We start from the raw sequence: 47003 nt of genomic DNA on the forward strand, positions 1-47003 counted from the left end.
CAGCGAGTTCGATCAAGCGACCGTGGAGCTGACGCTGCTCAGCGGTGTGGCCAACGGCTACGCACAAACCTTGTCGTTGCAGGAGCAGAGCCGCATTGCCGAGTTGAATCTGGCCAATGCGCAAAACGTGTTGAAACTGGTGCAGACCCGTTTCGATTCCGGCTCTGCGACGGCTCTGGAATTGGCCCAGCAGAAAAGCTTGGTGGCGGCGCAACAACGGCAATTTCCGCTGGTGCAGCAACAGGCCAGGGACGCACAGATCAGCCTCGCCACCTTGCTCGGCCGCCCGGTGCAGGAACTGACGCTGGGTCAGGAACACTTCGATCAATTGTCATGGCCGGCCATCGACGCCGGGGTGCCCAGCCAGTTGCTCAGCCGCCGTCCGGACATCGCCCGGGCCGAGGCGCAACTGGCCGCCGCCCAGGCTGACGTCACCGTCGCCCGCGCTGCGATGTTACCGACCGTGACCCTGAGCGCGGAAATCGGCTCCGGCGCCGACAGTGCTGGCGACATTCTGCGCAGCCCGTTCTACAACCTGACCGCCGGACTGCTCGCCCCGGTGTTCAACAATGGTCGCCTAGGCGCCGAGCGCGACAAGGCCACGGCCCGCCAGGAAGAACTGCTGGAAACCTACCGCGGCGCGATCATCAATGGTTTCGCCGACGTGGAAAGGGCACTGAACAGCATTCGTGGACTGGACCAACAGCGGCAATGGCAAAGCGAAGAACTGAGCCAGGCGCAGACTGCCTTCAACATTGCGCAAAGTCGCTATGAGGCCGGGGCCGAAGATTTGCTGACCGTACTGGAAACCCAGCGCACGCTGTATGCGGCGCAGGATTTGAATGTGCAGCTAAGGCTGTCGCGGATGCAGGCGAGTATTGCGTTGTACAAGGCGTTGGGTGGAGGGTGGCAGGTTCTGTAATTGCGGCGTTTGAGAGGCCGCCATCGCTGGCAAGCCAGCTCCCACAGCGGGTTAAGTTTGCCGCACGACCTGTGCACGACGCATAACCTGTGGGAGCTGGCTTGCCAGCGATCGAACGATAACGCGGTCCTCAAACCTGTCTTTGCTTGGCCTTCAAATGCCGCGCATACCACGGCCGTTGCGGCACCTTCCGGAACAGATCCGCGAGCTTCTTTTCATCCTCGCCAAAGGTAATGCGCAACGCCAGCTTCATGGTCTCCGGGTCCATTTCCACCGACTTGCCCGCCTGCAACCCCGGCGTGGTGCTGCAACCGTGGGTTCCCGGACCGAGCCACGGATCATCGATTTCCACCCAGCGCCCCGGCGCAAACCACGGCACGCCATTGACCTCCAGCCGACTCACCTGCCCCGGATGAAAACGCTCATGGGCGCGGAACCAGTCTTCCAGGCGATCATCGATCCAGCCATGAAAATGCCAGAACACCGGGTTCACATGGGACGAAAACGGGTCGCCGAGAAAGTCGTTTTCCGGCGCAAACCAGCGCGCGGAAAAGTCCGACGGATCGCGGGCGAACGGCACGGGGTGGCCGTTGGACGGATCGCGCGGCACCGACGCCCAGCGCATGTGCAGCCAATCGTGCAGCCCCAGCTCCACCTCCGACCCAAACTGCCCCAGAGTCAACTTCGACAGATAACGCGGATCACGATACTGCGACTCCCAAACCTGGAAATTGCTGTGATAGGTCTCGGCCGTCTTGATGTCGGCGACCCATTGCGAGTACTCGGCATCGTCATCCGCCAGCCACGTCGGAGGCAATGCCGTGCCGTCATGGTTGTCGAAGTAATGGGCGAAACCGATGCGATCCCGTGCCAGTTCCGGTTGTGGCAGCGGGAACTGCTGCCAGGACGGTAAATCCATCATCGAACGCGCCGTGCCGAGCATGTGCCGGTGCATGAAGAAAAAATCCACGCCCGAGCCGTTGCGATCCTTGCGCTTGCCCCGGGCGTCGCGCTCCTTGTCTCGCGGGCCGGGTTGCCAGCCGATGCCGCGCAAGGCGCTGCGCTTGTCTTCGGGCAATGTGTGCCATTTGTCCCGGGACGCATGCCAGAGCTGGTGAAACAGACGATGTTCCGGTGACACCAGCCAAGCCAGCAACGTCGGGTTCAGCCCCGTGCGCTCACGAGCCTCCGGGAATACCCGTTTGACGGCGATGAAGCGATTGTCCTGGGCGGTCAACATCAACGGGCGATCCAGATCCACCACGCGACCACTGAGCGAACCCCTGCCGGCATTGCCGAACCCGGCCCAGACTTCGTCCAGCGCCATGCTGAATTCGTAGGCGCAAGTGCCCTGGCTGCCGAGCAAGCGCCAGCTCAACTGCGCCGGTTTGACCCCGGCCAGATCGCCGAGCACCCGGTAGCGCGGTTGTTCGTTCGAGCGCAAACGCTCGGCGGTGTCGAGAAAACCGATCAGGCCGCGCCCCTTGTGGCCGATGTCGAGAAACACTTCCAGCCCGTCCAGAGGCAAACCTTCAAGCCCCGCATCACGACCCTCGAAACGAATCTGCCAGACACCGCGCAGCGTGTCCGCCAAGCGTTGCCCGGCGACATCCGCGACATCGAACGTCGCTTCGCCGGGGGTGATCGTCGGATCCGGTTTCGTCCATTCGCGATGCCCATAAAAAGCCGCAGGCACGGCCGCGCCGGTCAGCGCCAGGCCTGCCATGAACCATCGTCGAGAAATCGTCATTGCCCTACCTGTGTCAGCCATGAAGCAGGCTTTATCCAAGCTAGAACGTTTGTTGCCCGCCGAAATTTAAAAGCATCGCTGGCAAGCCAGCTCCCACAGTTGACAGTGGTGTTCACTGTGGGAGCTGGCTTGCCAGCGATGGGGCCCGCACAAACACTAAATTCCTTCGTCACCCATACGTTCTCACCAGATAGCAAAGCCCCCAGCGCCCATCCCGGGGCGGCAACCCTGACCGAGACGGCAATGACAAAACCACGTTCGAAAAAGGCTCTTTTCATCGGCCTGCCGCTGGCCCTGGCGATCAGCGCCGGTGCCGGTTTCGCGGCCTGGGATTACTGGTTCAAGGACAATCCCGGCTACCCGGCCAAGGTCATGAAACAGGCCGACGAGTTGCAGGAGCGCCTGCTCTCGTTCGACAGCCACATCACCGTGCCGATGGATTTTGGCACCGCCGGCAATGAAGCCGACAAGGACGGCAGCGGCCAGTTCGACCTGATCAAGACCGGACGCGGACGTTTGTCCGGCGCGGCCCTGACGATCTTTGGCTGGCCGGAAATATGGAACGGCGAGAACGCGCCGCATCGGCCCACCGCCGGTTTCGTCGAAGAAGCGCGGTTCGAGCAGGAAACCCGCTACAAAATCATCTCGACGATGGTGCGCGACTTCCCCAACCAGGTCGCCATCGCCTACACCCCTGACGATTTCCGCCGCCTGCATGGCGAAGGCAAGTTCGCGATTTTCCTCAGCATGCTCAACGCCTACCCGCTGGGTAACGACCTCAACGCCCTGGACAACTGGGCGGCCCGGGGCATGCGTATGTTCGGCTTCAGTTATGTAGGCAACAACGCCTGGGCCGATTCGTCGCGGCCGCTGCCGTTTTTCAACGATTCCCGGGACGCCCTCGGCGGCCTCTCGGACATCGGCAAACAAGCGGTGCATCGCCTCAACGACCTCGGTGTGATCATTGATGTGTCACAGATGTCGACCAAGGCCCTGGAGCAAGTGGCCCGGTTGAGCCGCACACCGATGGTTGCATCGCACTCGGCGCCGCGTGCATTGGTGGACATCCCGCGCAACCTCAGCGACCACGAAATGCAACTGATCAAGGACAGCGGCGGCGTGGTGCAGATCGTTGGTTTCCCGACTTACATCCGCCCGCTGAGCCAGGCCACCCAGGACAAACTCAACGCCCTGCGCGCGCGTTTCGACCTGCAACCGTTGCAGGGCCTGGAGATGGCGCTGATGCCGGGCGATCCAATCATCACCGTGTGGTCCGAGCAGCGTTTCGGCGAGTACGCCAGCCAGCTCTACGCGATTGTCGACGAAGAACCCAAAGCCACTCTCAAGGATTACGGCGACGCCATTGATTACGCGGTGAAGAAAATCGGCATCGATCACGTCGGCATCAGTTCCGACTTCAACGATGGCGGCGGCCTCAATGGCTGGAAGGACGTCAGCGAGGCGCGCAACGTGACCGCCGAACTGATCAGTCGCGGCTACAGCGAGGCCGATATCGCCAAGCTCTGGGGCGGCAATTTCCTGCGGGTCTGGGACCAGGTGCAGAAGTCCTCCAAGCCTGTGGCGAAAAACTGATTTCCTCTTTTGTATAAGCGAACCGAGCCATGACCAACCGTCGTTCTTTCCTCAAGCAGGCCGGCATTCTCGCCGCCGGCCTGCCCCTGACTGCCGGTGTGAACCTGCCGGCGCTGGCCGGCACTCCGCCACCGTTACCCAAGGGTAAATGGGCGCAATTGCGGCAGTTGTTCAATCAGGATCCGGATTACCTGCACTTCGCCAATTTCCTGGTGACCTCGCACCCCACGCCAGTGCGCAACGCCATCGACCTGCACCGCGCCAACATCGACCGCAACCCTGGCCGGGCGATGGATTGGGACTTGCAGGAAACCGAGAAGCGCGAGCACAACGTGCGGGTCTGGGCCGGGCGCTACCTCAATGCCAAGCCCGAACAGATCGCCCTCACCGGCAGCACCACCGAAGGCCTGGCGATGATTTATGGCGGCATTCATGTGCGCCCGGATCAGGAAATCCTCGTCAGCGAACACGAACACTATTCCACCCACTACACCCTGGAATTCCGCCAGCAACGCCAGGGCACGAAGGTGCGCAAGCTCAAGCTGTTCGAGAGCAGCCGCGATATTTCGGTGGACGAAGTGTTGGACTCGATCACTAAAGGCATCCGTCCTGAAACCCGTGTACTGGGCATGACCTGGGTGCAATCGGGCAGTGGCGTAAAACTGCCGATTGGTGAAATCGGCAAGCTAGTCGAGGAGCAGAACCGTAAGCGCGACGAAAAAGACCAGATCCTCTACGTGGTCGACGGCGTGCACGGTTTTGGTGTCGAGGACCTCGAGTTTCCCGACATGCACTGCGACTTCTTCATCGCCGGCACCCACAAATGGATGTTCGGCCCCCGTGGCACCGGGATTATTTGCGCCCGCTCGGCCGAGCTCAAGGACGTCACGCCGATCATTCCGACCTTCTCCGAAGCCACCACCTTCTCGACCATCATGACCCCCGGCGGCTATCACAGCTTCGAACACCGCTGGGCCGCAGACGAAGCGTTCAAGTTGCATCTGGATCTGGGCAAGGCTGAGGTTCAGGCGCGTATCCACGAACTCAATACTTACGCCAAGAATCGCCTGCGGGAGCAGCCGCAGGTCGAGCTGGTCACCCCGCAAAGTCCGCAGCTGTCCGCCGGTTTTACCTTCTTCCGGATCAAGGATATGGACTGCGAAAAGGTCGCTGGCGGGCTGATGCAAAACCGCGTGGTCTGCGATGCCGTGGAGCGCGATGCCGGGCCCGTGGTGCGCATCGCCCCGGGCCTGCTCAACAGCGAACACGAAATCGACCGCTTCGTGGCGCTGCTCAACAAAACCGCATGAAGCCGTGGCCCTCCCGCCTGTGGCCATGGCGCTTTTACGTGGCGAGGGAGCTTGCTCCCGCTGGGCTGCGAAGCGGCCCCAAAACCTGCGCGCACAGTTGTGTCTGACACACCGCGTGCAAGGGTATTGCGACTGCTGCGCAGTCGAGCGGGAGCAAGCTCCCTCGCCACAGACACCTGCCTGGCCACAAGCAAGCCGTTTGGCCGCAATTGCGTTTTTCTTGATTGAGAGGACTCATGACTCATAACTTCCCGCACGCGCCACTCAAGGCCCTTGCCCTGTCCGCCCTCATGCTGCTTCCGGCTGCTGCCCAGGCCGCCACTCCACCGCCACCCGGCAAAGTATTCAAAGACTGCCGCGACTGCCCGGAAATGATCGTATTGCCCGCCGGAACCTTCACCATGGGCACCCCGGAAGACGAAGTGGGCCGCGAACCCGATGAAGGGCCGATGCATGACGTGACCTTCGCCAAGCCATTCGCCATGAGCCGTTTCCAGGTGACCGCCGGTGAGTGGGACAACTACATACGCGAGAGCGGCGTGACCATCGCCAACGGCGATACCCGGCCCGGTCGCGAGTGCATCGCCAGCAAGCCGCGTTATCCGCAGAACCCGCGTCAGCCGGCGGTGTGCATGAACTTCGATGACGTTAAAAACTACGTCGCCTGGCTGTCGAAGAAAACCGGGCAGAAGTACAGCATGGTCAGCGAAGCCCAGCGCGAATACGCCGCCCGTGGCGGCAGCAAAGGCCCGTTCCCCTTCCCGTTCGATGAAGGCAAGGAATACAGCATCGCCAAACATGCCAACACCTATGGCCCAACGGACGGCTACAGCTTCAGTTCGCCGGTGGGCAGCTACCCGCCCAACGCTTTCGGCATGTACGACATGCACGGCAACGTTTACGAATGGGTCGAAGACTGCGAACACCCGAACTACATCGGCGCCCCCACCGATGGCAGCGCCTGGCTGGAACCCAATTGCGAAGCCGTGCGCATTCGCGGAAATGACTGGGGCGAAGCGCCGGTGTTCTCCCGCTCCGGCAACCGCAACAGCCAGTATCCGCAGGAGCGTGGCGACTGGATAGGCTTTCGCGTAGTGCGCGACCTCTAAATTCACATCCCCCCTGTAGGAGCTGCCGCAGGCTGCGATCTTTTGGCGATGATTGTTTAAAAACAAGATCAAAAGATCTCAGCCTTCGGCAGCTCCTACAGGGGTCCGTGTTGTCAGTGAGCGCTAAATTACGTGCTCGACCAGACGTTCTACTGGGTATCTGCATTACGACCCAAGGAACAGTCTTCCATGACCCAGCCAACCCGTGGCGCCATCGGCGAGTTGTTCGCCCTGTTGAAACCTTTTCGGCTCATCGTCGCCGCGTCCATCTTCCTGGGCATGGTCGGCGGCCTGAGCGTCACTGTGCTGCTGGCGACCATCAACAATGCCCTGCATTCGCAAACCGGCCTGACCCAAGGCGTGGTCGCACTGTTCGCCGGCCTGTGTCTGTTGGCGCTGGCCAGTTCGATCTGTTCCGACATCGGCACCAACTACGTCGGCCAGCACATCATCGCCAAGCTGCGCAAACAGCTGGGTGAAAAGGTCCTGTCGGCGCCGATCGAACAGATCGAGCGCTACCGCAGCCATCGCCTGATCCCGGTGCTGACCCACGACGTCGACACCATCAGCGACTTCGCCTTCGCCTTCGCGCCGCTGGCGATTTCCGTCACCGTGACCCTCGGTTGCATGGGTTACCTGGCGATCCTGTCGTGGCCGATGTTCCTGATCATGGTCGCGGCGATCCTGATCGGCACGGCGATCCAGGCCTACGCCCAAAGCAAGGGCGTGCAGGGTTTCATGGCCGCCCGCGACGCCGAAGACGAATTGCAAAAGCACTACAACGCGATTGCCGAAGGCGCCAAGGAACTGCGCATCCACCGGCCACGCCGCCAGCGCATGTTCACGTCCGGCATCAAGGCCACCGCCGAGTTCATCTGCAATACCCAAGTGCGTTCGATCAACACCTTCGTCATCGCCAAGACCTTCGGCTCGATGCTGTTCTTCGTGGTTATCGGCCTGGCCCTGGCGCTGCAAACCTTCTGGCCGAGCGCCGATAAAACCGTGATGAGCGGCTTCGTGCTGGTGCTGCTGTACATGAAAGGTCCGCTGGAACACTTGATCAGCACCCTGCCCATCGTCAGCCGCGCACAGATTGCCTTCCGCCGTATCGCCGAGTTGTCGGAGCAGTTTTCCACCCCTGAGCCGCACCTGCTGCTCAGCGATCAAGGCAACGTCAAACCTGCGGTGCACGAGCTGCAACTGGCCGATGTGCGCTACGCGTTCCCGTCGGTGGACGGTGCCGCGCCGTTTCAACTGGGGCCGGTCAACCTGTCGATCAAACAAGGCGACATCACCTTCATCGTCGGCGAGAACGGTTGCGGCAAGACCACGCTGATCAAGTTGCTGCTGGGCCTGTACACGCCGCAGCAGGGCGAAATCCGCGTCAATGGCGAAACCATCGACGCCCGAAACCGCGATGACTATCGCCAGTTGTTCACCACCATCTTCGCCGACTACTACCTGTTCGATGATGTGGTCCAGGGCGACATGCAGATCCCGGAAGACGCCAACAAGTACCTGCAACGCCTGGAGATCGCGCACAAGGTCAGCGTCAAGGACGGCAATTTCACCACCACTGACCTCTCCACCGGCCAGCGCAAACGCCTGGCGCTGGTCAATGCCTGGCTGGAAGAACGCCCGGTGCTGGTGTTCGACGAATGGGCCGCCGACCAGGACCCGACCTTCCGCCGCATCTTCTACACCGAGCTGCTGCCGGACCTGAAACGACTGGGCAAAACCATCATCGTGATCTCCCACGACGACCGTTATTTCGACGTCGCGGACCAGTTGGTGCGCATGGAGAGCGGACGGGTTGTCACCGAGCTGATGCCTGCCTGATTAGCTGAGATCTGTGGTTGAAACCCATTTGTGGCGAGGGAGCTTGCTCCCGCTGGGTCGCGAAGCGGCCCCCAAAAAGCCAAGGCCTGCTGCGCAGTCCAGCGGGAGCAAGCTCCCTCGCCACAGGAAACCTCTTCAAAAGAACCACCTGAAAACTCACTCGTTCATCATTTTGAAATTTCTTTTCCGGTTTCGCATTCGCGCCCCGTCTTAATAATCATTCCTATTAACAAAAACTCTGCACGACACTTTTCAGGAGCACAGGCAAGTAATGCGATCTCTTCCACGCCGCACACCTCTCGCGCTGGCCGTACAGCGCCCGACTCTGCACAGAAACCTGTTGACCAGCGTACTGCTGACCGCCACCTTGCTGGGGAGCTCGATGGCCAACGCTGCACCTGTGAAAGTGAGTATTGCCGTACAACCGCTGTCCAGCGCACTGACCGAACTGGGCATGCAAACCAACCTGCAAATCCTCTACAGCCCGGATCAGGTTGCGGGCATCAAGTCCCGCGCGGTCTCCGGTTCGCTGGAGCCATCCGCTGCCTTGGCCGAGATGCTCAAAGGCACCGGCATTTCGTTCCAGATCAACGGCAACAGCGTGACCCTGGTATCCGGCAGCGGCTCGAGCCTGCAACTGGGCGCGACCACCATTTCCGGCCAGGCCCTGGGCCTGACCACCGAAGACACCGGTTCCTACACCACCGGCGCGACCACCACCGCCACCAAGTTGCCGCTGACCATCCGTGAAACGCCGCAGTCGGTGACCGTGGTCACTCGCCAGCAAATGGACGACCGTGGCGTCACCAGTGTCAGCGACGCCTTGCGCAACACCCCCGGCGTCACCATGCAGAAGTACGACAGCGACCGTACCGAGTTTTCCGCCCGGGGCTTTGCCATCACCAACTTTCAGTACGATGGCGTCAACATTCCCTACGACGGCGTCTACGGTGAAAACCCGAACAACAGCGACGATTCGGCCAGCCTCGACCGCATCGAAATCATCAAGGGCTCGACCGGCCTGATGACCGGCGCCGGTGACCCGGCCGCCACCGTCAACCTGGTCCGTAAAAAACCGACCAAGGACTTCAAGGCTTCAGTCAGCGCCACCGCCGGTTCGTGGGACAACTACCGCACCGAAGGCGACGTCTCCGGCTCTCTCAACGATACCGGCAGCGTGCGCGGCCGCTTCGTCGGCGCCCTGCAAGACAAAGATTCGTACATCGACCACTACAGCCAGAAAAAAGACCTGTACTACGGCGTCCTCGAAGCCGACCTGACCGACGACACCCTGCTGACCCTGGGCGTCGACCAGTCCAGCGCCACCCCGCGCGGCAGTTCCTGGACCGGTAACTCGCCGTTCTACACCGACGGCGGCCGCACCGAGTTCTCCCGCAGTTTCAACCCGGGCTCTGACTGGAGCCGTCGTGACTTCGACAGCACCACCTATTTCGCCTCGCTGGAACAAGCGCTGGCCAATGACTGGAAACTCAAAGTCAGCCTCGATCAGAAAACCACCGATCACGACACCCAACTGGCCTCGGCCAGCGGCGGCTACCCGGATCGCGCCACCGGCGAAGGCATGTTCTTTTACTGGGGGCGCTGGGAAGGCCATCGCGTACAAAACACAGCTGACATCAACGTCTCCGGCCCGTTCTCCCTGGGTGGTCGCGAGCATGAGCTGGTGGCGGGCTTCATGACGTCCCACTCCCGTCAGACCGGTGCAACTTACGACTCCAGCGCCTTCGAGCTGGTGCCGGGCAACATCTTTGACTGGGAAGGTCACATCGGCAAACAGGAGTTCCCGAAAAACGGCAAATACGAGCGTACCCAGAGCCAGAACGGCGCTTACCTGGCCACGCGCCTGCGTCCGACCGACGACCTGTCGTTCATCCTCGGCGGCCGTGTCAGCACCTTCAAGTACAACGAAGATTACAGCTACTACCCGGGTGCGGGCCTTGCCGACACTCACGCCAGCTACAAGGAACACGGCGTCGTCACGCCTTACGCCGGTGTGGTCTACGACCTGGACGATACCTACTCGGTCTACGCCAGCTACACCAGCATTTACCAGCCACAAATCTACAAGGACGCCAGTGGCAAGACCCTGGAACCGGTTGAAGGCAACAGCTACGAAACCGGTCTGAAAGCGGCCTACTTCGAAGGCAAGTTGAACGCCAGCCTGGCGTTCTTCCGCATCGAGCAGGACAACGTCGCCCAGTACGTCACCACCGACACCAGCACCGGGCAGGACGTCTACAAGCCAATCTCCGGCGCAACCACCCAAGGCCTGGAACTGGAGATGGCCGGCGAACTGGCCGAAGGCTGGAACCTGTCGGCCGGCTACACCTACGCCCGTACCCGCGACGAAGACGAGCAACGCATCTTCGGCTTCCCGCTGGCTACCACCAAACCCGAGCATGTGGTGCGTACATTTACCACCTACCGCCTGCCTGGCGCGCTGGACCAGTTCACCGTCGGTGGCGGCGTCAGCTGGCAGAGTTCGTTCTACGGCCAGAGCTTCAACCCTAGCGTCGATGGCAGTGGTGTGGGCTCCACCGTCAATCTCAAACAAGGCGGCTACACCCTTGTCGACCTGATGACGCGTTTTCAATACGACGAACACCTGAGCTTCACCGCCAACGCCAACAACGTCTTCGACAAGAAGTACCTGACTGGCCTGGGCAACTTCGGCACCACGTTCTATGGCGAGCCGCGTAACCTGCAACTGACCGCGAAGTACGACTTCTGAGTTTGAGCTGAAATGAAAAATGCCCGCATCGTGAGATGCGGGCATTTTTTATGGCAGAAGGGTTTTGGTGAAAGTGATGCCGCCATCGCTGGCAAGCCAGCTCCCACAGGATTGATGTGGATCGCATTATTTGAGCACGACGCAATGACTGTGGGAGCTGGCTTGCCAGCGATGGCGATAGTTGCCTCACCACAAACCCTCGGACCAGCCACAAAAAATTCAAATCACAACCGCGAGTGCACCCACTCCGCTACTTGCGCATGAATCCCTTCCACCTCGCTTAACAACCCCGCCATACGCAAAAAGTCATGGGTCATGCCTGGCTGTTCCAGCAACGTCACGTCATTACCCGCAGCCTGCAAACGCTCGGCATAGGCCAGGCCTTCGTCATGCAACGGATCATGCCCGGCCAAGTACACCAGTGCCGGCGCCACGCCTGACAAATCGTCCGCCAGCAACGGCGAACAGCGCCAGTCCGCCAGGTCCTGCGGGGTACGTCCGTAGTGGGCGTAGAACCAGTCCAGCGTCGGGGTTTCCAGCAAATAACCTTCGGCAAAATCCCGGTGCGAAGCGCGGTGGGTGGTAGCGTCGGTGACCGGATACACCAGCACCTGCGCCTTGGGCTTCAACGCCAGTTCCTGAGGTTCACGCACGGCGATGATCGACAACACCGTGGCCAGCGTCGCGCCGACACTGTCTCCGGCCAACGCCACCCGCGCAGCATCCAAACCATGGGCCGCACCCTCACGGACGAGCCAGTTGCCCGCATCGCAGGCATCCTGCACTGGCGTCGGGAAACGCCACTCCGGCGCCAGACGATAATCCACCGTCAACAAGGCGAAACCACCCTGCGCCGCGAGCCGTCGGCACAGCGCATCGTGGGAATCGAGGCTGCCAACCACATAGCCGCCGCCATGGAAATACAGCATCACCGGTTGCAGTCCTTCGACCGCTTGGCCGTCGCGATACAACCGCGCTGGCAGGTTATGACCATCCCGCGAGGCAATGGAGAAGTCCTCACAGGCGATTTGCTCCAGCGGCACATCGAGAAAACCCGAAGCCGCTTCGAAGTCGATCCGCGCCTGTTGCGGCGTCTGTTCGTGCATCGGGCGACTTTTGCCGGTCAGGCGGCCGAACTCGGCGAGTTCGAGAAAAGCTTCCAGTTCTGGCAACACGGCCATGGGGCGAATCCTTTTACACAAAGAGGTCAAATATCATTCTTGAAACGAACGAGAATCCCGTGGCGAGGGAGCTTGCTCCCGCTGGGCTGCGAAGCGGCCCCAAAAGAGGGATTGCTGCGCAATCCAGCGGGAGCAAGCTCCCTCGCCACAATTTTTATGCATTGACCATGCGGCGTTCCAACAAGGCTTCCAACTGATCCAGCAACTCATCACGCCGCAGCAATTCGTAATGCCCGCCCCCCAACAACCGATCAACGCCGTGGCTGCCGACCTGAGCTTCGAACACTCGACGCTCATCATCACGCCCGGCCACCCACCAACGATGCGCCGCGACCTGAGTCTTCGGCAGTTGCCGTTGCGCCAGGGCCAGCTGTTTGAGCGCTGAACCGGTGGCAAAGATCTGCGTCAGCTCACTCGCCCCCAACGCCGCGTGGTCATTGGAACCGTGCATGGCCGCCTCAATCACCGCAGCGGCACCGTCGCGCTCGTTCAGGCCTGTGGCCTTCAAGGCAATCAATGCCTGTGCTTCTTCAGACGGATGACCGAGGACAAACTTCAGGAAGTCCGCCAAATCTTCGCGCCAGTCCCCCGCTTCCGCCGTGCCGGCCACATAGCTGTCGACCAGTCCGGCAAACGCGACGGTCTGGCCCTGGCTTTCCAGTTCATGGGCGACCAGTTGCGTCAACGCGCCACCCAACGACCAGCCGAGCAGGTAATACGGCCCTTCAGGCTGCTGCGCGCGAATCCGCTGCGCGTAGGCCTGAGCCATGGCCAGCAGTGATTGATCCTGCCACTGCGGATCGAGCAGCATCCGGCATTGCAAACCGTAAACCGTGCGCCGTCCTTCCAGACGCCGGGCCAGCGGTTCGTAGTCAAACACCGTGCCGAAACCGGCGTGCAGGCAAAACAGCGCCGGCGCGTTCGCAACCCGGCCATTCAACGCCAGCAGCGGGTCCGGCGCTTTCGCCGCTTCCATCGCCTGATAGCCACTGAGTTCGGCAATGCAGGGTTTCTGCATCAGGTCGCGCAGTTTTAATTCGAAGCCGAGCTGCGGCTGGCTGCGCACCCGCGAGATGACTTTGAGCACCTGCAACGAGTCGCCGCCGAGTTCGAAGAAGTTGTCGTCGATGCCCACTTGCGGCACGCCGAGCACCTCTTGCCAGATCGCAGTCAACGCAGTTTCCAGTGCATTGCGCGGCGCGCGATAACCGCCTAGTGCCCATTCCGGCTCCGGCAGCGCACGACGATCGAGTTTGCCGTTGGCCGACAGCGGGAAGCGTTCCAGCACCAGGATTCGCGCCGGCACCATGTAATCCGGCAGTTGTGCTTGCAGCTCGGATTTCAAGCGGCGATCAACCTCGATGGCACCAGCGGCCACCACATAACCGACCAATTGCTTGCCGGTCGGCGTGTCATGCACCACCACCGCGGCGTCCTGCACACCGGCGCAGTCGCGCAGGCGCGCTTCGATTTCACCCAGTTCGATGCGGAAACCACGGATCTTCACTTGCTGGTCGAGACGCCCCAGGTAGTCGATCAAACCGCATTCACGCTGGCGCACCAGGTCGCCGGTGCGGTACATGCGGCCACCGGCCTCGAACGGATCGGGAATGAACCGTTCGGCGCTCATACCCGGACGCTGGTGATACCCACGGGCCAGGCATTCGCCACCCAGGTACAACTCGCCGCTGACACCGACCGGCAAGGGATTGAGGTCGGCATCCAGCACGTACAAGCCGCGCCCCGCTACGCCACGGCCAATCGGCGCATAAGCGGCGTCGCAGGTTTCGCTGGACTCGGCACGCCACAACAGCGGCGTGACCACGGTTTCGGTCGGGCCGTAACCGTTGACCAGTCGCTGCGGACGCAAGGTGCGTTTGACCTGTTCGAAACTGGCCTCCGGCACCGCATCGCCGCCAAAGCAATACACCTCGACCGCCGGCGGATTGCCCAGGCGCTCGGCCACTTCCGCCATCTGTTGCAGATATGCCGGCGGGAAACACGCCACGGTGACGCAGTGACGATGCAGCACTTGCAGGGTCTGTTCCGGGGTCCACAGGCTGTCATCGCGGATCACCAGACTGCCGCCGGCCAGCATTACGCTCAACCAGCGTTCCTGGGCACCGTCGAAGGCGAACGACATGAAGTGCAGTTCGCGGCTACGTGGCGCCAATTCATAGAGGTCGATAATGCCGCGGCAATGCCGGGTAATCGGACCGCGCGCCACGGCCACGCCTTTCGGCTGGCCCGTGGAACCGGAGGTGTAGATGAGGTACGCCAGATGATCCGCCAATGGCTGGATCACCGGGCACTGGGCGTTATCAGCCATGCTCAACTGATCGAGCACCAGGCGGGGCACGCTGTCGGCCAGGGTCAGGCGCTCGCCCAAATCGCTGTCGCAGATCAACAGGCTGGCAGCCGAATCGCTGAGCATGTAAGCCAGGCGCTCAGCCGGATAAGCCAGGTCCAGCGGCAGATACGCCGCGCCAGCTTTAAGTACCGCGAGGAACGCAACAATGGTCCGCTCGGAACGCGGCAGCGCCACCGCCACCAGACTTTCCGCGCCGATGCCGCGCGCGACCAGCTGCTGCGCCAGTCCATTGGCCTGCACTTCCAGCTGTGCATAACTGACGTCCCGGTCCTCACAGAACAAGGCGATTTTCTGCGGTTGCGTGCGCACATGTTGATTGAAGCTATGGAGCAAATCGCTGCTGTCTTCTGAAGGCTGCGGCAGGCTGACCTGCGCCTCGGGCAAACCAATGTTGCCGAGCAGACAAGCCGCGTCCTGCGGCAACGCACGCAGCAAGCCTTCGAGTTGCGCACGAATCCGCTGCACTTCCACTTCACTGAATCGGTCACGCAGGAACAGGTACTCGACCTCCAGACCTTCGTCGTTGGCGCTGACCATCAAGTCCATCGGGAAGTTGGTCACCCCGCCGCTGCCGACTTCGGCAAAGCGCAGCTCACCTTCCTCGCCACCGCGCAAGGCACGGTCCACCGGATGGTTTTCGAAGACGATGATGCTGTCGAACAAGCCCTGTCCACCCTGCCCGGCCCAGCGCTGGATGTCCGAGAGTGGCGTGTGCTCATAGTCACGGACCATCAGGTTGTAATCCTGCAACTCGCGCAACCACTCGCCCAACGGCTGTTGCGGGTCAAGGGTCTGGATCACCGGCAAGGTGTTGATGAACAGGCCCAGCATGTCCTGCGCACCGGCAAGCCCGGTGGGGCGCCCGGCCACCGTGGCGCCAAACGCGACGCTGCGCTGACCACTGTGGCGTTGCAGCAGTAACAGCCAGGCGCCTTGCACCAGGGTGTTGAGGGTGATGCGTTGACGCTTGGCGAAGCTGTGCAGTTTGCGTGTCGCCTCGCTGTCGAGGTTGCTGTACATCACGCCGTGGCCGGAACCTGCGGCGCCTGACGCTTTGGCCAGAATGGTAGGTGCTTCGAGCAAGGGCAGTCGCTCGCGCCAAAACCCTTCCGCCTGCGCACCGTCCTGACGTTGCAGCCAGGCGATGTAGTCGGCATAGCGACCGGTCAGGGCCGGCAGGCTGTCGTGGTGGTACAGGCGCAGCATGTCGCCCAGCAAACGCGAAGCACTCCAGCCGTCCAGCAACAGGTGATGGTAGATCCAGATCATCTGGTAGCGATCTTCGCCCAGACGCACCAGCACAAAGCGCATCAGCGGCGGGCAGCTCAGGTCGAAACCCTTGAGCTGCTCGGCAGCCGCCAATTCGTTCAATGCCTGCTCGGTGTCACTGCGGTCACGCCAGTCGAACTCTTCGATCGGCAACTCCACCGCGGCGAACACCGCTTGCAGCGGATCAGCCAGACCATCGCGCCAGCGGAACGCCGCGCGCAGCACTTCATGGCGCTCGATCAACGCTTGCCACGCCGCGCGGAAACGCGGTACCTGCAAACCTTCCACCGCCACGCTCAACTGGTTGACGTAGGGATTGAGCTCCGGTGAATCGAGGCAGTGGAACAACATGCCCTGCTGCATCGGCGACAGCGGATAGAGGTCTTGCAGACCCTCGCGGGCGGCGACGTCGATGTGCGGCACCAGCGAAAAAGCCTCGACTTTCGGCGCTTCGATCAGCGCAGCTTCACGGCTGCTCGCCACAGCGGCCAAGGCACGAATGGTTTGCTGCTCGAACAGTTGCTTCGGACTGAACACCAATCCGCGCTGCCCGGCGCGACTCACCGCTTGCAGGGAAATGATCGAGTCACCACCCAGCTCAAAGAAGTTCTCGGTGACACCCACCGACTCCAGCCCCAGCAGTTCCTGCCAAATCTCCACCAACAACGCTTCGGCGGGCGACGCGGCGGCCACTTGATCGAGGTTCTGACGAGTCGCTTCCGGCGCTGGCAGGCCCTGACGATCCAGCTTGCCGTTCGGCGTCAGCGGCAATGCAGCCAGGCACATCAAGTGCGCCGGCAACATGTGCGCCGGAAGACGGCTGCGCAGGTGCGCCGTCAGCGCGTCACGTAACGCCTGCTCATCAGCCAGCGGATCGCGCGGCACCACATAACCGACCAACTGCCGGCTCACCGGGCCGTCGCGATCGATCACAAAGGCTTCACGCACGCCTTCGTGTTCCATCAGGCAGGCCTCGATTTCGCCAAGTTCAATGCGGAAACCGCGAATCTTCACTTGCTGGTCGATACGACCGAGGTACTCGACGACGCCGTCGGCACGGAACCGCGCGAGGTCGCCGCTGCGATACAAACGCGCACCGGGTACGAACGGATCCGGCACAAAACGCTCAGCGGTCAGGTCCGGACGCTGGTGGTAACCACGGGCGACACCCTCGCCGCCCAGGTACAACTCACCCGCCACGCCGACCGGCAACGGCTGCAAACCGCCGTCCAGAATATAGGCGCTGCGGTTGCCGACCGGCCGGCCAATCGGCATGAACGCAGAGTCGAATTCGGTCTCCGGATACGCCAGCCAGATCAGCGGCGTGATCACGGTTTCGGTCGGGCCATAGCCGTTGATCAGGCGCTTGGGTTGCAAGACTTGCTGCACCTCATCGAACGCATGCTTGGCCATACCTTCACCGCACGGCGTGTAGGAACGGATCGGCAGATCACGCCCCGCTTCGCCCATGAAATCGGCGATCTGCGCCAGGTAGCTCGGGGTGAAGCAGGCGATGGTGATGCCGTGCTTTTCGATCTCGAAGCAGGTGCGCTCCACGCTCCACAATTCATCGTCGCGGGGCATCACCGCCGAACCGAATACCAACGGCGTCAACCAGCGCTCGTGGGCGCCGTCGAAGCTGATCGAGGCGAATTGCAGCTCGCGATCATCCGGGGTCATGCCGTACAACTCGCCAATCGACAGGCAATGCATGGCCAGCGGACCGTGGGCCACGCTGACGCCTTTGGGCCGGCCGGTGGAGCCCGAGGTGTAGATCAGATAAGCGAGGTTTTCCCCGCAAGTCAGATTGAGCGGATTGCTGTCCGCCATCGACGCCAGCGGTTCACGGTCGATTTCCAGCACCGCCAACCCTTCCGGCAACGGCAGTTTTTCCCGCAACCACGATTGGCTGATCAGCAGTGAGATTCCGCTGTCTTCCATCAGATAACGCAGGCGTTCGGCTGGATAGGCCGGGTCCAGCGGCACGTAGGCACCGCCAGCCTTGAGGATCGCCAGCAAGCCGATGATCATTTCTGGCGAACGCTGCATCGCCAGGCCGACCCGCACTTCCGGACCGATGCCCAGTGCGCGAAGGCGATGGGCCAGTTGGTTGGCGCGGCGGTTGAGTTGGTCGAAGCTCAGTTCCAGGTCGTTGAAGATCAGCGCCGTGGCGTCCGGTCGGATGACGGCCTGGGCTTCGATCAACTGATGCACGCACAGCGGGTTTTGCGTCGTGGTGAACGGTGGGTTCCATTCCAGCAATTGCTGCGCACGTTCCGGTGCGGTCAGCAGGTCCAGTTCACTCAAGGCCGCCTGTGGCGCGGCCACCATCGCCGTCAGCAACGCCGCCAGATGTTCGCTCATGCGCGCAATGGCTTCGCCGCTAAAGTGAGCACACTGGTAGCTCCAGTTGATACTGAGCTGGCTTTCAGCGGTGGCCGCCAGGGTCAACGGAAAGTTAGTGCGTTCATGGTTTTGCGGGATCGAGAAGCTCAACCCGGCCGGCGCGCCCCGCTGTAACGCTTCGGCCACGGGGAAGTTTTCGAACACCAGCAGGCTGTCGAACAGCGGTTCACCGGCACGCCCGGCCCAGCGCTGGATATCCCGCAGCGCGGTGAATTCGTGTTCGCGCAGTTCCAGGTTCTGCGCCTGCAAACGGCTCAACCATTGCTCGACGCTTTCAATAGCGTCCGGGCTGCTGATCACCGGCAAGGTGTTGATGAACAGACCGAGCTGACTTTCGGCCCCCGGCAAATCCACCGGACGCCCCGCCACTGTCGCGCCAAACGCCACGCTGCGTTGACCGCTGTAGCGTTGCAACAGCAGTGCCCAGGCACCTTGGACTAACGTGTTGAGCGTCACTTTTTGCTGGCGGGCAAAGTCGCTGAAGCGTTGGCTGGTGGCGACGTCGAAGGTCTGGCGGTGGTCGGCAAACGCCTCGTTCGAGCGGTTTTTGCTGTCGCCATGGGCGAGGCTCTGGGCCAACAGCGTCGGGTTGTCCAGCGTCGCCAGTTGCTCGCGCCAGAAGATCTCGTCGGCGTGGGCATCCTGGCGTTGCAGCCAACCGATGTAGTCGGCGAAACACCCGGTCGGCGCCGGAACCTCTTGCCCGGCATAACGTTGCAGGACTTCGCTCAACAGCAGCGAGTTGCTCCAGCCATCGAGCAACAGGTGATGGTGGGTGTAGATCAGTTGCTGACGCTCGTCATCCAGGCGCACCAGGGTCAGGCGCATCAGCGGCGCTTTAGTCGAATCCAGTTGCAGACGTTCGCTGTCGATCAGTTGCGCCAGTGCGTGTGCCTGATCGTCGCGACCACGCCAGTCGAGGCAGGTCATCGGCAATTGCAGGTGACGATGGACCAATTGCACCGGCGCTTCGAAACCTTCCGGGAAGTGGAAGCTGCTACGCAGGATCGCGTGGCTGTCGAGTACCGCTTGCCAGGCGCGGCCCAGGCGTTCGGCGTCGAGACCGCGAGCCTCGACGCTGAGTTGGTTCACATAGGCGCCGGAGTCAGTCTCATACAGGCTGTGGAACAACAGACCGGCCTGCATCGGCGACAGCGGATACAGATCCTCGATCTGCGCCGGTGGCACTGGCAGGCCGTCGAGTTGAGCTTGAGTCAGTCGGGCCAGCGGGAAGTCCGCCGGGGTCACACCGCCCGCGCCGTCGCTCAGGCAATGCTCGATCAACGCCAGCAACTCGGCGCGGAAGTCAGAAGCCAGGGCTTCGATGTCAGGCCGGTCGAAGCATTCGCGGCTGAAGGTCCAGTCGAGTTTCAGTTCGCCGCCATAGACCTGGCCGTCCACCGACAGCCAGTTCGGCAACGGCGCGTCTGCCGATTGCGCGGCGCCGCTGGATTCCTTCGCGGGCGTGAACAAGGCGTCTGCGGTGAAGCTCTGATCGAACTGGCCCAGATAGTTGAACGTCACTCGCGCCTGAGGGAGCGCGGCCAACGCCGCTTGGGTCTGGGTGTCGCCCATGTAGCGCAACAGGCCATAGCCCAGGCCTTTGCCGGGGATTTCGCGCAGTTGTTGTTTGATGGCCTTGATCGAACCGGCGAAGTCGGCGGTCGGTGTCAGGCGCACCGGGAACAGGCTGGAGAACCAGCCAACGGTACGGGTCAGGTCGATGTCATCGAACAACTCTTCACGACCGTGGCCTTCGAGCTGGATCAGTGCCGATTCGCTACCGGTCCAGCGGCTGAGGGTGCGGGCCAATGCGGTCAGCAGCAGGTCGTTGACCTGGGTGCGATAGATCGCCGGCGCCTGTTGCAGCAATTGGCGGGTCTGTTCGCGATCCAGACCGATGCTGACGCCTTGGCGCAGATGCCCGGCCTGACTCGCTTGCGGGTTGGCCGCCGGCAGCGAATCGCTGGCGCCGGCCAGTTGCGCTTGCCACCAGCTCAGTTCGTCGGCGGCGGTAGCGGAGCGTGCGTAGGTATCGAGTTTGTCCGCCCAAGCCTGGAAGGCGCTGGTTTTCGGCGGCAGTTCTTCACCCTGATACGCGGCCTGCAAATCTTCCAGCAGCACGCGCCACGAAACACCGTCCACCGCCAAGTGGTGGATCACCAGCAGCAAACGCTGCGAGCCATCGGCCTGAGCGATCAACGCCACGCGCAACAACGGCCCGTCTTGCAGACTGAGGCTGCGCTGAGCTTCATCACACACCGATTCCAGCGAGGCTTCGTTGGCCACGCGAGCGGTCCAGAGCATGTCGATGACATCGGCACTGTCCGCCCCGACATACCGCGCCGACCATTGCCCATCAACCTGACTGAAGCGCAAGCGCAACGCGTCGTGCTGTTTGAGCACACGTTGCAGCGCCGATTGCAGACGCGGCAAATCGAGAGTTTCCCGTGGTGTCAGCAACACCGCCTGGTTCCAGTGGGCGCGTTGCGGGATCGGCTCGTCGAAGAACCAGCGCTGGATCGGCGTGAGCTTCTGCACGCCGTCCACCGGCCCCTGTTGCGCCAGCGGTGCCGCTTGCTCTTTGACCACCGCAGCCAGTGCTTGCAAGGTCTGCTGCTGGAACAGGTCACGCGGTTGCAGGCTCAACCCGGCGCGACGGGCACGGCTGACCACCTGAATGGAAATGATCGAGTCGCCGCCCAGTTCGAAGAAGTTGTCCTGGCGCCCAACCTGCACCACACCCAACACGTCCTGCCAGATCTGCGCCAGCACCTGTTCGTGTTCGCTGCGCGGCGCTTCGAAGGCGCGCTGGCTGATCTGTGCGGTCGGCGCCGGCAGGCGTTTGCGCTCGAGTTTGCCGTTGGGGCTCAGGGGCATTTGCTCGATCAGCACGGTCTGCGCCGGCACCATGTAATCGGGCAGGCTGCCGAGCAAATGGCTCTTCAGGGTTTCACGCCATGCGCCTTGCTGCTCGGCATCGGCGCCGATCAATGCACGGTCCTGCGGCACGATGTAGGCCACCAGTTGTTTGCCACCCGGGCCGTCGAGGGCCAGCACCACGGCTTCCTGCACCTCGGCATGTTCTTGCAGACGCGCTTCGATTTCCCCCAGTTCGATGCGCAAGCCGCGAATCTTCACTTGATGGTCGATGCGTCCGCAGTAGTCGATGGCGCCATCGGCGCGGTAGCGCGCCAGGTCACCGGTGCGGTACAGACGCTCGCCGCTGCCGAACGGGTCGACCACGAATCGCTCGGCAGTTAGCGCGCCACGACGGTGGTAACCACGGGCCAGGCCGACGCCGCCGAGGTACAACTCACCCACCGCGCCCAGCGGCAACGGTTGCAGTTCGCTGTCGAGGATGCAGGTGCGCAGGTTGGCGATCGGGCGACCGATCGGCACGCTGTCGCGGCCCTCTTCGACGCAGGTCCAATGGGTAACGTCGATGGCCGCTTCGGTCGGGCCGTAGAGGTTGTAGAGATTGGCTTGCGGCAGACTGCGCAGGGTCTGGCGTTGCAGCTCCATTGGCAGTGCTTCACCACTACAAATGATCCGCGTCAGCGAGGTGCAGGCCAGCGCTTCGTCAGCGCCGATGAACGCCAAGAGCATCGATGGCACGAAGTGCAGCGTCGTGATCGCCTGCTCGACGATCAGCGCGGCGAGGCGTTGCGGATCACGATGTTCACCAGGCGCGGCGATGACCAGGGTTGCGCCCTTCATCAACGGCCAGAAAAACTCCCACACCGATACGTCGAAACTGAACGGTGTCTTTTGCAGCACGCGGTCCGTGGGCAGCAAGTTGTAGGCTTGCTGCATCCACTCCAGACGGTTATGCAGCGCCACATGGCGGTTGCCCGCGCCCTTGGGTTTACCGGTGGAGCCGGAGGTGTAGATCACGTAGGCGAGGTTTTCTGCGACCGCAACGTTTGGCAGGTCGGTGCCCGGCAGATCGTTCAGCCAATCGACGTCACGGTGCAAGCACAAGGTGCGCACGTGGTCCGGGGTCGGCAACTGGGCGAGCAGGTGCTCCTGGGTCAGCAACAGCGAAATGCCGCTGTCTTCGATCATGTAGCTCAGGCGATCGAGCGGGTATTCCGGGTCCAGCGGCACGTAGGCGCCACCGGCCTTGAGGATGGCCAGCAGGCCGGCGACCATTTCAAACGAACGGTCGCAGGCAATGCCGACGATCACTTCCGGGCCGACACCCTGGGCGCGCAAATGATGGGCCAGGCGGTTGGCGCGCTGGTTCAGTTCGGCATAGCTCAGGCGCTTGCCCTTGAACACCAGTGCCGTGGCCTCAGGATTTTCAATCACCCGCTCTTCGAAATGCCGCTGCACGCAGACTTCGCCCGGATAGCGCGTGGCGGTGTTGTTGAGGTCGTCGAGGATGCGCAGGCACTCGTCGGCATCCAGCAGCGGCAATTCGGCCAGCGGGGTTTGCGGGTTTGCCAGTATTCCGGCCAGCAGGTTGCGCCAATGTTTAGCGAGCAGCTCGATACGCTCGGCGTCGAACAAATCGGTGGCGTAGGTCAGGCTGGCGAACAGTTTTTCGCCCTCTTCCTGGGTATCCAGTTGCAGGTCGTATTGGGTGGTGTGCGCCGTGGCGTTCAACGCTTCAACACGAAGGCCCGCCAACAAACCGCTGACCGCGGCGGGTTTGGCCTGCTGATGGTTGAACATCACCTGGAACAACGGGCTGTGGCTCAGGCTGCGCTCGCCTTGCAACGCCTGCACCAGACGCTCGAACGGCAGGTCCTGATAATCCTGGGCATCCAGCGAAGCGGCGCGGGTTTGCTCAAGCAACTGACTGAACGGCAGACGCCCGTCCAGATGGGCACGCATCACCTGGGTGTTCACGAAGAAGCCAATCAGTCCACGGGTTTCGGCGCGATTGCGATTGCCGATGGGCACGCCGATGCGCAGGTCGGACTGGCCGCTGTAGCGATAGAGCAAGGCCTGAAAGCTCGCCAGCAACAGCATGAACGGTGTGACGCCGTGCTGTTTGGCCAGGCTCATCAAGCCGCTGGCAACGTTGGCATCAAGGGCGAAATCCAGACGCGCACCGCGCTGGCTCGGTTGTGCCGGACGCGGGCGATCTGTCGGCAACTCCAGCAGCGTTTGTTCGCTGCCGAGTTTGTCGCGCCACCAGTTGAGTTGACGCTCCAGCTCCCCCGCTTCCATCCAGCGACGTTGCCACGCGGCGTAGTCCGAATACTGGATCGGCAGCGCTTCCAGCGCCGCGCTCTGCCCTTGGCAATGAGCGGCGTAGAGCCGGGAAAATTCTTCCACCAGCACGCCCATCGACCAGCCGTCGGTGACGATGTGATGCAGGGTCAGCACCAGCACATGGTCCTCGTTGTCCAGTTGCAACAGGCTGACGCGCAACAGCGGGCCGTGCTGCAGATCGAACGGCCGGGCGATTTCCTGCTCGACTTTTCTCATCGCCAGTTCGAGGCGCTGCGCCTCGGGCTCGTCGCGTAAATCATGCTGCTCGATCGACAGCGTGGTGAACGTCGCCAAGGTCTGCATGACTTGGCCGTCGTCCTCGACGAAACGGCTACGCAAACTCTGATGCCTCTCCAGCAATACATCGAAACTTTGCTGCAATGCCGCGACATTCAGCGGCCCGTGCAGACGCAGGGCAGCAGGAATGTTGTAGGCGCTGCTCTGCGGATCGAGCTGCCAGAGAAACCATTGGCGTTGCTGCGCGTAAGACAACTCGAAACTCGCGTGCGACTCGGCGGCGGGCGGGATCGGCAGTTGGCCGAAGCTCACGCCCTGCTCTTGCATTTTTGTCAGAAACTCGCGGCGCTTGTCGGCAGGCAGGCCGGCGAAGCGGGTGGCGATACGCATGGCGGTGCTGTGTTCCATCAGTTGATCTCCATCTCGTCGAGAAGCGACTCAAGCGCATCCAGACGTGCATCGTTGTCAGTCGGGGCGTGTTGCCCGGCCATGGCGGCGTAAGCCTGAAGGTCGGTGGATTCGAACAGCGCACGCAGCGGCAGCTCGATGCCCAAATCCAGTTCCACGCGGGCACTGGCCTGGGCGGCGAGCAACGAGTGCCCGCCCAATTCGAAGAAGTTGTCGCGCCGGCCGATCTGCGCCACGCCCAGCACGTCGGACCAGATCGCTGCCAGTTTCTGTTCGAGGTCGCCTTCAGGGGCTTCGAACGGGCGTTGCCAATTTTCGGCATCCGGCAGCGGCAAGGCCTTGCGGTCGAGCTTGCCGTTGCTGGTCAGCGGCAATTCGTCGAGCAGCAGCCAATGGCTCGGCACCATGTAATCCGGCAAGTCGACCTTGAGCGCAGCACGCAGGTCGTCGCGCCAGCTGATCGGATCGTTTGGCGTTTGCTCGGCGACGAGGTAGGCGCACAACTGCGGCCCGCCATCGCCCGCGTGCACGCTCAGTGCCGCTTGGCGCACGCCCGGTTGCGCCAGCAGCGCGGCTTCGATTTCGCCCAGTTCGATGCGGAAGCCGCGGATCTTCACTTGTTGGTCGATGCGCCCGAGGTAGTCGATGCTGCCATCGGCACGCTGACGCGCCAGGTCGCCGCTGCGATAGAGGCGTTGCCCGGCATCGAACGGGCTCGGCACGAAACGCTCGGCGGTCAGGCCGAAGCGTCCGTGATAACCCCGTGCCAGGCCGGCACCGGCGATGTACAACTCGCCCGCCACACCCACCGGCACCGGTTGCAACTGGCTGTCGAGCAAATACCAGCGCAGGTCGCGGATCGGCAGGCCGATCGGGCTCTGCGCCTTGCCGTCGAGGTCGGCCAAACGGATCGCGCGGTAAGTCACGTGCACCGTGGTTTCGGTAATGCCATACATGTTGACCAGGGTCGGTTGCTGGTCGCCGAAGCGTTCGAACCATGGACGCAGGCTCGCCACTTCCAGCGCTTCGCCGCCGAAAATCACCTGACGCAGTGCCAGGTTTCGCGGGCTGGCACAGGCAATCGGCAACAACTGGCGGAACGCGGTCGGCGTCTGATTCAACACCGTCACGCCTTCATCGCAGAGCAAGCGGTGAAACGCCTGCGGCTCGCGGCTGATGTAATACGGCACGATCACCAGACGCCCGCCGGTGCACAGCGAACCGAACAGCTCCCACACCGAGAAATCGAAGGCGTAGGAATGGAACAGGGTCCAGACATCATCCGCGCCGAAGTGGAACTCGGCTGTCGTTGCAGTCAGCAGACGCCCGACGTTGCCATGGCTGAGCAACGCACCTTTTGGCCGACCGGTGGAACCGGAGGTGTAGATCACGTAGGCGAGGTTGTCCGGGGCCGCCTGCGCCGGCAGGTTGTCGCTGCTGTAGTCGTCCAGTTGCAACGACTCCAGGCTCAGTACCTGCACGCCGTCGCGGGCCGGCAAGCCGTCGATCAAATGTTGTTGGGTCAACAGCAGCGCAATGCCGCTGTCTTCGATCATGTAGCTCAAACGTTCGGCCGGGTATTGCGGATCGAGCGGCACATAAGCGCCTCCAGCCTTGAGAATCGCCAGCAAGCCGATCACCAGCGGCATGGCCCGTTCGGTGGCAATGCCAACCCGCACTTCCGGACCGACGCCCTGCTCACGCAGTTTGCGCGCCAGTCGGTTGGCCTGGGCGTTGAGCGCGGCGTAGCTCAGGTGCTCGCCTTCACAGGACAGGGCGATGGCGTCCGGGCGCTGCGCCGCTTGGACTTCGAACAGCTGATGCAAAGTTGGCGATTGCGGTTGCGCTTGAAATGACGGGTTCCAGTGCTGAATCAAGCCGTCGTATTCATGCGCTTGCAGCAACGGCAGTTCGGCAACGCGCTGCTGTGGATCGGCGACCACGGCGCGCAACAGGTTCAGCCACTGCTCGGCGAAACGCTGCATCGATGCTTCGTCGTACAGATCGGTGGCGTAGCTCAGGCTGGCGTCCAGTGCATCGCCTTGCTCCTGGGTGTCGAGCACCAGATCGAATTGCGCGGTGTGTTGCTGCCAGTGCAGGCGTTCGACCTGCAGGTCGGCGACAGCACGCTCGACGCTGCCACCCAACTGTTGCTGATGGTTGTAGAGCACCTGGAACAACGGGCTGTGATTGAGGCTGCGGTCCGGCTGCAAGGCATCGACCAATTGCTCGAACGGCAAGTCCTGATGGGCCTGTGCGCCCAATGCGACCTTTTTGACTTGCTGCAACAACGTGCTGAAGGACTGCTGCCCATCGATCTCGGCACGCAGCACCTGGGTGTTAATGAAAAAGCCGATCAGGCCTTCGGTTTCGAGGCGCGAACGCCCGGCACTTGGCACGCCGACGCTGATACTCGATTGACCGCTCTGGCGATGCAGCAGCGTCTGGAAACTCGCCAACAACAGCATGAACAGCGTCACTTGCTGTTCCTGGGCACGCTCACGCAAACCAGCCAGCAACTCACGGTCGACGTTCAATGCCAGTGTTACACCGCGCTGACTGCGGCGCGCCGGGCGGGTCAGTTCACTCGGCAATTCGAGTGGTGCCTGGCTGCCATTCAGTTGTTCGCGCCACCACGCCAGTTGCCGCGCGCCCTCGCCCGCTTCCAGCCAGTCACGCTGCCAACGGGCGTAGTCGCTGTAATTCACCGGCAAGCCATTCAGGTTTGCAGCGTTACCTGCTACTGCAGCCTGATACAACGCGCTGAACTCATCGACCATGACCTGCATCGACCAGCCATCGGCGGCGATGTGGTGCACGGTGAGCACCAGCACATGGTCCTCGGCGCTGATTTGCAGCAGCAACACGCGCCACAGCGGGCCGTTGCGCAGGTCGAACGGATGGGCGATTTCTTCCGCCACGGCGCTGTTGATCGATGACTCGGCGACTGACCGCTCGTTCAGTTGCAGCGCCATTTCGCCGTGAACCAATGGACGCGCCTGCTGACCATCCTGCTCGAAGGTCGTGCGCAGGGTTTCGTGGCGGGCCTGCAACTGCGTGAACGCTGCGCGCAGGGCTTCGCGGTTCAGCGTGCCCTTGAGACGCAGCGCCGCCGGAATGTTGTAGGCCGAACTCTGCGGATCGAGTTGCCAGAGAATCCACTGGCGCTGCTGGGCGTAGGACAGGACTCGCGGTTGATCGGCCGCCGCACGTTGCAGCTCCGGTTGGCCGCTGGTTTCGGCCAGCGCCGCACGCTCGGCAAATTGCGCCAGGTTCGCGGCGGAAAACAGGCTGCTCACGGACAGCTCAAGTTGTAATTGCTGACGCACCCGGGAGATCACTTGCAGCACCAGCAACGAGTGTCCGCCCAATTCGAAGAAATTGTCGTCGCGGCCCACTTGCTCGACCTGCAACACGCCTTGCCAGATCAGCGCCAGTTGCGCTTCCAGTCCTTCGGCCGGGGCCACGAAATCACGTTGTGCGTCTGCTACGGCACGGGGCAAGGCCCTGCGGTCGAGTTTGCCGTTGTTGTTCAGCGGCAGTTCGTCCAGCAGGATCAGGTGGCCTGGCACCATGTATTCCGGCAGCGACTCACGCAAAACGGATTTGAGACCTTCCACATATTCAGTCTGAGAATCCACCGCGCCGCTGGCCACGACATACGCCACCAGTTGCGTGCCGTCCTGGGCGATGACTGCCGCTTCGCGCACGTTCTCCCGCGCTTGCAGGCAGGCTTCGATTTCACCCATCTCGATGCGGAAACCGCGAATTTTCACTTGATGGTCGATCCGCCCGGCGTATTCCAGATTCCCATTGGTGTTGTAGCGCGCGAGGTCGCCGCTGCGGTACAGCCGCGCGCCTGGCTCGCGGGCGAACGGGTCCGGCAGGAAGCGTTCGGCAGTCAGCGCCGGACGGTCGAAATAACTTTGCGCCAGGCAGGCCGGGGCGCCGATGCACAGTTCGCCGACGCCCTCGTTCGGCAGCAATTGCCCGGCCGAATCCAGCACATACAAGGCGCGGCCAGGGATGCCCCGACCGATAGGAATGCCGAACGCGTCGCTGGCATCTCGCAGTTGGCATTCATGCACGCTGGACACCACGGTCGCCTCAGTCGGACCGTAGGTGTTGAGCAGTCGTACATGGCTCAAACCGGCCTGATGCCACAGGCGCAAACCTTCCACCGACATGGCTTCGCCACCGACGTGAACTTGGCGCAACTCGCCGAGGCTTTGCACCGCACCGCTGGCACACTCGCCGGCCAGCAGGAACCAGTAAGCGGCGGGCAAGTCTGCGACGGTGACGCCTTGATCGACGATTTCTGCGGCCAGTCGGCCCGCATCCCATAGGTCATCACCACGCATGATCAACGCGGCGCCGATGCACAACGCCGGGAAGCATTGCTCAACAAAGCCGTCGAAGCTGAAGGTTGCGAATTGCAGTACACGGTCGGCGGCTGACAACTTCGAGTAATCGGCGGCGCTCTGGCAGAACTCGCGCAGCGCGCCATGGGCGATGGCCACGCCTTTGGGTTGGCCGGTGGAACCGGAGGTGTAGATGATGTAGGCCAGGTGTTCGGCGACCGCATGGTTTTGCGGATTGTTGTCCGGGTAACTGGTGTTGTCGTTAAGGCTGAGCCGCGTCAGATTCGTCGGCAAAGGCATGTCGTCAAGCAAACCGGACTCGCACAGCAGCACATCGAGACGGCTGTCCTCGATCATGTAGGCCAGGCGTTCGGTCGGGTAATTCGGATCCAATGGCACATAGGCCGCGCCGCTTTTCAACACCGCGAGCAGGCTGACGATCAGTTGCGGGCCGCGACGCAGCGCCAGTCCGACACGTTTGCCGGGACCCGCACCGTTTTCGATCAAACGATGGGCGAGGCGGTTGGCCTCAGCATTCAACTGGCCGTAACTCAGCGACTGTCCGTCGACCTGCAACGCCAGTGCGTCCGGCGTGGCAGCGGCCTGAGCCGCGATTTGCTCGTGCACCAAAAGCGTTGTGGATAACTCAACCGGGGCCGGTTGGCTGATCGCAAGCACCGCGTTTTTGCCACCGAGCTCGAGTAATTCCAGGGAACCGAGTGCCGCATCTGGCGACGCCACCAATTGCGTCAGCAGATGCTGCAAATTGACCGACAACTGCGCGATCTGCGCGGCACTGAACCGCGCCGCGTCGTAGCTGAAATCCAGACCCAGACCTTCGCCCAGTTCAATGCCGAGTGTCAGCGGATAGTGCGTGCGCTCATGATTGTGCAGGTTGCTGAACGACAACCCGGCTGGCGCACCCTGCTTCAGCGCTTCGGCCACCGGGAAGTTTTCGAACACCAACAGGCTGTCGAACAGCGCAAAACTCCTCTTCTCAAATGCCTGCTGCCCCGCCCAACCCTGAATGTCGTACAGCGGCACGTGCTCGAACTCGCGCATGGCCAGGTTCAGGGCTTGCAACTCGCCGAGCCATTGGCTGACGGTCTGGTCCGGCTTCATCGCGCAGACCAGTGGCAGGGTGTTAATGAACAGGCCGAGCTGTTCCTCGATCCCCGGCAACGGTGCCGAACGCCCCGCGACGGTAGCGCCGAACACCACGCAATCCTGGCCGGTATAGCGTTGCAGCAACAGGCTCCACGCCGCTTGCAGCAAGGTGTTCAGGGTGACTTTCTGCTGACGGGCGAACTCGGCCAGACGCTGGGTCGTGCGACTGTCGAGGGCCACTCGATATTCCTCGCTACCCTCGGCGCCGACCGGTGGGCGCAAGGCTTCGGCCAGCAGCGTCGGTGCGTCCAACGGTGCCAGTGCGGTTCTCCAAAATTGCTCGCCCGCCGCTGCCGATTGCTTGTGCAACCAGCCCAGGTAATCGCGGTATTGCCCGGTCGGCGCCGGCAGCGGCTGGCCGGCGGCGTAGTGCTGGATCACTTCGGCGAGCAACTGCGCGTTGCTCCAGCCGTCCATCAGGATGTGATGGCTGGTGTAGATCAGGTGCCAGTCCTGGGAGCCTTTGCGGACCAGTTTCAAGCGGAACAGTGGCGCGCTGCCCAAGGCAAATCCTTCGGCACGTTCGGCGTCGGCCAGTGCGTCGGTGTCGGTGGCTTCAAGCACTTGCAGCGGTAACGTCACCTGACGGGCAATCGCCTGATGCGCGGTCTCGAGACCTTGCCAGTGAAAGCTGCTGCGCAGGCTGTCGTGACGCTCAAGCGCAAACTGCCAGGCCTTGGCGAAACGTTCCGGGTCGAGGTGATGAATGTCCAGGCGTAACTGGCTGATGTACGCGCCGACCTGCGGCTCATACAGGGTGTGGAACAACATGCCCTGCTGCATCGGCGACAGTGGATAGAGATCTTCGAGGTTCGCAACGGCAACCGGCAATGCATCGAGTTGTACCTGGTTGATGCGCGCCAGCGGGAAGTCTGATGGCGTGGCCTGTGGCGCCTCGAGTGCGCAGCAATGTTCGATCAGCGCGTTGAGTTCTTGCACGTAATCGTCGGCCAGACGCTGAATGGTCGCGGTGTCGAACATCTCGCGGCTGAACCCCCAACTCAGGGACAACTCGCCGCCGTAAACCTGGCCTTCGACCACCAGCCAGTTGCCCAGCGGTGCCGATGGATCCTGAGCCAAGCCGTTGCCTTCGGTGGACGGTGTGAACAAGGCGCCGTCGTCGAACTGCCGATCGAACTGCCCCAGATAGTTGAAGGTGATGCGCGGTTGCGGCAACGCGGCCAGTTCAGCGCGGGTTTGCGCAGTCCCGAGGTAACGCAGCGCGCCGTAGCCCAGGCCTTTGTCCGGCACGCTGCGCAGTTGCTCCTTGATGCTTTTGATCGAGTCGCCGACATCAGCCGCAGGCGTCAGGGTGACCGGGAACAGGCTGGTGAACCAACCCATGGTGCGGGTCAGGTCGATGTCATCGAACAGGTCTTCGCGGCCATGGCCTTCGAGCTGGATCAGCGAGCTGCCCTGCCCGCTCCAGCGGCAAACGGCGCGGGCCAATGCGGTCAGCAGCAGGTCGTTGACCTGGGTGCGATAGGCTGCCGGGGCTTGTTGCAGCAGCTTGCGGGTCTGTTCGGTGTCGAGTTTGAGTTCGAGTTTTTCCTCCAAGCGTTTTTCCAGCGCGCCGTTCGGACGCTCGCAGGGCAGATCTTTCGGTGCACCCTGCAATTGGGCCTGCCAATGACCGAGGCTGTTTTCAAACACTGGAAGGTGATCCTGCAAACGGGCAACCCAGTGCTGATAGCTGCTGGTTTTCGCCACCGCAACGCCACCGTTGTAGAACTGCTGAAGATCCTCCAGCAGCACGCGCCACGACACGCCATCCACTGCCAAATGGTGAACCACCAACAGCAAGCGCTCGCTGCCGTCGGCCATGGCAATAAACAGAGCGCGGATCAGCGGGCCGTTCTGAAGGTCGAGACTGCCCTGGGCTTCATCGCACAAGGCGTTGAGTTCTTCTACCGACTGCGCCTGACGCTGCCACAGCACCGAGTCGGTGGTCGGCGCCGCATAGGCTTGCTGCCAGCCGCTGGCGGTCTGCTGGTAACGCAGGCGCAAGCTGTCGTGGTGGGTCAACAGTTGCTCCAGGGCACGTTCCAGCGCCGCGCCGTTCAACGGCTCACGCGGCACCAGCAGCAGCGACTGGTTCCAGTGCTGACGTTGCGGGATCTCCTGTTCGAAGAACCACTGCTGCACGGGCGCCAATGCCACCGTTCCCACCGCCGGACCTTGGTCGATCAGTTGCTGCTCACCGCTACGAGCCGCTTGGGCAAGACTGCGGATAGTCTGGTGCTGGAACAGGTCCTTGGGGCTCAACACGATCCCGGCCTGGCGGGCGCGGCTGACCACTTGCATCGACACGATGGAGTCGCCGCCCAGCTCGAAGAAGTTGTCTTCGAGGCCGACGTTGTTGATGGCCAGCACGTCCTGCCAGATCGCCGCGAGGGACTTTTCCAGAACGCTGTGCGGTGCGATGTGTTCGCGCTTTTGCTGTGTGCCGTCAACGGCTGGCAAGGCCTTGCGGTCGAGCTTGCCGTTGGGGGTCAGCGGCAATTCTGCGAGGAACAGCAGGAACGCCGGGACCATGTAATCTGGCAGGTGCTGGCGCAACGCTGTTTTCAGGGATTCGCGCAGGGTTGCTTGCGCGTCGGTGTCGCCCAACAATGCCGGCTCGCTCGGCACGATATAGGCCACCAGTTGCTGACCATTGGCGCCGTCCTGGGCGAGTACAGCCAGTTCGCGCACAGCCTCTTGCTGCAACAGCCGCGCTTCGATTTCGCCCAGCTCGATACGGAAGCCGCGCACCTTGACCTGATGGTCGATGCGCCCGACGTATTGCAGCGTGCCGTCGACCTGATAACGGGTCAGGTCACCGGTGCGGTACAGGCGTTCGCCGTTGCTGGCGAACGGGTTGGGCACGTATTTTTCGGCGGTCAGACTCGGGCGCGCCAGGTAGCCGCGAGTGATGCCGGCGCCGCTCAGGTACAGCTCGGCGGAAACGCCTTGCGGTACGGGTTGCAGGTCGGCGTCGAGCAGATAGCTGGCGGTATGCTTCAGCGGGCGGCCGATGTTGGCGCGGCCCCCGGCTTCGCGGCGGGTCCAGGTCGAATAGGTGGTGTCTTCCGATGGGCCGTACAGGTCGTAGACGTGTTCGACGGTCGGCTGCTGGTACAGCGCCTCCACCAGGCTTTGTTTGAGCGGTTCACCGGCGAGGTTGATGATGCGTACGCTTGGCGGGATTTGCCCGTCCCGTTGCAAGGCGTTGATCGCCGACGGCACGGTGTTGATCAGGCGCACCTGATCTCGCGCCGGCAGTAGCGGCAACTCCAGGGCGTTGCGGGCGATGATCAGCGAGCCACCGTTGGCCAGGGTGACGAACAGCTCCCACACCGACAGGTCGAAGCACACCGAAGTCGAGGCCAACACACCCTGGATGTCGTCGCGCCTGTAGACCGATTTCGACCAGTCGATCAGCGCCAGCACGTTGCGGTGGGCGATGGCCACGCCCTTGGGCTTGCCGGTGGAGCCGGAGGTGTAGATGACGTAGGCCAGGTTATCCGGCGAGACGCGGGTGACAGGGGCGCTGGATGGGTGAGCGGCCAGCCACTCGGTGTCGTCCATCAGCAGCACTTGGGTGTCGGCGGTCACGTTCAATGTCGCGGCGACATCGTGTTCAGTCAGCAACACCAAAGTGCGGCTGTCTTCCAGCATGTAGGCGACGCGTTCGGCCGGGTAATCCGGGTCCAGCGGGACGTAAGCGCCACCGGCCTTGAGCACTGCCAGCAATGCCACAAGCAGATGTTCGGAACGCTGCATCGCCACGCCGACCCGGACTTCCGGGCCGACGCCGAGCTCGATCAGTTTGTGCGCCAGGCGATTGGCCTGCTGATCGAGTTCGTTGTAAGCGAGTTGCCGGGTGCCGAAGGTAACGGCCAGTGCGGTCGGGTTTGCGGCGACTTGTTGGGCAATCAATTGGTGAATGCACAAGTCCTGCGCGAAGCTTTCGTCAGCGCGATTCCACTCATGGACGATGCGCTGATATTCAGCCTGTTCCAGCAGTGGCAAATCGCTGATGCGCTGCTGCGAATCGTTGACCATGCCCTGCAACAGGTGCGTCCAGTGTTGCGCCATGCGTGTGATGGTCGCGGCGTCGAACAAGTCGTTGGCGTAAGTCAGCGCGGCGTGCAACTTGCCGCCCTTCTCGTAGGTATCGAGAGTCAGGTCGAACTGGGTGGTGCGTCCTTGCCACTCGATCACGCCTAACGCCAGGCCGGACTTTGTCGTGACGGTGGAAATGTCCGCCACTTGCGGCTGGTGGTTGTACATCACCTGGAACAGCGGTGTGTGGCTGAGGCTGCGTTCCAGTTTCAAGGCCTCGACCAGACGCTCGAACGGCAGATCCTGATGGGCCTGGGCGCCGAGCGCAGTCTCCTTGATGGAACGCAGGAGATCATAGACGCGTGTCTGGCCGTCAAGCTTCGTGCGCAGCACTTGGGTGTTGACGAAGAAGCCGATCAGCCCTTCGATTTCGGCGTGATTGCGGTTGGCGATGGGCACGCCGACGCGGATGTCGGTCTGCCCGGTGTAGCGATGCATCAGCACATTGAAGGCGCCGAGTAGCAGCATGAACAGGGTGACGTTGTGTTTCTGAGCGGTGCTTCGCAGGTACTCGGCCAGTTGCGGCTCGACGGCGAATTCGTAGCGCGTGCCGCGATAGCTGGGCATCGCCGGGCGCGGATGATCGGTGGGCAATTCCAGCACCGGATGCTCGTCACCCAGTTGCGCCTGCCAGTAGTCAAGTTGCCGTGCCTGCTCGCCGGCCTCCAGCCAGCGCCGCTGCCACAAGGCGTAGTCGCTGTACTGGATCGGCAATGGCGCGAGTTGCGGTTGTGCGCCGGCATCGAAGGCGTCGTAGCAGCGGATGAATTCATCGATCAGCACGTTCATCGACCAGCCATCGGACACGATGTGATGCAAGGTCAACAGCAGCACGTGCTCCTGATCGTCGAGCTTGAGCAAAGTGACGCGCAGCATCGGGCCGGTGCCCAGATCGAATGGCAAGACCGATTGCTGCTCGGCGGCCCGGGCCACGGCCTGCTCGCGCTCGGTGGCCGGCAAGGTGCTGAAATCCGTATGGGCGATCACCAGCGGCTCGGTGGCCGGAACTTGCAGAAGCGTATCGTCGCCTTGACGCTGGAAAACGGTGCGCAAGGTTTCATGACGCGCCACCAGGCTGGCAAACGCCTGCTCCAGCGCTGGCAGATTCAGGCGACCGGTCAACCGCACCGCGCCGGGCAGGTTATAGGCGCCGCTTTGCGGGTCCAGTTGCCAGAGAAACCACATGCGCTGCTGGGCGTACGACAGCGCCTGGCGATCCTCGGCGTCGACGCTGGCAGGAATCGGAAACCGGGCGAAATCAACGCCCTCCTTGTGCAAGGCCGTAAGGAACATCTGGCGCTTTTCCAGGGGCAACCCGATAAACCGGCGAGCAAGTTTCAAGGAGTCTTCAGCATTCATTTCTGGGTATCCGGATCAGTGGCGGGAAGCACAAAGGCACGTCGTCCCTATAAAACGAATGCAGACCGGAAAAATTAGCGAATGAGAATAATTGTCAGGAGGGAAGAACACACTTTGTAGGAGCTGGCTTGCCAGCGATGGCGGCGGGTCAGGCACATCAAAGTCGCCTGTAATGACTCCATCGCTAGCAAGCCAGCTCCTACAGGGGTTGGGTCAGACAGTGACGGTCATGCTGTGGCGGCGATGATGAATTTCAAGCTGATCCTTGATCACCTTCAACACCTTGGCCTCGTGTTCATGGATAAAGAAGTGCCCGCCGGCAAGCATGTCCACCGAAAAGCTGCCGTGGGTTTCCTGGCTCCAGCCGATCAACTGTTCGGTGGTCGCCCGGTCCGCCTTGCCGCCGAGTACGTGCAACGGGCACCTGAGCAAAGGCCGCTGCAAGGGCTCGAATCGACCGCACAACTGGAAGTCGGCGCGCAGGATTGGCAGCGTCAGGCTCATCAGTTCTTCATTGGCCAGAACCTCTTCGCTGGTGCCGTTGAGGCTGCGCAGTTGCTCGATAAGCTCGGCATCGGATTTGGGCTCGGCAAAACCGCGGTCGTAGTCGGCACGCATCGTCGGCGCAGCCGTCCCGGAGGCAAACAGCGCCACCGGCTCCGGGCAGCCGAACGAGCGAAACGCATGGGCCATTTCACAGGCGAGCAACGCGCCAAGACTGTGGCCGAACAAGGCGTATGGCGCTTTGAGCGTGGCTTTTTGTTCCTGCGCCAGTTGCAGCGCCAGGCGGCGCATGTCGGTGTGCAAGGGCTCACCGAAACGGGCACCCCGCCCCGGCAGCTCCACGGGCTGCAGCTTGATCCACTCCGGCAGCTTGCGCCGCCAGCGGCTATAGACCATGGCACTCGCGCCGGAATACGGCAGGCACAGTAATGTCAGCTGGGTCACCGGGCTTACCTCAAAAGTTGTCTGCTAAAAGAACGGATGAGCGCCGAGGAGAATTAGTCGGATCATTACCCCCTGTAGGAGCTGCCGAAGGCTGCGATCTTTTGATCTTGTTTTTAAAAGGCAAAGTCAAAAGATCGCAGCCTTCGGCAGCTCCTACGGGTAGTGCCTTACTTCAGGTGGCGATAACTTTGGATTGCAGATCCGAGCAGCTCAACACGGTGATCAGCCAGGTCAGGCCCTCGGTAAGTTTGGCCGGCGACACGGCTCCCTTGCGACACCACCGGAGCTGAACTAGATTTTCCTTTTCAACAACACGTCTGAAGTTCACTAAGAAGTCTGGCCCGCAGTATCGTCCAGTAGCGAAGGCACGCAGGAGTCCAGCTATGGAAGAGTTACTGATTCTGGTCAGCCCCAAAGACCGCCAGACCGGCTTCGCCCCCAAAATGCAGGTCCATCAACAAGGCCTGCGACATCGTGCATTTTCCGTGTACATTTTTGATCGCAGCGGGCGTCTGCTACTGCAACAACGTGCGCTTGGCAAATATCATTCGGCGGGCCTTTGGACTAACACCTGTTGCGGCCACCCCCGGCTCGGCGAGCGAACGGCCGCCGCCGCGCAACGGCGATTGCGCGAAGAAATGGGCATGACCTGCAAACTGATCAAAGTCTCGACATTGCTGTATTACGAGCCGGTCTCCAACCAGTTGATCGAACACGAATACGATCATGTACTCGCGGGCATCTGCGACATCGATCCCGTTGCCAATCCCGATGAAGCCCAGAGCTGGCAGTGGCGAACACCGTCTGAAATCCCTGGCGCCATCAATGCCGCGCCGCAGACGTTCACCGCATGGTTTCGCCGGATCTTCGAGCAGTTCGGCCTGAACGGCGTACAGCAATGGTACGAACTTGCGCTGGGTTCCACGCCACGAAACCAACTGAAATCGAACTGGCGAGTGCCGCCGCTGCATTGCCCTTCACTAGGTCGGATCGACGAAGCGTTAGCCTCAGAGGTCAATGACCGGCTGATGCTCTGGATCGATAAAACCGGCATCTTTGCCGGTCAGCAGAAAAAGATTCGCGCTTCGGAATTCGGCCGGTTCGCCATGTTGTGTCACGCGGATACCGACGATCCGGATCGCTTGCTGTTGTCCGCCCAATGCATTGCAGCATTGTTCGCAGTCGATGATTATTACTGCGACGATGAAAGCACCGGATCGATCCCGGCACTGGTCGGGCCTCGGCTGTCCGTCGCGCTGGCGGCGCTTGAGCCAGCGCACCTGACCGACACCTTTCGCGCGGATCTGGAAGCGGCCCTGGAACGCGATCCTGTGCTGGTGGGTTTGCGTGCGTATATCGCGCGGGTCGCCGAGTTCGCCGCGCCTGCCCAGATCGCCAGAGTCCGACATGAAATCATCGCCATGTTCGTCACGATGACTGCCGAAGCCGCCTGGCGCATCAGTGGCGTCACTCCTGCCCTTTGGGAATATCTGGCCCAGCGTCAGACCAACAGTTTTCTGCCATGCATGTCGCTGATTGACATCATCGGCGGCTATGAGCTGCCGGCCAACGTCTACTCCGCACCCGCCGTGCGACGCGTCACGACCCTGGCCGCCAGCGCAACAATCATCGCCAACGACCTGTATTCGGCTCCCAAGGAAAGCCTGGCGCAAGTCGGTGACTTCAATCTGCCGTTACTGCTCATGAATGAGCATAAATGCTCAATTGAACAAGCCATGCAGCTAAGCGCCAACGTTCATGACGATGTGGTGCGCCTATATGAGACCGCCGAACAACAGCTGCTCGCAAACGCCTCACCGCTGCTCAAGCGCTATCTGGCAGGGGTGAAAATCTGGGTGGCGGGCAGTCTGGAATGGCATCGCCACAGTGGGCGTTACCAGACCTGAGATCAGGGCGTGACGAAGGGGCGGCCTTGAAGTGAAGATCTTTTCATGGGTGGTCATGAACTCTCGACGGCGCGCGCCAGTCAGCTGAATACGCGCTTGAATTGTGGAGTTTCGCGACAATGCCCGACCATCACCCCGAACGACAAAGCTCCATCGACGCCCACGGCATCATCGGCGACATGCGCAGTGCCGCGCTGGTCAATGACAAGGGCAGCGTGGATTTTTTCTGCTGGCCGGAATTCGATAGCCCTTCGATCTTCTGTTCCCTGCTGGACACCCCCGAGGCAGGTATCTTCCAACTCTCCCCGGACCTGCCCGATGCGCGTCGCGAGCAAATCTACCTGCCGGACACCAATGTCCTGCAAACCCGCTGGCTCAGCGATCACGCTGTGGTAGAAATCACCGACCTGCTGCCCATCGGCGACAGCGAAGATAGCTTGCCGGTGCTGATGCGCCGGGTTCGCGTAGTCAGCGGCCAGGCAACGTTTCACCTGCGCTGCGCGGTGCGCCATGACTACGCTCGCGCTCGCACCCACGCCCGCCTCGATAAAAAGGACGTGGTTTTCGAGGCTGCCGATCAGCCGTCCCTGCGCCTGGCGGCGGATCAGGCTATGCGGGTCGAAGGCCAGGCAGCGGTTGCCGAATTCACTCTCAAACAAGACCAGACGGCCGAGTTCCTGCTCGGTGCCATCGACGATCCGCGCTTCAAGGAAGGTGCTGCGTCGATGTGCCTGGAGCGCACTCTGAAGTTCTGGCGCGACTGGATCGGCCAGTCCAACTATCGTGGCCGCTGGCGGGAAATGGTCAATCGCTCGGCGCTGGCGATGAAGCTGCTGACCTCACGCAAACACGGCGCGATCCTCGCGGCGGCGACTTTCGGCCTGCCGGAAGTCACCGGCGGCGAACGCAACTGGGATTACCGCTACACCTGGATACGCGACGCCTCGTTCACGGTATACGCCTTCATGCGCCTGGGCTTTGTCGAAGAGGCCAACGCCTACATGCGCTGGTTGCGCGGGCGAGTCAGCGACTGCCACGGCCAATCGATGAAACTCAATATTCTGTATGGCATCGACGGCCGCCAGGAATTGCCGGAAGTCGAACTCCCTCATTTGTCCGGCCATGGCGGTGCGAAACCGGTGCGCATCGGCAACCTGGCCTACGCGCAGGTGCAACTGGACATCTTCGGCGAGCTGATGGACGCGATTTATCTGGTGAACAAGTACGGCGAAGCCATTTCCCATGAGGGTTGGAAGCACACGGTGCAAGTGATCGATCAGGTGTGTGAAACCTGGGAACAGGAAGACGTTGGCATCTGGGAAATGCGCGGCGAGCAGCATCATTTCCTGCACTCGCGACTTATGTGCTGGGTCGCATTGGACCGGGCGATCCGCCTCGCCTCGAAACGCTCCCTGCCCGCGCCGTTCGCACGCTGGGATCAGACCCGTCAGGCCATTTACACAGACATCTGGGAAAACTTCTGGAATGAAGAACGCGGGCATTTCGTGCAGCACATCGGCGGCACCGCGCTCGACGGTTCGATGCTGCTGATGCCGCTGGTGCGCTTCGTCAGCGCCAAGGACCCACGCTGGCTGGCAACCCTCGACGCCATTGAAAAGAACCTGGTGCGCGACGGCATGGTTTACCGCTACCACAATGACGACAAGCACATCGACGGCCTGCCCGGTACAGAAGGCGCATTTGCCGCGTGCTCCTTCTGGTACGTCGAATGCCTGGCCCGCGCCGGCCAGGTCAACAAGGCTCATCTGGAGTTCGAACAACTGCTGCGCTACGCCAACCCGCTGGGGCTGTACGCCGAAGAATTCGACAGTCATGCGCGCCACATGGGCAACACACCGCAAGCGCTGACGCACCTGGCGTTGATCAGCGCGGCGTGTTTTCTCGATCGGAAGTTGAGTGGGGAAAAGAGCGTGTGGCAGCCGTAAACAAGTCTGTCCGACACCACCTATCACCCGTGGCGAGGGAGCTTGCTCCCGCTCGGCTGCGCAGCAGTCGCCAACCCCTTTGAACCCTGAACAACTCACATACCGTACTCAGATTTCAGGGCTGCTTCGCAACCCAGCGGGAGCAAGCTCCCTCGCCACAAAGTCCATCACGCTTACAGCGTTAAGAATCCGCCGCAACGCTGACCGAAAACCGTTCCCGATAAGCCTGCGGCGTCACGCCCATGGCCCGCAGAAAACTGCGGCGCAGGGTTTCTTCACTGCCGAACCCGCATTGCACGGCGACCCGTTTGATCGGCACGCCGGTATCGCTGAGCAAGCGACGCGCGGTCTCGACTCGGATCAGTTCGATGGCCCGGGCCGGGGTCTGGCCTGTGTCGGCGCGGTAGTGGCGGACGAAGCTGCGTTCGCTCATGCCAGCCTGAAGGGCTAGTGTCGGGATGCCGAGATCCTTGGTAAGGTTTTCACTGATCCAGGCGTGAAGGTCGTCGAAGCGGTTGCCTTCTTTCTGCAATGACAGAGTCACGCTGAATTGCGACTGTCCGCCGGGGCGTTTGAGAAACACCACCAGTTGCCGGGCGACTTCCAGGGCCATGGCTCGGCCGAGGTCTTGCTCGACCATGGCCAGTGCCAGGTCGATGCCGGCAGTCACTCCGGCCGACGTCCAGACCGGGCCGTCGTTGATGAAGATCGGATTGGGCTCGACCTGCAGCTGCGGGTGTTGCTGCGCCAACTGTTCGCAGCGAGTCCAATGGGTCACCACGCGCCGGCCATCGAGCCAGCCACTGGCGGCCAGCAAAAACGCCCCGGTGCACACCGATGAAACCCGTCGGCAACCCGCTGCGTGCTCGCGCACCCAGGCCACCAGCGGCAGATCTTGCGCCGCCGCGTATACGCCCCAACCGCCGGCAATTATCAAGGTATCGCTGCCCTGTTCCGGCAACGGTTCCGCCAACAACGCCAACCCCGCCGACGACATCACCGCCCCGCCGCCGCTGGCGATCACCGTTGGCGCATAGGGTGCTTGAATACCTTGCTGGCGGGCGATGTCGTTGGCCGACGCGAACACCTGCAACGGCCCGGTGACGTCGAGCAATTGCACGTTGGCGAACGCGAGCACGTGAATGGTTTTAGTCATTTGGCGTAATTCGTGGGGTGATTGGCGTATGCGCCAAATCCTAGGCGCCTACAGTGGAGCCGTCCACCCACTTCTGGAGAAAAAACGTCATGACCTTGCAGATCGGTTTTCTGTTGTTTCCACAGGTTCAGCAACTCGACCTGACCGGCCCTTATGACGTACTGGCTTCGCTGCCAGACGTGAAGGTGCATCTGATCTGGAAGGACCTGATGCCCATCACTGCCAGCACCGGCCTGATGTTGAAACCGACCGTGACTTTTGAGGATTGCCCGACGCTGGACGTGATTTGCATTCCCGGCGGAAGCGGTGTCGGCCCATTGATGGAAGACGAGCAGACTTTGGACTTCATCAAGACCCAAGCGGCCAACGCGCGGTACGTGACGTCGGTCTGCACCGGTGCGTTGGTGCTCGGCGCGGCGGGATTGCTCAAGGGCAAACGCGCCACCACCCACTGGGCTTATCACGAATTGCTGGCTCCGCTGGGCGCAATTGCCGTGAAGGATCGGGTGGTGCGTGACGGTAACTTACTGACCGGTGGCGGGATCACTGCGGGCATCGATTTCGCCCTGACCTTGGCCACAGAGCTGTTCGATCAGGAGACCGCCGAGCTGGTGCAATTGCAGTTGGAATACGCCCCGGCACCACCGTTTAAAGCCGGGAGCCCGGAAACAGCGCCGACCAGCGTGCTCGAAGAGGCCCGCAAACGTGCCGCTGGCTCATTGAAACTGCGCGCGGAAATCACCGAACGTGCCGCAGCGCAACTCGATCTGCAGTGAAAAAATGGCTGCGGGGACCAGGTCCTCGCAGCCATTACTTTTCCTGCGCTCATAAAAAAACCCGCCGAAGCGGGTTCTTCCAAGACCATTACAACTCCCTGTCGTCAGCATTCCGTGCAAATGGCCGATCATCCATGATCCTGAGGCACTCCCTGTGCTTCAGTGGATGAGGCCAGAATACGCATCGGATCCAATCTTAAATAGACGACATATTCAGTAACGCGTGTAAGACATTCGCTATAAGGGATCTTCCGAAAACCCTTAGACGCCTCAGGCGGCAGGTCAGGAGCCGCGGTTAGTCACTCTCGCTCACGGGCCTTGGCGTTTTCGGTGAGGAATTGTTCAAGTCGGTTCATTTGCTCTTCCCAGCCACGGCTGTCCATGTAATACGCCTCTTTCTGGCGTATGTCGGGAATGTGCGCGAAACCTGACTCGGAAACTTTGAGCAACGTGCCGTCCTCGTAGTCTGCCAGTTCGAATTTGACCAGCGTAGTGGGCTCTTGGGAGTAGTCGATTTTCGGGTTCACCGCGTAGGGATGCCAGCGAAAGGAAAACAACTGCTGCGGCTCGACCCGCTCGACCAGCACGTTCCACAACACATGTTCATAACCGGGATACGTAACCTGCCCCTGCGTCCACTCGCCTGCTATAAAACGCCTGCCTTCGAGCGCGACGCCGAACCACTGACCAAACGCCTCGGCATCGACCAAGGCACGCCATACATGGGAACGCGGCGATTTGAGCGTGATTTTTCGCTCAAAACTATTGGGTACTGGTTTCATACGTCACCTCCTGTAATGAACAACAGTAGGCCTGTAAGACCACATGTCCAACCCTAAAGTTGTGTGACGATCAACTTTGCCTGAAACATTCGGCTGCATTTCTGGTGATAAGTTCGAGATCAGCGAGCAAAGTCAGCCGATCAAACCTGCTAACGTTCCCCAACGTATTTGCCCCGAAAAAAGGAATTTTCATGCAGCCTTCGCTCATCGAACGTTATCGCGGAGCTCTACTGGGCCTGGCCTGCGGTGATGCTGTTGGCACCAGTGTCGAGTTCCAGCCGCGCGGATCTTTCCCACACCTGACCAACATGGTCGGCGGCGGTCCGTTCCACCTCAAGCCTGGACAATGGACCGATGACACTTCAATGGCGCTGTGCCTGGCCGAAAGTCTGTTAGCCAAAAACGGCTTCGATGCGGCGGACCAGATGGACCGGTACCTCGATTGGTGGCAACACGGACACTTGAGTTCAACCGGGGAATGCTTCGACATTGGGATGACCGTCAGTGATGCACTGGCTCGGTACAAGGAGACCGGCCAACCATTCGCCGGCTCCAGCGATCCCTATACGGCCGGCAATGGTTCACTGATGCGCCTGGTGCCCGTGGTGCTGTATTACTTTCCAAATCGCGAGCGGGTGCGAACCTTTGCCGCCAAGAGCTCACGGACAACGCACGCTGCGCCGGAAGCAGTCGAATGCTGTCTGTTGTTCGCTGATCTAATCTGCGAGGCACTGCGAGGCACATCCAAGCAGGATTTGCTCAACGCAACAGATGCATCATTCCTTGAACCAAAAGTCACCGCCATCGCCCGAAGCGATTTCCTCGCCAAACCTGAAAGCAATATTCAAGGCACCGGATACTGCGTTGCCTCACTCGAAGCGGCCCTATGGTGCTTCCATCACACAAACACTTTTGAAGCAGCCATCCTAAAAGCCGCCAATCTGGGCGACGATGCTGACACTACTGCTGCCATCGTCGGCCAATTGGCCGGGGCTCATTACGGCGTACAGGCCATTCCCGAAGTCTGGCTAGAAAAGTTGCACCAGCGCGAAGGCATCGAAGCAATGGCTGACGCCCTGATGGACTGCAGCACTGTTTCCCGTTGACAACTCATATTCTGTGGCGAGGAAGCCTGTCGGATCGCCGCACCGTCCCGCTCGCCTGCACAGCAGTGGTAAATCGGTGTCACTCTGAATAAATGATTGGGGGCGCTTCGCACCTCAGCGGGAGCAAGCACCCTCGCAACAGGTTTGTGCCGGGCTGCAAGTTTGTTCACTTGCCTTCGCTACACTGCACCTCACTTTTTCCGGTTACAGCGAGCTTTGTCCATGTACCCACGTTTTTTCCTGGCGCTGACGCCTTTGCTGTTCATTCCCCTGGCCCAAGCCGTGGACTGCGATAACGCCACCGATCAGGCCACGATGAATCAGTGTGCGTCGCTACAGCATGCGGCCGCAGATAAAGAGTTGAATGCGCTTTACCAGCAGATCACCACGCGTTTGAAGGGCAATCCCGACAGCAAGAAACTGCTGGTGGGCGCGCAGCGTTCGTGGATTGCGTTTCGCGATGCCGAGTGCAAGTTTTCGGCGTCCGCGGTGGAAGGCGGGAGCGTTTATCCGCTGATCTACAGCAATTGCGTGACGGAATTGACCAAGGCGCGGGTTGAGACGTTCAAGACTTACTTGAAGTGTCAGGAGGGGGATTTGGGGTGTCCGGTGCCGGGGGTTTGAATCTTCAGCATCTGTGATGGCCTCATCGCGAGCAAGCTTGCTCCTACGGAACTGAGTCGTTCACGAAAAAGGTGAACACCATCAATCTGTAGGAACTGGCTTGCTAGCGATGTCGGCATCCCCGGACAGCGGATAACACAGAGTCCTCGCGGATTTCCTTCCAGCGTTGGTGGACCTTCAGAAAGATTCGTGAGATGTGCGATGAAGCCGTTCGGCACTAAACGTGAGAATCGCCCGGTAATTTGCTCGGCGCCGCGTATTGCGGCTTCAAGTGGCCGTCCTGATCGAGCAACCAGGCGTCCATGATCTGCCGCACCACAGGACCTGCGACGCGACCACCGGCCTCGCCGTTCTCGATCATCACCGAAATGACAATTTTAGGATGCTCAGCTGGGGCGAAGCCCACAAACAACGCGTTGTCACGGTTTCGCTCGCGGGTTTTCTCACGGTTGTAACGTTCGCCCTGCTTGATCGCCACCACCTGCGCAGTGCCGCTCTTGCCGGCGATGCGATACTGCGCCCCCGCCGCCGCCGCCCGGGCAATCCCGCGGGCATCGTGCATGACCATCTGCATACCGTGGTTGACCTGCTCCCAGTCACGCGGATCCTTGAGCAGGATGTTTGGCATCGGGTGCTCATCCACCGGCGCTACGCCGTCCACGGTTTTGGCCAGGTGCGGACGATTCCACACGCCTTTGTTGGCGATCAGCGCCGTGGCCTGGGCCAGTTGCAGCGGCGTGACCTGCATGTAGCCCTGGCCGATGCCGAGAATCACCGTCTCACCCGGGAACCACGGCTGACGTCGCGTGGCGCGCTTCCAGGCTTGGGACGGCATCAGGCCGGCGGACTCTTCATACATGTCCAACGAAACCTTTTCGCCGAGGCCGAACATCGCCATGTAATCGTGCAGTCGATCAATGCCCAGCTTGTGCGCGAGGTCGTAGAAGTAGGTGTCGTTGGAACGCATGATTGCCGCGTCCATGTCCACCCAACCGTCGCCGCTGTGGTTCCAGTTGCGATACTTGTGATCGAAGTCAGGGAGTTGGTAGTAACCCGGATCGAAGACCCGGGTTTGCGGCGTCACAACGCCGGTGTCGAGACCGGCAATCGCGACTTCCGGCTTGATGGTCGAACCTGGCGCGTAGAGGCCGCGCAGCACCCGATTGAATAGAGGCCGGTCGATTGAATCGTGCAGTGCCGCGTATTCCTTGAAGCTGATGCCGGTGACAAACAGATTAGGGTCGAAACTTGGCTTACTGACCATGGCCAGCACTTCGCCGGTGGAGGGATCAAGCGCCACCACCGAACCACGACGATCGCCCAAGGCTTGCTCAGCGGCTTCCTGAAGTTTGACGTCGAGGCTCAGGACGATGTTTTTGCCGGGGATTGGATCGGTGTGCTTGAGCACCCGCAGAACCCGGCCCTGGGCGTTGGTTTCGACTTCCTCGTAACCGACGTGGCCGTGCAGTTCCGACTCGTAGAATTTTTCGATCCCGGTTTTACCGATGGATTGGGTGCCACGGTATTCGACCGAATCCAGGACCTTGGATTCCTTCTCGTTGATGCGACCGACGTAGCCGATCGAATGAGCGAAGTGCTCGGCCAATGGATAGTGACGGACGAACTGCGGTTCGACATCAATGCCCGGCAAACGGAACTCGTTAACCGCGAGTACAGCAATCTGTTCTTCAGTGAGCTCATAGAACAGCGTGACCGGTACGAACGGATGCCGTGCCTGCTTCATCGCCTTGTCGAACAGTGTGCGGTCCTCAGCAGGTAGATGCAGGAGGTTAACTACCTCGTCGAGCTCTTCTTTGACATCGGACGCGCGTTCGCGGGTGATGGTCAGGTTGTAGCTGGGCCGGTTATCTGCCAGGACTACGCCATTGCGGTCGTAGATCAACCCACGAGTAGGAGTGATAGGCAGGACGTGGACGCGGTTGTTCTCAGAGATTGTGGAGTGATAGTCGAATTCGACGACCTGCAAGACATACATGCGCACCACCAGCGCGCAGGTAATGGCGACGACGAAGGAGGCGCAGGCCATCAGTCTTTTGTTGACCAGGCGCGTCTCTTTTTCGTGGTCTTTGATTGGTATTGGTTCAGGCACTTGTACAGCAACTCATTGAGAATAATGCCGATCCGTGGCCGCAAACTCAGTCCATTAAAAATGAGCTGCACCTTACCAAAACCGTGGACTCAGGTTTGTGTGATTATTTTCACGATTGACCTTGAGTGGGGCGTGCCTATTTTCGACCGAAAAAACAAAACCCCAACTGCTTTCGCAATTGGGGTTTCGGAATTTAATCTTGACGATGACCTACTCTCACATGGGGAAACCCCACACTACCATCGGCGATGCATCGTTTCACTGCTGAGTTCGGGATGGGA

Annotated in this window: 20 protein-coding genes (1 of these 20 only partly in view); 12 read left to right on the plus strand and 8 right to left on the minus strand. The window is 61.3% G+C overall.

Translation table 11 applies throughout. The features are described from left to right. Window positions 1-922, plus strand: the 3' portion of a protein-coding gene (locus KGB21_RS19295) for an efflux transporter outer membrane subunit (protein WP_223506383.1). 473 nt of this gene lie to the left of the window's left edge; 922 of the gene's 1395 nt are visible here — the last part of the coding sequence; its start codon lies off the left edge, out of view; the stop codon is at window positions 920-922. 130 nt (window positions 923-1052) lie between these two features. Here the strand turns inward: KGB21_RS19295 and KGB21_RS19300 are convergent, their stop codons facing one another. Next, window positions 1053-2672 carry a PvdJ/PvdD/PvdP-like protein gene (locus KGB21_RS19300; protein WP_223506384.1) on the minus strand — a complete coding sequence of 540 codons (1620 nt, stop codon included), beginning with the start codon at window positions 2670-2672 and terminating at the stop codon, window positions 1053-1055. A 243-nt stretch (window positions 2673-2915) separates the two neighbouring features. On the opposite strand from KGB21_RS19300, the gene pvdM reads away from it, so the two are divergent. The 5 genes from pvdM to KGB21_RS19325 all read left to right on the plus strand — a co-directional run bounded on the left by pvdM (window position 2916) and on the right by KGB21_RS19325 (window position 11275). Then, window positions 2916-4265, plus strand: a complete 1350-nt coding sequence (gene pvdM / locus KGB21_RS19305) for a pyoverdine-tailoring dipeptidase-like protein PvdM (RefSeq protein ID WP_034149257.1) — start codon at window positions 2916-2918, stop codon at window positions 4263-4265. Window positions 4266-4294: 29 nt separating this feature from the next. Next, on the plus strand, window positions 4295-5575 hold the full coding sequence (locus tag KGB21_RS19310; RefSeq protein ID WP_223506385.1) for an aminotransferase class V-fold PLP-dependent enzyme: 1281 nt from the start codon (window positions 4295-4297) through the stop codon (window positions 5573-5575). A gap of 236 nt (window positions 5576-5811) precedes the next feature. Further along, a complete protein-coding gene (locus tag KGB21_RS19315; RefSeq protein ID WP_223506386.1) occupies window positions 5812-6684 on the plus strand; it encodes a formylglycine-generating enzyme family protein in 873 nt (290 codons plus the stop codon). 189 nt (window positions 6685-6873) lie between these two features. After that, window positions 6874-8523 (plus strand): cyclic peptide export ABC transporter, encoded by a 1650-nt coding sequence (locus tag KGB21_RS19320; protein ID WP_034149254.1) that lies wholly within the window; start codon window positions 6874-6876, stop codon window positions 8521-8523. Window positions 8524-8794: 271 nt separating this feature from the next. Then, window positions 8795-11275 (plus strand): TonB-dependent siderophore receptor, encoded by a 2481-nt coding sequence (locus KGB21_RS19325; RefSeq protein ID WP_034149253.1) that lies wholly within the window; start codon window positions 8795-8797, stop codon window positions 11273-11275. A 224-nt stretch (window positions 11276-11499) separates the two neighbouring features. Here the strand turns inward: KGB21_RS19325 and KGB21_RS19330 are convergent, their stop codons facing one another. From KGB21_RS19330 to KGB21_RS19345, 4 genes are all read right to left on the minus strand, one after another. Further along, complete coding sequence (locus KGB21_RS19330) at window positions 11500-12456, minus strand: alpha/beta hydrolase (protein WP_223506387.1); 957 nt, start codon at window positions 12454-12456, stop codon at window positions 11500-11502. A gap of 154 nt (window positions 12457-12610) precedes the next feature. Next, window positions 12611-24373: a non-ribosomal peptide synthase/polyketide synthase gene (locus KGB21_RS19335; RefSeq protein WP_223506388.1), complete on the minus strand. Its 11763-nt coding sequence runs from the start codon at window positions 24371-24373 to the stop codon at window positions 12611-12613. After that, complete coding sequence (locus KGB21_RS19340) at window positions 24373-35367, minus strand: non-ribosomal peptide synthetase (RefSeq protein ID WP_223506389.1); 10995 nt, start codon at window positions 35365-35367, stop codon at window positions 24373-24375. The genes KGB21_RS19335 and KGB21_RS19340 overlap by 1 nt, the downstream gene beginning before the upstream one ends. A gap of 213 nt (window positions 35368-35580) precedes the next feature. Next, window positions 35581-36315, minus strand: coding sequence for a thioesterase II family protein (locus KGB21_RS19345; RefSeq protein ID WP_223506390.1), 735 nt, complete (start codon window positions 36313-36315; stop codon window positions 35581-35583). A gap of 383 nt (window positions 36316-36698) precedes the next feature. Between KGB21_RS19345 and KGB21_RS19350 the strand changes: the two genes are divergently transcribed. Both KGB21_RS19350 and KGB21_RS19355 read left to right on the plus strand, forming a co-directional pair. Further along, on the plus strand, window positions 36699-38222 hold the full coding sequence (locus KGB21_RS19350; RefSeq protein WP_223506391.1) for a family 2 encapsulin nanocompartment cargo protein terpene cyclase: 1524 nt from the start codon (window positions 36699-36701) through the stop codon (window positions 38220-38222). Window positions 38223-38341: 119 nt separating this feature from the next. Next, window positions 38342-40168, plus strand: a complete 1827-nt coding sequence (locus KGB21_RS19355; RefSeq protein WP_223506392.1) for a glycoside hydrolase family 15 protein — start codon at window positions 38342-38344, stop codon at window positions 40166-40168. Between the two features lie 181 nt (window positions 40169-40349). On the opposite strand, the gene KGB21_RS19360 is transcribed toward KGB21_RS19355, so the two are convergent. Then, complete coding sequence (locus KGB21_RS19360; RefSeq protein WP_223506393.1) at window positions 40350-41324, minus strand: GlxA family transcriptional regulator; 975 nt, start codon at window positions 41322-41324, stop codon at window positions 40350-40352. 89 nt (window positions 41325-41413) lie between these two features. Here KGB21_RS19360 and inhA point away from each other — a divergent pair, with 89 nt between their 5' ends. After that, a complete protein-coding gene (inhA, locus tag KGB21_RS19365) occupies window positions 41414-42100 on the plus strand; it encodes an isonitrile hydratase (protein ID WP_223506394.1) in 687 nt (228 codons plus the stop codon). 299 nt (window positions 42101-42399) lie between these two features. On the opposite strand, the gene KGB21_RS19370 is transcribed toward inhA, so the two are convergent. Next, window positions 42400-42882, minus strand: coding sequence for an SRPBCC family protein (locus KGB21_RS19370; protein WP_034149245.1), 483 nt, complete (start codon window positions 42880-42882; stop codon window positions 42400-42402). Between the two features lie 191 nt (window positions 42883-43073). Between KGB21_RS19370 and KGB21_RS19375 the strand changes: the two genes are divergently transcribed. Both KGB21_RS19375 and KGB21_RS19380 read left to right on the plus strand, forming a co-directional pair. Next, window positions 43074-43988, plus strand: coding sequence for an ADP-ribosylglycohydrolase family protein (locus KGB21_RS19375; RefSeq protein WP_034149244.1), 915 nt, complete (start codon window positions 43074-43076; stop codon window positions 43986-43988). 222 nt (window positions 43989-44210) lie between these two features. After that, entirely contained in the window at window positions 44211-44612 is a 402-nt protein-coding gene (locus KGB21_RS19380; RefSeq protein ID WP_034149243.1) for a lysozyme inhibitor LprI family protein, read from the plus strand. Window positions 44613-44829: 217 nt separating this feature from the next. On the opposite strand, the gene mrdA is transcribed toward KGB21_RS19380, so the two are convergent. Then, window positions 44830-46722, minus strand: a complete 1893-nt coding sequence (mrdA, locus tag KGB21_RS19385; protein ID WP_034149242.1) for a penicillin-binding protein 2 — start codon at window positions 46720-46722, stop codon at window positions 44830-44832. A gap of 24 nt (window positions 46723-46746) precedes the next feature. Between mrdA and KGB21_RS19390 the strand changes: the two genes are divergently transcribed. Continuing rightward, window positions 46747-47003: hypothetical protein (locus KGB21_RS19390; RefSeq protein WP_223506395.1), on the plus strand; the 257-nt coding region annotated here is incomplete at its 3' end.

Origin of the sequence: Pseudomonas sp. GL-RE-29 (genome assembly GCF_019947275.1) — a bacterium.
Classification (GTDB): Bacteria; Pseudomonadota; Gammaproteobacteria; order Pseudomonadales; family Pseudomonadaceae; genus Aquipseudomonas; species Aquipseudomonas fluorescens_A.

Bases quoted from the DNA above. Each gene is read 5' to 3' on its own strand.
- KGB21_RS19360 (WP_223506393.1), bottom strand. From the start codon at position 41,324: ATGACTAAAACCATTCACGTGCTCGCGTTCGCCAACGTGCAATTGCTC.
- KGB21_RS19340 (WP_223506389.1), bottom strand. From the start codon at position 35,367: ATGAATGCTGAAGACTCCTTGAAACTTGCTCGCCGGTTTATCGGGTTG.
- KGB21_RS19355 (WP_223506392.1), top strand. From the start codon at position 38,342: ATGCCCGACCATCACCCCGAACGACAAAGCTCCATCGACGCCCACGGC.
- KGB21_RS19320 (WP_034149254.1), top strand. From the start codon at position 6,874: ATGACCCAGCCAACCCGTGGCGCCATCGGCGAGTTGTTCGCCCTGTTG.
- KGB21_RS19375 (WP_034149244.1), top strand. From the start codon at position 43,074: ATGCAGCCTTCGCTCATCGAACGTTATCGCGGAGCTCTACTGGGCCTG.
- KGB21_RS19300 (WP_223506384.1), bottom strand. From the start codon at position 2,672: ATGACGATTTCTCGACGATGGTTCATGGCAGGCCTGGCGCTGACCGGC.
- KGB21_RS19310 (WP_223506385.1), top strand. From the start codon at position 4,295: ATGACCAACCGTCGTTCTTTCCTCAAGCAGGCCGGCATTCTCGCCGCC.
- KGB21_RS19370 (WP_034149245.1), bottom strand. From the start codon at position 42,882: ATGAAACCAGTACCCAATAGTTTTGAGCGAAAAATCACGCTCAAATCG.
- KGB21_RS19330 (WP_223506387.1), bottom strand. From the start codon at position 12,456: ATGGCCGTGTTGCCAGAACTGGAAGCTTTTCTCGAACTCGCCGAGTTC.
- KGB21_RS19315 (WP_223506386.1), top strand. From the start codon at position 5,812: ATGACTCATAACTTCCCGCACGCGCCACTCAAGGCCCTTGCCCTGTCC.
- KGB21_RS19380 (WP_034149243.1), top strand. From the start codon at position 44,211: ATGTACCCACGTTTTTTCCTGGCGCTGACGCCTTTGCTGTTCATTCCC.
- inhA (WP_223506394.1), top strand. From the start codon at position 41,414: ATGACCTTGCAGATCGGTTTTCTGTTGTTTCCACAGGTTCAGCAACTC.
- pvdM (WP_034149257.1), top strand. From the start codon at position 2,916: ATGACAAAACCACGTTCGAAAAAGGCTCTTTTCATCGGCCTGCCGCTG.
- KGB21_RS19335 (WP_223506388.1), bottom strand. From the start codon at position 24,373: ATGGAACACAGCACCGCCATGCGTATCGCCACCCGCTTCGCCGGCCTG.
- KGB21_RS19325 (WP_034149253.1), top strand. From the start codon at position 8,795: ATGCGATCTCTTCCACGCCGCACACCTCTCGCGCTGGCCGTACAGCGC.
- KGB21_RS19350 (WP_223506391.1), top strand. From the start codon at position 36,699: ATGGAAGAGTTACTGATTCTGGTCAGCCCCAAAGACCGCCAGACCGGC.